Below are 56,167 nucleotides of genomic sequence, written 5' to 3'. Positions count from 1 at the left end.
CGCCGTGACCGCCCTGGCCTGCGCCCCCGGCAACGCCGGGACCTCGGCCGTCTCCGAGACCTACGGCGTCGACCTCGCCGACCCCGGCTCCGTCGCCGCCCTGGCCAAGGAGTGGAACGCCGACCTCGTCGTCATCGGGCCCGAGGTGCCGCTGGTCGCCGGGGCCGCCGACCCCGTGCGCGACGCCGGCATCCCCTGCTTCGGGCCGTCCAAGGAGGCCGCCCGGATCGAGGGCTCCAAGGCCTTCGCCAAGGACGTCATGCAGGTCGCCGGCGTGCCCACCGCCCGCAGCGAGATCGTCGACACCCCCGCCCGGCTCGACTCCGCCCTGCACCGCTTCGGGCCCACCTGGGTCGTCAAGGACGACGGACTGGCCGCAGGCAAGGGCGTCGTCGTCACCAAGGACTACGACGTCGCCCGGGCCCACGCCATGCACCTGCTCGACGGCGGGCACCCCGTGCTGCTCGAGTCCTTCCTCGACGGTCCCGAGGCCTCCCTGTTCTGCATCGTCGACGGCACCACCGTCGTGCCGCTGCTGCCCGCCCAGGACTTCAAGCGGGTCGGCGACAACGACGCCGGCCCCAACACCGGCGGCATGGGCGCGTACAGCCCCCTGCCCTGGGCCCCCGCCGACCTCGTCCCCGACGTCGTCGCCCGCTGCGTGCAGCCCGTCGTCGACGAGCTCGCCGCCCGCGGCGCCACCTTCTCCGGCCTGCTCTACTGCGGCCTGGCGCTGACCTCCGAGGGCCCCCAGGTCATCGAGTTCAACTGCCGCTTCGGCGACCCCGAGACCCAGGTCGTGCTCGCCCTGCTCCGCACCCCCCTCGCCGGCCTCTTCCTCGCCGCCGCCGAGGGCCGCCTCGCCGCCCACCCTCCCCTCGAGTGGGAGGACGGCGCCGCCGTCACCGTCGTCATCGCCGCCGAGGGCTACCCCGGCCGCCCCCGCACCGGCGACGTCATCACCGGCGCCGAGCTCGACGGCGTCCTCCACGCCGGCACCCGCCGCCGCGACGACGGCGCCGTCGTCTCCGCCGGCGGCCGCGTCCTCTCCGTCGTCGGCACCGGCCCCACCCTCTCCGCCGCCCGCGACGAGGCCTACCGCCTCGCCTCCCTCGTCGAGCTCACCGGCTCCCACCACCGCACCGACATCGCCCTTCGTGCCGTCCACGGCGACGTCCACATCCCGTAGGAACCATCCCGCCCCCGCCTTCGTCGAACTCAGGCACGGCACACGCCAACGTTGGTAGCCTGCAAACCGAGTCCGAGTAGTCACCAAGCGTGCGGGGGCGGTCTTGATGGAGAAGATGGAGCAGGTAGGCGCCGACCTCGGCACCATCAACTCGGTCCTCATGGGTCCGTTCGCGGGGGCAGCCAGCGCGTTCGCCGGCGTCAGCGGCGGCCAGATCACCGTCGACCACGACACCGTGCTGCAAGCCGGCAAGATCATCCACGATCAGTGGCAGCAGCTCAACGACATCACTCTGCAAAAGGTCCAGAACATCCAGGTCGGTGTCCTTGGCGAAGACCTGGTCAGTGAGGCCGCCACGGCCGAGTGGGTCAAGATCCTTGCCGGCAACGACGACTCGTACGTCAAGCGGATCATGCAATACATCGAAGGCCTCGGAAAGCTGGCCGATCAGCTCAAGACGGCGGCCCAGCAGTACGGCTTCACCGAGGAGCAGATCAAAGACGCGTTTGGAGACAAGTAGTGCGTACTGGCACTCGAATCGGTGTCGCTGTAATCCTGACCGCCGTCGCGGCGGCCGGGTGCACAACGCAGGACCCGGGCACGGCCAGTCCCACCACGTCAACCGGATCCGCGACAACCCCCTCGGTGTCGATCCCACCGCGCCCAAAGACGCTGAATGCGGCGAGCGTGGATCCCTGCACGCTACTCTCAGACACCCAGATTGCGCAGCTGAAGGCCAGTGCCGGCCACCCTGGCCCGGGCGAGGCGCAGTCGGGCACCACCGCGAGCTGCACCTATCAGGTCAATGATCCTGTGCACTACACCATCAGTGCGCGTATCGAGCCCAAGCGCGGTATCGACTACTGGCTGACCTATACGGGAACCTGGCAAGTCAGGCAGACCGCAGTGTCCTCATTCCCAGCTGTGCAGATCATCTACAAGGGCGAGGACTGGAACGGCGCCTCCGGCACCCAGTGTCGGACGTTGGTCAGTATCGCTGACGGGCAGGAACTGTCCTCCGGTGTGATTCAAACCGGCAAAGATCTCACCATGAATCAGATGTGTGACGTATCGAAGCAGGCGGCGGGCCTGGCGCTGACCACATTGCTGGCGAAGAGCTAGAGCGGAGACGACCATGGCGACGCAACTTGGCGATATCCGGTTCGACGGCTTTTCCAACGGGCAGCTTGCCGATCAGGTGAACAAACTCAAGCAGGGACAGGGCGCCGCCGCGCTGCAGCCGGTCATCGACACACTGCACGATGTCGCGCGGGATCTGACAGCGACCAATCAGGTCTTGCACACCCAGCTCGCCAAGATCGGTATCGACTGGCAGAGCGCGGCCGGGCAGGGTGCTACGGATGTCATGGGCTCGGCAGTGAACTACGGCGACGACTCGCAGTACAACATCACCGGCACGAACAACGCGCTGACCACGCAGGTCGATTCGCATGCGGTGGCCAAGAGCGCACCGGCGCCGTCGACGGACACGCAGAAGTCGACGGTGGACAACGTGGCCGGATTCTTCGGGTATCAGACGGACCATGCCAAAGAGGTCGAGCAGGCGCAGGCGGATCGGGATCAGGCCATTGCGCAGTTGAACGCCTATCAGTCGAACTCGCAGGACGCGATTGCCAGCACGACGCCGATGAGTGCGCCGCCGACGATCGGCCTGACGGCGCAGCCGGTGCAGGGGACGTCGATGTCGGGCGTGGGCGGGTACGGGCAGACGGCGGGCGGTTACGGCGGCCCGGGCGGTAGCGGCGGGGGCTACCCCGGCTACACGCCGGTGGGAGGCGGAGGCGGCGGGTACGTGCCGCCGGGGAGTGTGCCGGGCGGCGGGGTGCAGGGGCCGGGTGGGATGACGGGTGTGGGGCCGGGCGGCGGAAGGCTGCCGGGGGCGCTGCCGCCGGCTGCGGCTGCGGCGGGCGGATTGCTGGCGGAAGAAGTGGGCCTGGGCGCGGCGCTGGCCGGGGGTGGCGCGGCGGTGGCGGCCGGGGCGAGGAGCGGGAACCCGAACGCGATGGTGCGGGGCGGGGGAACGAGCGCGCAGCCGGGGGAGAAGGCGAACACGCCGAGCAAGGCGAGTGCGACGGCGGGGGCTATCGACGAGGAGAAGGCGGCGCAGGCCAGGGCGGCGGAGCGGATCGCGCCGGGCAAGGCGGGGCCGACGGGCGCGGGCGGCCAGCCGGGGGCGGCGGGGCGCGGCGGCAAGAAGGAAGAGGACAGCGAGCACGACCGGAAGTACACGGTGGAGGAGGACCTGTTCGGCGACCACCGCATGGTGGCGCCGACGGTGCTCGGCGAGGACCCGCAGGCGTAGCGGGAGATGGAGCCGACGGTCCTGTCCCGCCTGGACTTCGACGTCCTGTGGGAGAACGAGCGATTCCCGCGCCGGCACGTGGCACTGGACGTGCCGAGCCCGGGGATGACGCACACGGAGCGGTCCCGCATCGTCCAGGAGACCTGGCGGTCGCTGGAGCACAGGGGCCTGGCGGAGCGGGGCCGGGCGACGCCGAACATATCGGACGACCTGGCGCTGCTGGCCTACCCGAGGCGAGCGGTGTACGGCTTCATCTGGGCGCCGGACCGCAAGATCACGCTGCTGGCGGCGTCGAACGGCGGCAGCGCGCTGATGGGCGTGGTGGACGGCGACGAGGTGTGGCTGATCAGGTCGGACGACGGGGCGATCGCCGACGCGGCGGTGTCGGTGGCCGGCGACATGCCGCCGGGCCCGGGCCAGTCGATCAGCCTGCCGACGCAGCTGCTGACGGGGGCGGACGCCCGCGCGAAGGGTGACCCGCAGCGGCTGGTGATGGCGCTGGCGGACGAGAACGTGCCGCTGGGCCAGGCGCAGGCGCTGGTGGGCATGGTCGCGGGCATGACGACCCGGGGCCAGTTCGGCGCGGAGACGGCCAGGGGGGCGGAGCGGCCGAGGCGGGCGGAGCGGGTGATCGCCTTCCACGACACGCCCAACGGCCGCTACCTGCACGTGGTGAAGCCGAGCGCCGATCGCACGCAGTGGAGCACGATCACACCGGCGGACAACCGGGTGCTGGTGGCGAGCGTGCGGGAGCTGCTGGACGAGGCCTGATCACCCGTCGGGCTGAAATCGGAACCGGCGGCGGCCGCGGCCCGTCAGAGTTACCGCGAGAAGGGGGGCACCGTGACGGCCACGAAGTACAACTTCGACGCGATCAACACCTGTCGGAGCGCGATGAGCGCGCAGGCCGGGCAGTACGGCGGCGTCGGTGACGGCTTCCAGGGCGCGGCGACCAGCGCGGACGCGTTCGGCAAGCTGGCGGCCTCGGCCGGTTTCGCGAGCGCGATCGCCGGCTTCCAGAGCGCCCTGCACGGCGAGCTGCAGGCGGCGGAGAGCCTGCTGCGCAAGGTGGAGTCCTCGCTGGACTCGATCGAGACGACGTTGCAGGACACGGAGAAGGCCAACGCGAGGGGACTGACGGCGACATGAGCGCGGTCGACGACGTCGCGGGCTTGCCCGGTGGCGGCGAGGTCGCCGACATCGCCCGCAAGGTGGAGAAGGCCCAGCCCTCGGTGGTCCGGGACATCGCGACGCACTGGCGGGACAGCGCGTCCAAATGCGACAACCAGGGCAAGGCGGTCACCTCGGCGGTGAACGCGCTGGACGGCGCCTGGTCGGGCGGCTCGGCCGATGGCTTCACGGCCTACATGGGCAACTTCACCAAGGCCGGCGGCTCGATGTCGGAGGCGCTGAACAACGGCGCGGCGGCGCTGGAGTCGGCCGCGTCGGCGCTGGAGCAGGCCAAGTCCGCTGTGGACAGTCGCTGCGAGGGGCTGCTGGGCGAGGTCCGCAGTTGGGACGCGGCACACCCGCAGCCCAAGGACGGCGAGCGCGAGGCGGCGATCGAGCCCCTGTGCGCCGCGGCCAAGGGCGATGTGCAGAAGACCGTCGCCACGGCCGACAACGAGCTGAGCAATGCTCTCAACCAGCTCAAGGGCGCGACCTTCATCGGCTCCAAGTTCTCCGCGCTGCCCGCCCCGGGCGAGCAGACCTTCGTGCCCGGCCCCGGCCGCACCCTCGACTGGAAGGCCAAGCCCGAGCCCAATCCGACCACCACCGCCACCGAGACCCAGCACTCCGGCGGCGGAGGCGGGGGTGGCGGCGGCCATGACGGAGGCGGAGCCGGCGGAGGCGGCGGCGGGGGTGATGGTGGCGGCGGTGGCGGCGGCCTCGGCCCCAGCGGCGGCCCGCCCGGTGGTGGCGGCCCGGCCCCGCAGGGCCAGGTCAAGGAGTGGATCGACGAGGCGATGAAGATCCTCCAGGAGAACGGCGTCGACACCTCGAAGATGAGCGAGAACGACATCTGGGCGATCATCCAGCACGAGTCCGGCGGCAACCCGCAGGCGATCAACCTGTGGGACTCCAATGCCAAGGCGGGCCACCCGTCCAAGGGCCTGATGCAGTGCATCGACTCCACGTTCCAGTCGAACAAGCTGCCCGGCCACGACGACATCTACAACCCGGTGGACAACATCATCGCCGGCGTCCGCTACTCGATCGCCCGCTACGGCTCGGTGTCCAACGTGCCGGGTATCCGGGCCATGTCGCACGGAGGGGCGTACCAGGGCTACTAACCTGGCGGCATGGTCGTCGCCAGGCGCGCGGATGTGCCGCCGTTTCACGTGATGGACGTGGTGTCCGCTGCCGCCGAGCGCCAGCGGACCCACGGTGATGTGTTGTCGCTGGCGGCGGGGCAGCCGTCCACGCCCGCCCCGGCGCCGGTGCTGGCCGCGGCGCACCGGGCCCTGGAGACCCAGCCGTTCGGCTACACCCAGCAGCTGGGCATCCCCGAGCTGCGGGAAGCCATCGCCGGGCACTACAGGAGCCGCTACGACCTGGACGTGGCGCCGGAGTCGGTGATCGTGACGACGGGCTCGTCCGGGGCCTTCCTGTCGGCGTTCCTGGCGGCCTTCGACGCCGGCGACCGGGTGGCGCTGCCGCGGCCGGGCTATCCCGCCTACCGCAACATCCTGGCCGCCCTGGGCTGCGAGGTCGTGGACCTGCCGTGTGGCCCCGAGGTCGACTTCAAGCCGACGGTGGAGATGCTGACAACGCTGGGCCCCATCCAGGGCCTGGTGCTGGCCAGCCCGGCCAACCCGACCGGCACGGTGCTGGACGCGGCCCGGCTGGCGGAGATCGCCACGTGGTGTGAAAACACCGGCGTCCGCCTGATCAGCGACGAGATCTACCACGGCATCAGCTACGGCGAGCCGCTGGAGAGCGCCTGGCAGACCTCCCGCGAGGCGATCGTGGTGAACAGCTTCTCCAAGTACTTCTCCATGACCGGCTGGCGGCTGGGCTGGATGCTGGCCCCGGCGGAGCTGGTCCGGCCGGTCGACCGCCTTACCGGCAACTTCACGCTGTGTCCGCCCGCGCCGAGCCAGTACGCGGCGGTCGAGGCGTTCTCGCCGCAGTCGTACGCCGAGGTGGACGCGCATGTGCAGCGCTACCGGGCCAACCGGGACCTGCTGGTGAAGGGCCTGGCCGACCTGGGCATCGACAGGCTGGCCCCGGCCGACGGCGCGTTCTACGTGTACGCCGACGTCTCGCACCTGACCGATGACTCGATGGCCTGGTGCAAGCGTTTGCTGACCGAGACGGGCCTGGCCATCGTGCCCGGCGTCGACTTCGACCCGGTGCACGGCGACCGGTTCGTCCGGCTCTCCTTCGCCGGCTCCATGCTGGACATGGAGCGGGCCCTCGACCGCCTCGGGAGCTGGCTGCCGGGGTATCACTCAGGGCGACCCTGATCTGTCCCTGATCTAGCTCCGAAAACCCGCCAAGTGCCGGACCCGGATGGCAGGCTTGGGTTCAAGGCAAGCTGATGAAGGAGTCCGTCATGGTGTTCGTTGGCATCATCGCCGTCCTGCTGATCGCGTGGCTCGCGATCACCGTGCTCGGCGCACTGCTCAAGGGTCTGTTCTGGCTGGCGATCATCGGGGGCATCCTGTTCGTCGCCACCGCGGTCTACGGCGCGATCAAGAACAAGTCCCGAACCTGACCAGGGTGTCGGCCAGCTCGTCGGCCGACGTCCAGAGGTGGGCGGTCAGCCCGGCGGCGACCGCACCGTCCACATTGGTCTGACGGTCGTCGACGAACAGGCAGTCCGCCGCCCTGGCCCCCAGTTTGCCGACCAGGGCGGCGTAGATCTCGACATCCGGCTTGGCCATGAACAGGTCGGCGGAGAAGACCAGGTGCGTGAAGCGCTCGGCCCACGGCTGGCGCTCGGCGACCCGGCCGAAGGAGCTGGGGGCGTTGGACAGCAGCGCCAGCCGGGCGCCCGCGCCGGCCAGCCGGTCGAGCAGCTTCACCGTCTTGTCGTCGGTGGGCAACCAGCCCTCGATGTCCATCCGGGTCAGGTCCTCGGACAGCTTCTCGTCCACGTCCACGCCGACGTGCGCGCAGACGGCCCGCCAGTAGTCGAGGTCCGGCCGGCCACGGTCGTAGGCCTCGCGCTCGGACCAGTAGCCCGGCTCGAAGGCCTCGGCCGAGGCGCCGACGTGCGCCGCCATCGCCGGAATGGCCTGCGTGTGCTGGCTGATCACGCCGCCGTAGTCGAAGACGAGCCAGGTCAACTCGCGCTCCCGATCCGGTGCAGGGTCTCCTTGACGTCGGCGGTGCTGACGTCCCGGTGCGTGACGAAGCGGACCTGGCCGGCCATCGGCCCGGTCTGGATGCCCAGCCGTCCCAGCATCTTGACGGCGTTGCGCACATCGGGCACCGCGGCCAGCACGATGTTGGTCTCGGGCTCCCGCACGCTCCAGCCCAGCTCGTTGAGGCCCTCGGCCAGCAGCTTGGCGTTGACGTGGTCGTCGGCCAGCGCGTCGACGCGGTCCAGCGCGATCAGCCCGGCCGCGGCCAGGATGCCGCCCTGCCGCACGCCGCCGCCCAGCATCTTGCGCACCCGCCGCGCCTCGGTGACGAAATCCTCGGTGCCGGCGACGACCGAGCCGACCGGCGCGCCGAGGCCCTTGCTCAGGCAGACCTGAACGGTGTCCACGCCGACCGTCAGCTCGGACGGCGCGACGCCCAGCGCCACGGAGGCGTTCCACAGCCGGGCCCCGTCGAGGTGCACGCGCAGCCGGCATTCCCGCGCGGCCGCGATGAGCTGCATGTGCTCCTCCAGCGGCATGACGGTGCCACCGGCGGCATTGTGGGTGTTCTCCAGCGACAGCAGCGTGGTGTTCAGGCCGTGGTAGCTCGGCTCGCTGCCGGCGATGTCGTGGATGGCCGCGGCCGACATCCGGCCGGGGCCGGCATCCCAGTCCATCGGATGCGGCATGCCGCCGGCGATCCACGCGGCGGTGCCGAGCTCGTTGTCCAGCACGTGAGACCCGTGCGCGGCCAGGAAACGGTCGCCGCGGCGCAGGTGCAGGAACAGCGCGATCAGGTTGCCCATGCTCCCGCTGGGCACCCACAGCGCGGCTTCGGTGTTGAGCAGCCCGGCCACCCGTTCTTCGAGCGCATGCATCGTGGGGTCGCGTTCGAGCACGTCATCGGCCACCTCGGCGGAGGCCATCGCGGCGCGCATCGCCTCGTCCGGCTTGGTCACGGTGTCCGAGCGGAAGTCGAGCAGCGGCTGCTGGGTCACGGTCGGATCACACCACATGCCGGCTTGACCCCCTGCACCCACCCGTATGGCGGACGTCACGGCGGGCGTGCAACCGTAGAGGCCGACCTTTCCGTCCGGTAGGTGTCGACACGTTGAGCAGAGAGAGCCCGCGTGGACCAGCGCGACGAGCAGGAGTTCGCGGAGTACTTCGTGGCCCGGCGCGATGCCGTGCGCCGAACCGCGTACCTGATGTGCGGCGACTGGCACCGTGCGGACGATCTCGCCCAGACCGCGTTCGTCGCGCTGCACCGGAAGTGGAACAAGATCAGGGACCGGGAGGCCCTGGACGCCTACGTCCGCCGGACGGTGGTGCGCGCGGTGATCGACGAGTCGCGCCGCCCGTGGCGCCGGGAGCGGTTCACCGACCAGCTGCCCGACACCCCGACGGCCGCGACCGAGATCGGCGACGCGGTCGCCACCAGGCACGTGCTGCTCGACGGGTTGCGCAAGGTGCCCCCGCGCCAGCGGGCGGTGCTGGTGTTGCGGTTCCTGGAGGGGCTGGACGTCGCCGCGGCGGCGAAGGTCCTCCGGTGCACCGAGGGCACCGTGAAGTCCCAGACCGCGCGCGGGCTAGAGACGCTGCGGGCGGAGCTGGGGGACGTGCTCGACGATCTGCGGCCGGCGACGTGACCGGGACGGGGAGGTGGATGAACTGATGGATGACAAGCAGCTAGCCGAGAAGTTCCGTGACGCGGTCGGCGACGTGCCACCGCCGTCCTTCGACACCCAGGACGTCCTGGTCGCCTCCAAGCGGGCGACGGCGCAGGCCCGCAAGCGCTTGCAGACCGGCGCCGGCGTGGCCATCGGCGTGGTGCTCATCGGCGGCGTGCTGCTGCTGGTCCGGCCGTTCGGCGGCGAGTCGGCCATGACCAGTGCCGGCGGCGACGTGGCCTCGCCCAACGCGACCTCCCCGATGTCATTGAACCCGGGCTTCGACACCAACCACGCCGGCCCCGGCGGCGGCAAGGCCGAGCCGAACAGCACGGAGACCGGCGGCGGCGCCAACTGCGGGCCGGCCGACCAGGCCCTGGCCGCCGCGTTGGTGACCGAGCTGCCGATCATCACCGGCACGGCGGCGCAGGCGGCCGACGTGAGCTGCCCAACCGGTTCCAACGGCGTGGCCTTCGAGCTCACGGACGGCTCCAACTCCGGCAAGCTAGAGCTGGTCCTGGTGCCCTCGACGGTGGCCGACGACCCCAGCACCGGGGCCAAGCCGGCCGTGAAGGTCAGCAAGGGCAACTCGGTCACCGTGAAGACCCATAACGGCGGCGCGCTGACGCTGGCCACGCTGCCGATGAACGGCTCGGCGGCTGGTCCGTACGTGAACCAGCTCGGCGACATCGCGGCCCGGCTCGCGGCCCGGTACTGAGCACTGGCACCATCGCTCGGCATGACCGCCGCCAGCACTCCCAAGGGGGAGCGCCGCCGCCACGAACTGGTCGCCGCGGCCGCGGCACTGCTCACCGAGGGCGGCTTCGACGCCATCCGGCACCGGGCCGTCGCCGAGCGGGCCGGCATGCCGCTGGCCTCCACCACGTACTACTTCGACTCGCTCGACGAGCTGATCGAGGCCGCCGTCGAGCACGCGGGCCGGGCCGAGTTGGTCGCGGGCCGCGAGCGGCTGGCCCGGATGCAGGCCGGCGAGCCGGACGATGTCATCGAGTTCGCGCTGGACCTGCTGGTCAAGGACAGCGACATGCAGGCCGTCATGCTGCGCTACGAGCGGCTGGTCGGCACCGGTCGGCGGCCCTATCTGCGGCCGCTGATGCGGCAGATGGGCGGCGAGCTGCACCAGTTGCTGCTGGAGATTCTCACCGCCGGCGGCGTCCGGATGGACGACGAACGGGTCGACCAGCTGATCTCCGTGGTCGACGGGGCCGTGGTCAACGCCCTGATCGAGGTGCATCCCGATCCGCGGGCGGCGGCCCGGCGGATGCTCCTGTCGGTCATGCCCGACCTGGCGGCGCATTAAGCTCTGGATACGTGACGACCAAGCCGCTCATCCCCAACGTGCTCGCCGGCCGCTACGCCTCGGCCCAGCTGGTCGGCCTCTGGTCGCCGGAACACAAGGTCGTGCTGGAGCGCCGCCTGTGGCTGGCCGTGCTCACCGCGCAGGCCGAACTGGGCATCGACGTGCCGGAGACGGCCGTCGCCGACTACGAGCGGGTGCTGGAGCAGGTCGACCTGGCCTCCATCGCCGAGCGCGAGCGGGTCACCCGGCACGACGTGAAGGCCCGCATCGAGGAGTTCAACGCCCTGGCCGGCCACGAGCAGGTGCACAAGGGCATGACCTCCCGCGACCTCACCGAGAACGTCGAGCAGCTGCAGATCCGGCAGTCCCTGGAGTTCATCCGGGGCAAGGCGGCCGCGCTGCTGGCCCGGCTGGCCCGGCTCGCGGTCGAGCACTCCGACCTGGTGATGGCCGGCCGTTCGCACAACGTGGCGGCGCAGGCCACCACCCTGGGCAAGCGGTTCGCGACCGCCGCCGACGAGCTGCACGTGGCGTTCGGGCGGCTGGACGACCTGCTGGAGCGCTACCCGCTGCGTGGCGTGAAGGGCCCGGTCGGCACGGCTCAGGACATGCTGGACCTGCTGGGCGGGGACGCGGCCAAGCTGGCCGAGCTGGAGCACAAGGTGGCCGAGTTCCTGGGCTTCCGCCGGGTGCTGACCAGCGTCGGCCAGGTCTATCCGCGGTCGCTGGACTTCGACGTGCTGTCCGCGCTGGTGCAGCTGGCCGCCGCGCCGTCGAGCCTGGCCAAGACCATCCGGCTGATGGCCGGGCACGAGCTGGTCACCGAGGGCTTCAAGCCGGGCCAGGTCGGGTCCAGCGCGATGCCGCACAAGATGAACACGCGGTCCTGCGAGCGGGTCAACGGCCTGACCGTGATCCTGCGCGGCTACCTGGCGATGACCGGGGAGCTGGCCGGCGACCAGTGGAACGAGGGCGACGTGTCCTGCTCGGTGGTGCGCCGGGTCGCGCTGCCGGACGCGTTCTTCGCGCTGGACGGCCTGCTGGAGACCATGCTGACCGTGCTGGACGAGTTCGGCGCCTACCCGGCCGTCGTCGCCCGTGAACTGGACCGGTACCTGCCGTTCCTGGCCACGACCAAGGTACTGATGGCTTCGGTGCGGGCTGGTGTCGGCCGCGAGACCGCGCACGAGGCGATCAAGGAGAACGCCGTCGCGGTGGCGCTGGCCATGCGCGAGCAGGGCCTTGAGCGCAACGACCTGCTGGACCGGCTGGCCGCCGACGAGCGCATCCCGCTGGACCGGGCCGGGCTGGACGAGCTGCTGGCCGACCGGCTGTCCTTCACCGGCGTGGCCGGGGCCCAGGTCGACGCGGTGGCCGCGGAGATCGCCAAGTCGCTGGAGCGGTTCCCGGACGCCACCGGGTACGTGCCGGAGCCGATCCTGTGAGCGAGCTTGCGAGCGAACCATCGAGCACAGCGAGCGTCGAGGTCTCGGCCGTGGTCAGCTACCCGATCAAGGGCTGCGCCGGCACGACGACGCGCAGCGCCGTCGTCACCCCGACCGGGCTGCGGCACGACCGGGCGTGGATGGTCGTCGACGCCGAGGGCGTGTTCCGCAGCCAGCGCAATGAGCCGCGACTGGCCGTGGTGCATCCCGCCGTGGTCGACGGCCAGCTGCGCGTGTCGGCCCCGGACGTCGAGGACCTGGTGCTCGATGTCGTGCCGGAGGGCCAGCGTCGTCCGGTACGCGTGCACAAGTGGGACGGCGTCGGCGTCGACCAGGGCCAGGCGGCTGCGGACTGGTTCAGCGAGGTGCTGGGCGAGGAGTCCCGGCTGGTCGGCCTGCCGCCGGAGCACGTCCGGCCGTCCGGCGGCGAGGTCGAGGGGCTGGTCGGATTCGCCGACGCCCACGCGCTGTTGGTGACCTCGCTGGCCTCGCTGGACGGCCTCAACGAGCGGATCCTGGCTCGCGGCGCCGAGCCGGTGCCGATGAACCGGTTCCGGCCGAACATCGTGGTCAGCGGCTGGCCCGAGCCGCACACCGAGGACCGGGTGCGCCGGATGAGCATCGGGGACGCCGAGTTCGGCTACGCCAAGGTCTGCGTGCGCTGCGCGGTGCCCATGGTCGACCAGGACACCGGCCGCCGCGCCGGGCCCGAGCCGATCCGGTCGCTGGCCCAGTACCGGCGCGACCCCGAGGGCGGGGTCACGTTCGGCATGAAGGCCGTCGTGCTGCGCCCCGGCGTCATCTCCGTCGGCGACGCCGTCGAGGTCGCCCGGTGGTCGGACCTGGCTAGCTGCGCAGCAGAACCCGCCTGACCCGGTAGTTCGGGGCCAGCGTCAGCTCCCGGCCGCCGCGCAGCGTGATCCGCACCAGGTCGTCCGGCTCCGGCCTGGTGCGCGCCACCTGCGCGGCCGGCCCGATGCCGCCGTACGGCCGGAACCAGTCGTCCGGCCGAAGCTCCGACGCCGGCGTCGACTCCAAGTTGACCACGCGTGAACTTGGCTGCACGTAACGGATCCACACCTCCCACAGCAGGAAACCGGCTGCCGCGCACGGCAACGGCAGCCACGGCACGTCGATCGGCAGCGCCAGCAGGCCCGACCCCAGCGCCGGCCACACCCCGGAGCTGACCGGCACCGGCCCGAACTGCAGCCACCCCGTCGTCCGCACCATCCCGTTGGGACGCAACCCGCGCGGCGTTCGGCCGTCGGGCAGTCGCGCGGTCATGCGGGGTGAATACGCCACCCGCTGGCCGTTGTTTCGTGACCGCCGCTGGCTTCACTCGAACGGCCGGGTGACCGCGCACCTAGTCGCGCAGCTCCACCGGCCGCACCGGGTAACCCGGCGCCATCGTCAGCTCCCGCCCGCCGTGCAGCCACACCCGCAGCCAGCCATCCGGATCCAGTTGCAGCGCGTCGACCGCGCCGACCGGCCCGGCCGTGCCGTAGAGCCGAAACCACTCGCCGGGCAGCAGCTCCGCCGCCGGCTTGGGCTCCAGGTTCCGCGCCCGGGACGACGGCCGCACCCACAGGGTCCACGCCTTCCACCCGGCGAAGGCCAGCGCGGCGAAGAGAAAGGGCAGCCACGGCACCCCGAACGGCACGGTGAGGAAGAGACCGGCCAGCACGGCCCAGAGCCCGGAGCTGATCGGCGTCCCCTCGACCTGGAGCCAGCCGGTGGTGCGCACGATTCCGTTGGGGCACAAGCCGCGTGGCGTGCCACCGGCGGGGAGTCGCATGGTCATGCCGCCCTCCAGCGAAGCCTCGAGTCGGTCGCCGTTCGCGTGCACACCATGGGTTTGCCGGTCTTGGTGACCCCGGTCGCCCCCTCGGTCGAGCAGAACGCCCCGGGGGTCACGTAGACGGGTTCGCTCGGCGGCGGCGCGGGGGCATGGGTCGGTGGCGGCGGCGCCGGCTGATGGGTGGTCGGTGCCGGCTGGTGCGTGACCGGAGGCGGCGGCGCGGGCGCCTCCGTCGTGATGGTCGGCGGTTCCGTGGTCGTGGTCGTCGACTCGGTGGTCGTGGTGGTCGGCGTGGTGCTGCTGACCGTGGTCGTGCTGGTGGTCGTCGCGCTGGCGGTGATGGTGGCGACGACGGGCTGCGGGCTAGCGGGTGGCGCCGCGGGCGCGGTCGACCCGAACACGCCGGTGAGGACCGCGAGCGCGGCCAGTCCGCCGCCCAGCGAGGTGACCAGACGCGACCACATCGGCGTCTGCCACCACCAGCGAGCCAGCGCCGAAGGGGCGGGGTCAGCGGGAACACTCATGCGGGATCAATATGTGGCTGCTCCGGACGTGTTAGGGCGACTGCCCCGGGTTCACTCGAACGGGCGATGAAGTGAGCACGTAGGCTGCCGGTCGTGCCCGTTCTCACTGACTACGCGCAGATCGCCGCCGGCAAGGTTCGCGAGCTCTACCGGGTGGACGACGAACTGCTGCTGCTGGTGGCGTCCGACCGGATCTCGGCCTACGACTGGGTGCTGCCCACGGAGATCCCGGACAAGGGCGCGGTGCTGACCGCGATGAGCGTGTTCTGGTTCGAGGCGCTGGGCGACATCGTGCCCAACCACCTGGTCTCGGACGACGACAAGCGGATCCCGGACGAGGTGCGGGGCCGGGCGCTGCTGGTGCGGAGCCTGGACATGGTGCAGTTCGAGTGCGTGGCCCGCGGCTACCTGACGGGCTCCGGCCTGGTGGACTACAAGAGCACCGGGGCGGTGTGCGGCGTCGAGCTGCCGGCGGGGCTGGTCGAGGCGTCGAAGCTGGCGGAGCCGATCTTCACGCCGGCGACCAAGGCGCCGCTGGGCGAGCACGACGAGAACATCACCTTCGAGCAGATGGCCGAGCAGGGCGCGGAGACGGCGGCCGAGCTGCGGGACCTGACGCTGGCGGTGTACCGGCGCGGGGCGGAGATCGCGGAGAAGGCGGGCGTCATCCTCGCGGACACCAAGCTGGAGTTCGGCCGTGACGCGGCGGGGCACATCGTGCTGGGCGACGAGGTGCTCACCCCGGACTCGTCCCGGTACTGGCCGGCGGAGGGGTACGAGGCCGGCCGCGTGCAGCCCTCGTACGACAAGCAGTACGTCCGCGACTGGCTGACCTCGTCGGAGTCGGGCTGGGACCGCAAGTCGAACACCCCGCCCCCGCCGCTGCCCGACGACGTCGTGGCGGCGACCAGGGCGAAGTACGTGGAGGCCTACGAAAGGGTCACCGGCCAACGGTTCTGACAGGGTTCGCCGACGCGACACCTCACCGTCAGGCCAGGGCCATGCCGGTGCTGCGCACTTAACGGGTGAGCTCCCGGCTGGTTGTCTCGCTGTCCGGCATCAACGCCCGAACGCTCGCTCAGGCCACCGGAGTGGCCGCCGAGCTGGATTCGCGCGGGGTGCCCCTGTCGCTGCTGGTCGCCCCGCGGGTGGACCGGCAGTCGGCGGACTCGCCCGCACTGCGGTGGGTCCGCAGCCGAGCCGCCGGCGGCGACGCCGTCGTGCTGCACGGCCTCGACCACGACCTCGACCCGTGCCGGCGGACGCTGGTGATCCGCCGCCAGGCCGAGTTCGCCGCGCTGCCCGCGCACGAGGCGAACCTGCGCCTGGTCGCGGCCCGAGCCCTGCTCGAACGGCTGGACCTGCGTACCGACTACTTCGCCCCGCCGCGCTGGCTGGCCTCCAACGGCACGCTGATCGCGTTGCGCCGCCACGGTTTCCGGCTCTGCGCGGACGTGACGGCGGTGCGGGACCTGCACAACGGCGTCGTCATCCCGGGCCGTGTGCACGGTCTGGCCCGCACCGAGCGCGGCGAGCAGTGGCTGTGCTGGGCGCTGGTGCTCGGCGTGGCGCGGGCGGCCCGCCGCGGCGGACTGGTCCGCATCGCGGTGGACGCCGGCGACCTGGTCCGGCCCGGGCCGCGGCAGGCGGTGCTCGACGCGATCGACATCGCCCTGCACCACGGCGCCGAACCGATGACCTACGCGGGACTACACCTTCGTCGCCTCGCCGTGAGCTAGCTTCACGACCTCGGTGCCCTCCGGCTTGGTCATCTTGAGCCAGTTCAGCACCAACATGTTGCCGAGGTCGGAGTTCACGCCCTCGTGGATGGGCATGGCCACGCGCGGCTTGACCTCGCGCACGTAGTCCAGCGCCTCGCCCATCTTCAGCCACGGCGCGGACACCGGCACACCCAGCACGTCCAGGTCCCGGCCCGGGCGCACCAGCGAGTCGCCCGGGTGCAGGAAAGCGCCGTCGTCGACCAGGTAACCGGCGTTGGTGATGCCCGGCTTGCCCTCGTAGATCTCGGCGTGCTCGCCGCCGATCACGTCCACGGTCGTGCCGCCGAAGGTCAGCTTGTCGCCGACTCCTGCCACGATGTGGTCGAGGCCCAGCTTCTGGACGATGCCGACGGTGTCCGGGTCCACCACGAGCTTGGCGCCCGGGTTGGCCGCGAGCAGGGCCGGCAGCTTGGCCTCGTCGATGTGGTCGGCGTGCTGGTGCGTGATCAGCACCGCGTCCAGGCCCTCGGTCTGCTCGAAGCCGGTGGACAGCGTGCCCGGGTCGATCATGATCCGGGCCGACCCCGTGTCGAGCAGCACGCACGCGTGTCCGAAGTGGACGATATGCATCGATGGCTCCTTCGCTACGTGTCCAACCAGCCTATGCCTGGAGTCGGTCCAGGATCTCCTTCTCCTGCGCGGGTGTGAGCCCAGCCTTGCGCTCCCGGTCGACGCCCCGCTGCTCCTCCTCGGCCAGCGCCCCGCGCACCTGGTCCTCGAACGACCGGAACGTCAGTCCCGCCGCCTCGGACGCCGCCGTGCCGCGGGCCGTCATGCCGGCGTAGTTCGGCGGCAGCCACAGCGGCAACGACCTCGGGCCGGCCCAGTACTGGACTTCGTTGGCCAGCAACGCTTCCGAGGAAACCGGCGCGACCTCGGTGCCGGCCGGGGCCACGAGTTCCCTGATCCCGTCGAGAACCTCGTCCAGCGGCCGCGACGGCCCGATGGCGTCATACGTGCCGACGAGGCGGTTCTCACTGGCCGTCACGATCCACTCGGCCAGGTCCCGGACGTCGATGTGCTGGCTCATCGCCCCCTCACCGGCCGGCTGCAACACCCGGCCGCCGCGGGCGAACCGCCCCGGCCAGTATCCGAACCGGTCGCTGCCGTCGCCCGGGCCCGTGATCAGACCCGGCCGCACGATGAAGGCCCGGTCCTCCAGGTGCTCGCGGACCTCCCCCTCGTTGGCCACCTTGATCCCGCCGTACCGCGCCAAGTCGTCCCGGCCGTCCTCGTACAGCGGCTCCAGCAGGTCCTCGGACACCTTCTCCATGTCCGCGTACACGCTGATCGTCGAGACGAACGTCCAGTGCCCCGCGTTCGGCCCGAGCACCCGCACCGCGTCCCGGACCCACGGATGCGAGATCTTCGCCACGTCCACCACCGCGTCGAAGCGCTCCCCGGCCACCGCCGCCAGCCCGTCCGGCGCGTCCCGCTCCACCGGCACCAGCTCCGCGCCGTCCGGCACCGCCCCGCTCGTGCCCCGGGCCGCGCACACCACCTCGTGCCCCCTGCGCAGCGCCTCCGCCGCCACCGCATGGCCGACGAACACCGTTCCACCCAGAACCAGAAGTCGCATGGCCCCACCCTCGACCCGGCCCCGCCCCCACGCCACCCCTCTCGCGCTGGGCGAACGCCGAAGATCTAACCGGTCGATCGATTCAGCTCAAGTCACCAGAAGTCGATCACTGATCGGTGAGTGTGCACGCCTTCGTCGACGAGTCCCGCCGCGGTGGCAACTACCTGGTTGCCGTCGCACTGCTGGACCCCGCCGAGCTCTCCGTGGTGAGGGCAAGCCTCAGGAAGCTGTGTCTGCCGGGTCAGCGCCGGATCCACTTCAAGGACGAGCGGGATTCCCGCAGGAGGGAGGTGCTGGCCCGGATCGTGGAGTCGAGCGCGCGTGGCCTGGTGTACAGCTGCCGCGGGCCGGAGGCGCGGGCGCGAGAGGCATGTCTGCGGCGGATGATGGCCGACTTCACAGAGCGGGACGTGCAGCGTCTGGTGCTGGAGAGTCGGCAGGGCAGGGACAAGGACGACGAGCGGGCATTGCGCGACGTGCTGGGTAAGCGGCCCAGTGACGCCGGTCTCACCTACGAGCACCTGCGCCCCCACGAGGACCCGCTGTTGTGGCTGCCGGACGCCATCGCATGGTGCGTCGGGGCGGGCGAGGACTGGCTTCGTCGGATCCAGCCGCTGCTCGACTGCGTCCGGCGAATCGACCTCTGAACAGCGCAAAGCCCGACCGCCAGTCGTCCGGCTGGGGATCGGGCTCACTTCCTCGGCCTACGGGGCCTCGGCAAGTGTCACTTTAGCCGACCGGCAGCCCCGTGACCACTTCGTTCCCCCGATAGCGCGACGCCCAGCCGTCGACCGTCCGGACGTTGGCTGGGCTCACTTCCTCGGCCTACGGGGCCTCGACGGATGTGACGTTAACCGGGCGTTCGGCGGGTGTCCATCGACTTCACCCAGGTCAGGTAGGCTCTGCGGGTACCGCGACCCCTCCGCACCGGGAGCATCCTCAGTGGCCCGAGTCGTCGTCGACGTCATGCCCAAGCCCGAAATCCTCGACCCGCAGGGTCAGGCGGTGGCCAATGCGCTGCCCCGCCTCGGATTCGCCGGCATCGGCAGCGTTCGCCAAGGCAAGCACTTCGAGCTGGAGGTCGACGACTCGGTCGACGACGCCACGCTCGCCAAGATCGCCGAGACCTTCCTCGCCAACCCGGTCGTCGAGGACTGGGTCGTGCGGCGGGTGGAGTCGTGACCGCGCGCATCGGGGTCATCACCTTCCCCGGCACGCTCGACGACCAGGACGCGGCCCGGGCGGTGGACCGGTCGGGCGCGCAGTCGGTGGCGCTCTGGCACGCGGACGCCGACCTCAAGGGCGTGGACGCGGTCGTGGTGCCGGGAGGCTTCTCCTACGGCGACTACCTGCGGGCCGGGGCGATCGCCCGGTTCGCGCCGGTGATGTCCGAGGTGATCGCGGCGGCCAAGCAGGGTCTGCCCGTGCTGGGCATCTGCAACGGCTTCCAGATCCTGTGCGAGGCCGGCCTGCTGCCGGGCGTGCTGATCCGCAACAAGGGCCTGCACTTCGTGTGCCGCGACCAGTGGCTGCGGGTGGACAACAGCACCTCGGCCTGGACGAGCCGGTTCGACCAGGGCGCGGAGATCCTGATCCCGCTGAAGTCGGGCGAGGGCTGCTACGTGGCCGACCAGCACGTGCTGGACGAGCTGGAGGGCGAGGGCCGGGTGGCGTTCCGCTACGTCGGCGGCAACCCGAACGGCGCGCTCAACGACATCGCCGGCATCACCAGCGCCAACGGGCGCGTGGTCGGCCTGATGCCGCACCCCGAGCACGCGATCGACGCGCTGACCGGCCCGTCGGACGACGGCCTTGGCCTGTTCCTGTCCGCTCTCGACACCCTGGTGGCGGCGTGACGACGACCGACAACCTCATCGACACGGTCGAGCACGCGGCCTCGACGCCGGAGCACGCTCAGCCGTACCGCGAGCTGGGTCTGAAGGACGACGAGTACCAGCGCATCCGCGACATCCTCGGCCGCCGGCCGACGGACGCCGAGCTGGCCATGTACTCGGTGATGTGGAGCGAGCACTGCTCGTACAAGTCGTCCAAGATCCACCTCGCCTACTTCGGCAAGACCACCACCGAGGAGATGCGGGCCAAGATGCTGGCCGGCATCGGCGAGAACGCCGGCGTGGTCGACATCGGCGACGGCTGGGCGGTCACCTTCAAGGTGGAGAGCCACAACCACCCGTCCTACGTGGAGCCCTACCAGGGCGCGGCCACCGGCGTCGGCGGCATCGTCCGCGACATCATGGCCATGGGCGCCCGCCCGATCGCCGTGGTCGACCCGCTGCGCTTCGGCCCGGCCGACGCCCCCGACACCCGGCGTGTGCTGCACGGCGTGGTGGCCGGCGTCGGCGGCTACGGCAACTGCCTCGGCCTGCCCAACATCGGCGGCGAGCTGGTCTTCGACGCCAGCTACGCGGGCAACCCGCTGCTCAACGCGGGCTGCATCGGCGCGCTGCGGGTCGAGGACCTGCACCTCGCCCACGCCTCCGGCACCGGCAACAAGGTCATCCTGTTCGGCGCGCGCACCGGCCTCGACGGCATCGGCGGCGTCTCGGTGCTGGCCAGCGACTCGTTCTCGGGCGATGAGGGCGGCGCCGGTCGCAAGAAGCTGCCGAGCGTGCAGGTGGGCGACCCGTTCACCGAGAAGGTGCTCATCGAGTGCTGCCTGGAGCTGTACCGCGAGGGCATCGTGGTCGGCATCCAGGACCTCGGCGGCGCGGGCCTGTCCTGCGCCACCAGCGAGCTGGCCAGCGCCGGCGACGGCGGCATGCACGTCTGGCTGGACCGGGTTCCGTTGCGCGCCACGGGAATGACGCCGGCCGAGGTGCTGTCGTCGGAGTCCCAGGAACGCATGATGGCCGTGGTGAAGCCGTCCGATGTGGACGCCTTCATGGCGGTGTGCCGCAAGTGGGACGTCATCGCCACCGAGGTCGGCGAGGTGACCGACGGGGACCGCCTGGTCATCACCTGGCACGACCAGGTCGTGGTGGACGTGCCGCCGCGCACCGTGGCCCACGAGGGTCCGGTCTACCACCGTCCGATCGAGCGCCCGGCCGACCAGGACGCCTTGCAGGTCAACGGTCCCGAGTCGCTGACCCGGCCTTCGTCAGCCGAGGACCTGCGGGCCCTGCTGCTGCGCATGATCTCCTCGCCCAACCTGGCGTCCAAGCGCTGGGTGACCGAGCAGTACGACCGGTACGTGCGGGGCAACACCGTGCTGGCCCAGCCGGCCGACTCGGGCATGGTCCGGGTCGACGAGCAGACCGGCCGCGGCGTGGCGCTGTCCACCGACTGCAACGGCCGGTTCTGCAAGCTGGACCCGTACCAGGGCGCGCAGCTGGCCCTGGCCGAGGCGTACCGGAACGTGGCCTCGACCGGCGCGACGCCGCTGGCGGTCACCGACTGCCTGAACTTCGGCTCGCCCGAGGACCCGGCCGTGATGTGGCAGTTCGAGCAGGCCATCAAGGGCCTGGCCGAGGGCTGCGCGCAGCTGGGCATCCCGGTCACCGGCGGCAACGTCAGCTTCTACAACCAGACCGGCAGCACGGCGATCCTGCCCACGCCGGTGGTCGGCGTGCTCGGCGTGATCGACGACGTCGCCCGGCGCATCCCGACCGGCTTCGGCACGGAGCCGGGCGAGACGCTGCTGCTGCTCGGCGACACCCGGGACGAGTTCGGCGGCTCCGAGTGGGCGCACGTCGAGCACGGCCACCTCGGCGGCCGCCCGCCGCAGGTCGACCTGGAGCGGGAGCGGCTGCTGGCCGAGGTGCTGGTCGCGGGTTCCCGCGACGGCATGCTGTCAGCCGCGCACGACCTGTCCGACGGCGGCCTGGCCCAGGCCATCGTCGAGTCCTGCCTGCTCGGCGAGACCGGCGCGCGGATCATCCTGCCCGAGGGTGTCGACCCGTTCGTGCAGCTGTTCTCCGAGTCGGCCGGCCGTGTCGTGGTCGCCGTGCCGCGCAGCGAGGAGCTCCGCTTCACCGAGATGTGCACGGCGCGGGAGCTGCCGTGGGTGCGCATCGGCGTGGTGGACAAGGAGTCGACCGAGCTGGAGATCCAGGGCCTCGCGACGTACCCCCTGGACGAGCTGCGCACGGCCTGGGAAGGCACCTTGCCCGCGCTGTTCGACTGACTTAGCTTCGCCCCATGCGCTATGGGGCGATGTACGGGCCGGATGTGACGTTCCTCGGCGTTGATCCCTGTGATCTCGCCGAGCCGGCTTCCTTCGCGGAGGCCGATGTTGTTGTCGTGGGTGCGCCCTACGACGGCGGCACGTCACACCGGCCCGGCACTCGTTTTGGGCCGCAGGCCATTCGCACCACGGATTACCTGGGGCACAACGGTTCCCGGCCCAGCCTGGCCCTGCGTGTGGATGCGCTGAAGGACCTGCGGGTGCTCGATGCCGGCGACGTGGAGATGTACGCCGGCGACGAGATGGGCAGCCACGCGGCCATCGAGGCGGCGGTGCACACCATCACGGCGTCAGGCGCGATTCCCGTGGTGCTCGGCGGCGACCACAGCATCGCGCTGCCCGATGCCCGTGGCGTGGCAAGGCATTTCGGCTTCGGGCGCATCTCGATGATCCACTTCGACGCCCACGCCGACACGGGCAACATCGAATTCGGCCACCTTTACGGCCACGGCCAACCCATGCGTCGGCTGCTGGAGTGCGGTGCCATCCGCGGCGACCGGTTCCTGCAACTCGGGCTGCGGGGTTACTGGCCGGAGCCGGAGACGCTGGACTGGATGGCCCAGCAGCACATGCGGTCGTACGAGATGACGGAGATCGTCACTCGAGGCCTCGACGAGTGCCTCACCGAGGCATCCGCCATCGCGGTCGACGACTGCGACGGCGTCTACCTCTCCGTGGACGTCGACGTCTGCGATCCCGGGCATGCGCCGGGGACCGGCACCCCCGAGCCCGGCGGCCTCTCCGCCCGCCAGCTGCTCGATGCCGTCCGCCGGCTCTGCTACCAGCTTCCCGTTGTGGGCGTGGAAGTCGTGGAGGTCTCGCCCCCGTACGACCACGCCGAGATCACCGCCGCCCTGGGCAATCGTGTTGTGCTGGAAGCACTTTCCGGTATCGCCCGCCGCCGCAAGGACGCGGCCACCGGCGACACCTGGGACCCGGCCCGCCCGCTGCTGGACGGGCGTTGAGAATCTAGAGCTTGGCGCGGTGATCGAACGACTCGGGCGGATGGCCGGCGGCGTTGTCGTCGAAGCGCCGCCGCCACTCGACCCGGTTCCCGACTGGCTGGCGAACCGGCTGATCCACACCGTCGGAGTCGCGCCGGAAAAGGTTGCCGCGCTCGGCCTTGAGCAGGCAGTCGACCTGTGGACCGCATTCATCAGCGGGCCCGGGAACTGAGATTCCCCGGTGGCGCCAGGGGATCCTGCCGCCACCGGGGTCGGGTACGGCCGTTAGCCGTTGGCCAGTGCCTGGAGGCGGTCGTAGGCGCCGTTGAAGACGTCCTGGTCGCCGGGGAAGGTGCCGGAGTCGGCGTACTGCCAGATGGTGTAGAAATCCCAGGCGTAGGGCAGGACGCCGGCGCTGGAGGCGTAGCGGGCGACCCACAGGGGGTTGGTGGAGGTGAAGTCGCCGCCGTTGCCGGTGCAGTCCTGCCACCACTGCTGGGCGGTGTAGATCATGGGCCACGTCCCGGTGCGGGCGTGGTAGGTGTTGCTGAAGTCGAGGATCCACTGCACCATGGCGCCGGCGGACTTGCCGTAGCACTCGGCGCCGCTGGGGTTCCACTCGATGTCCAGCGCGCCGGGCAGGGTGCGGCCGTCGCCGGACCAGCCGCCGCCGTGGTCGACGAAGTAGTTGGCCTGGGTGGCGCCGTCGGTGGTGTTGGGCGTGGCGAAGTGGTAGGCCCCGCGGATCATGCCGACGTCGTAGGAACCGTTGTACTGCTGGGCGAAGTAGGCGTTCTGGTAGTACGTGCCCTCGGTGGCCTTGATGTAGGCGAACCGCCCGCCGTTGTTCCAGGCGGTCTGCCAGTCGACGTTGCCCTGATAGGAGCTCACGTCCATGCCGTAGACGACGGCGGCGGGCCCGAACGAGGTGGGCCGCGGGGCGCAGCGGTGGCCGAGGTGGCGCGCGACCTGGGAGCCCATGGTGTGGTTGTGAGTGGCGTCCTGCACGGAATCGGGGGGATTTCCACCGCACGCGGTGGTGGTGGCGGCGCCGGCAGGGGTGGCGGCGCCGAAGGCCACGGACAGGATCACGGCGGCGATGAGCGCCGCCGTGCGGCGGCCGCGGCCCGCCGGGAGTAACCGAGTGTTCATGGTGGAACCTCTCGATCTGCTCGCAGGGAAGCGGATCACGTGGAATCTCCACGTTGCGTGAAGTGTGAACGAAGATTCACGCCTGGGCTAGATTGACGGTGATTTTCTCACGTATACGGAGTAGCGGTATTACGTCGTCGGGGTGAACACCTTGGCCTGACAGGGTTGTCGCTCGGGGCCGTCAGACGTAGTCTGCGCCACCTGTCAACCCCGGTGTCGCGCATCTGGTTAGTCAGTAACAAGGGGTTCACCCCAGTGTGAACGAGCGCAGCCTGTCGCCGTTGCCGTTGAACCGGTTCTGGTCGCCGGGGAAGGTGCCCTTGTCGGCGAACTGCCAGATGGCCTGGGTGGTCCAGCCGCCGGGCAACGTGCCGACATCGGTGCCGTATCGCGGTATCCACAGCGGATTCCGGCTCACCACGGTGGAGTTGCCCGTGCACTTCGTCCACCACGTGTAGCTGGTGTAGATCGTCGGCGGCACGCCGGTGCGGTACCAGATCTGGTCGCTGAAGGCCTTGACCCAGGCCGTCATCTGCTCGGGCGTGAGCTTGTAACAGGTGTCCCCGTAGGGGTTGTACTCGATGTCCAGCGCGGGCGGCAGGGTGCGGCCGTCACGTGACCAGGCGCCGCCGTGGTCGACGAAGAAGTTGGCCTGGGTGGCGCCGTCGGAGACGTCGGGCAGCGCGAAGTGGTAGGCCCCGTGGGCCAGGCCGGCGGCGTAGGAGCCGTTGTACTGCTGGCCGAAGGACGGGTTGGTGTAGGTGATGCCCTCGGTTGCCTTGCTGTAGGCGAACTTGCCGCCGTTGCGGACCACCGCGGCCCAGTCCACAGTGCCCTGGTAGCTGGCGACGTCCAGGCCGAGCACGTCGTCGTTGGCCCTGACGTCCAGCAGCGGCCCGCCCCCGGTGCCCTCGTGCTTGGCGATCTGGGATCCGGCATAGTCGTCCTGCGGATGGGCCAGCGGCTGTGCGGACGCGGGCGTGGGGGCGGCGACCATCGCCGTGACGAGGACGCCGGCCAGCAACGCCCGCAGGCTTGTCCGTGGTGTCGACTCCATGGGCGAATTCCTTCCCCGCTGGGGACCGAACGGACTATCACACTAAACCGAACGGCCTATTTTCTCGCGCTGAGCGACCCCGCGTGTCCGGGACTAGCGTTGGCAGCCATGGGTCTCAGGCATCCGTCCGACGACAGCGGCCGGCGCACCGACGTCAATCCCGTGTTCACCCGCGAACCGATGAGCATCGCGCGCGATGTGCTGCCGGCCGAGGGAATCGATCCCGAGCTGGCCTACCAGGTGGTGCACGACGAGCTGATGCTCGACGGCAACGCCCGGCTCAACCTGGCCACCTTCGTGTCGACGTGGATGGAGCCGCAGGCGGCGCGGCTGATGTCCGAGACGTTCGACAAGAACATGATCGACAAGGACGAGTACCCGCGCACCGCCGAGCTGGAGTCCCGCTGCGTGCGGATGCTGGCCGCGCTCTGGCACGCCGAGGACCCGGTCCAGGCCGTCGGCTGCTCGACCACGGGCTCCAGCGAGGCCTGCATGCTGGCCGGCCTGGCCTTCAAGCGCCGCTGGCAGCACAAGCGCCGGGCTGCCAAGAAGTCCACGGATCGCCCCAACATCGTCATGGGCATCAACGTGCAGATCTGCTGGGAGAAGTTCGCCAACTACTGGGACGTCGAGGCCCGGCTGGTGCCGATGGAGGGCGACCGGTTCACGCTGTCGGCGGCCGAGGCGGTGGCCCGCTGCGACGAGAACACGATCGGCGTGGTGGCCATCCTGGGCTCCACCTTCGACGGCTCGTACGAGCCGGTGGCCGAGATCTGCGCCGCCCTCGACAAGTTCCAGCAGGAGACCGGCCACGACATCCCGGTGCACGTGGACGGGGCCTCGGGCGCGATGGTCGCGCCGTTCTGCGATCCCGGGCTGGAATGGGACTTCCGGCTGCCCCGGGTGGCCTCGATCAACACCTCCGGCCACAAGTACGGCCTGGTCTACCCGGGCGTCGGCTGGGCGATCTGGCGCGACCGGGACGCGCTGCCCGAGGACCTGGTGTTCCGGGTCAACTACCTGGGCGGCGACATGCCGACCTTCGCGCTGAACTTCTCCCGCCCGGGCTCGCAGGTGATCGCCCAGTACTACAACTTCCTGCGGCTGGGCTTCGACGGCTACCGCCGGGTCCAGCTGTCCTGTCGGGAGGTGGCGACCTGGCTGGCCGGCGAGATCGGCAAGCTGGGGCCGTTCCAGCTGCTGACCGCGGGCGATGAGCTGCCGGTGTTCGCCTTCACGCTGTCCGAGGAGGTCACCCGCTACTCGGTGTTCGACGTGTCGGCGGCGCTGCGGCAGGCGGGTTGGCTGGTGCCGGCCTACACCTTTCCCGACAACCGGACGGACCTGGCGGCGCTGCGGGTGGTGGTTCGCAACGGCTTCGGCCGCGACCTCGCGGAGCTGTTCCTGGACGACCTGAGGAGGGCTCTGCCGGTGCTGGAGCGCCTGGAGCGGCCGCTGCACGGTCCGGAGTCGGCGGGCTTCGAGCACGGCCAGCACCATTGACACGTACCTGAATGGCTCCCACTATTAGGAAAGTTTCCTAACTAAGTGGAGCGTGCCGTGGCGGCGGTGGGCAAGCGGTTGCACCTGTTCCTGATCCTCGCGCTGGTCGCCGGGGGCCTGGCGATCGTCCCCAACCTGGTCGGCGGCTGCCTGTGGCGCTGTCCGGGCGACTCGGAGGTCGTGCCCACGGCAGCCACGCCGGCGGTCACCGTCCGTGCCGTGGACGAGGACGGCCGGCCGCTCGGCGAACCGCAGCGGGTGCAGCTGGCCAACGGCCCGGTCATGACGGTTGCTCAGGCTCCCGGCCACATCGCCGAGCCGGTGATCCTCGGCCTGGAGGACGCCGGCAGGACCATCGACGTGCGGCTGCTGTCCGACAACGGCGGCAAGCGGTTCGCGGTGAACTCCGCGGGCGATGTGATGTTCGGCCGCCGCTACCAGACCGGCAGGCTCATCCCGGCCAACGACGCCGCCGCTGGTGCACGCTCCGTGGTGGACAGCGTGGCGCCGGCCTTCCGGATGGCCGACCTGAGCACCGTGAACCTGGAGACCGTGGTCAGCGACAAGGCGCCGAGCAGCGCCTATCCGAAGAAGCGGTTCATCCTGAAGTCGCCGCCGTCCAGCATCGACGGCCTGAAGGCGCTGGGCGTCACCGTGCCGCTGCTGGCCAACAACCACACCCGAGACTTCCTCGACGAGGGCGTGGCCGACACGCAGAAGGCGCTCACGGGGGCCGGGTTTCCGGTCGTCGGCACCACCGTCGGCGACGAGCCGCAGAAGCCGTTCCAGACCCAGGTTCACGGCACCGGCGTGGCCGTGCTGGCCTACACCAGCGTGGACGGCTCGTACGTCAACGACTCCTACCCCAAGGCCGGCACGCCGACCAGCGACGACGACGCCTGGCAGTACCAGCCGCGTTCCTGGGGCTTCGGCAAGGTCCCGACGCAGGACCGGACCATCGGCCAGGCCTGGGCGGCCTACGAGAAGCTGTCCAAGGCGGACCAGGCGGCGGCCTGGGAGTCGCTGACCCACGTCTACCCGGAGATCCAGGACTGGGTGGCCCGCCGCGGCCACGGCGGCGCGGCCCGCTGGGACAACACCGCGTCGCCGACGCAGATCAAGGCCGTCGCCCAGCAGTCCCCGCTGACGATCGTCGAGATGCACTCCGGCTTCCAGTTCCAGTCCGCGAGCGCCAAGGACACCCGGGCGATGGCCCGGGCGGCCATTGACGCCGGCGCGGACATCGTGATCTGTCACCATCCCCACGTGTTGCAGGGTTTCGAGTGGTACAAGGGCCACCTGATCGCCTACAGCATGGGCAATTTCGTGTTCGACCAGGACTTCCTGTCCACGTTCTCGTCGGCCTTCCTGCGCACGGTCTGGGACGGCGACCAGCTGGTGGAGGCCCGCCTGGTGCCGATCGAGATCGACGGCTACCGCCCGGAGTTGGCCACCGGCGAGGCGGCGAAGCGGACGGTGCAGGGAGTGTGGGCGGACAGCCGGCGGCCGGTGCAGACGCAGCGGGGCCCCAACGGCGGGGTGCTGACCGTGCCGACGCCGTTCGACGCCGACACGAAGCCCGCTCAGTTCCACGCCGACCACGGCACGGCCGTGATCACCGCCGATCCGCCGAAGCCGACCCCGGTCAAGGTGGCCGTCGGCCCGCACGCGGTCGCCAAGATCGGCTTCAACGGCCTGCTCGACCCCGTGGAGGCCAAGGACATCGACCTCGGGCGGGACCTGTTCGGCTGGGGCGGTTTCGAGGACAACACCGTCGACGGCAAGCCCGACGGCGACACGCACTGGTCCGAGGACGTGGTCGGCAACGGGGCCCCGGGCCAGGCCGGCTACCTCCGGGTGGAAGGCGCGGGCGGGGCGGAGAAGCTGGACCGGCCGGTGGCCCGGATCCCGCTGCCGCGCCATCGCGAGGAGAACGCCGACGGCACGCCCCGCGACCCCGAGCCGACCTACACGCTCCGGGCCAAGGTCCGGGCGGCCAACGGCGCGACCCCGCTGATCCGGGTCACGCCGTACCACTTCGACGACTCCGATCCCACCGAGGACCCGGACTCCACCGCGCTGAAGGACATCAACCGGCAGCTGACGGTGCCGTCCGACGGCCAGTGGCACGACGTCTCCGTCGACCTCAGGCCCCAGGACCTCGGCCCGGACGGCAACATGGTGCTGCTGAAGCTCGGCCTGGCGGCCACCCGCGCGGGATCGGTGGCCGGCCAGGCCGTCGACTTCGACGACGTGTCCTTTGTGGAGTGGCGGCCGGCCGGCACGGTCACGGAAGGCCCTTACGACTTCGTCCGCAACAACTCGCCGGCCCCGGCCGCCCCCACCTTCAGCGGCTACGCCTACTAGGCGGCGTCGAGCCGGCTCATCTCCTCGGGCGTCAGCTGGACGTCGACCGCGGTCGCCGAGTCCTGGATGCTCGACGGGCGGCTGGCGCCGGGGATGGGCACGACCACCGGGGACTTGGCCAGCATCCAGGCCAGGGTCAGCACGTGCGCGCTGACGCCCTTCTCGGCGGCGATCTCCGAGAACACCGCGAACCGGTCGCCCAGCTCGGCGGCCCGCCGGATGCCGCCGAAGGGGCTCCACGGCAGGAAGGCGATGCCCAGCTCGTCGCACAGCTCCAGCTCGGGCTCGCTGGACCGGAAGGCCGGCGAGAACTGGTTCTGCACGGAGACCAGCCGGCCGCCGAGGATCTCGTCGGCCAGCTTGATCTGCGCCGGGTTCGCGTTGGAGACGCCGGCGTAGCGGATCTTGCCGGCGTCCAGCAGGTCCCGGATGGCCCCGACGGAGTCGGCGTAGTCGACCTGGGGATCGGGCCGGTGGAACTGGTAGAGGCCGATCACCTCGACGCCGAGGCGCTTGAGCGAGGCCTCGGCCGCCTGCTTGAGGTACTCGGGGCGGCCGTCGAGCGTCCAACTGCCGTCGCCGGGGCGCAGGTGGCCGCCCTTGGTGGCGATCAGCACGTCGGAGGTGTCGCCGCCCCAGCTGGCGACGGCCTCGGCGATCAGCGTCTCGTTGTGCCCGACCTCGGGGCCGCCCAGCGAGTAGGCGTCGGCGGTGTCGAAGAAGGTGATGCCGGCGTCGAGTGCGGCGTGCACGGTGGCGATGCTGCGCGCCTCGTCCGGCCGCCCCTCGATGGACATCGGCATGCCGCCGAGGCCGATCGCGCTGACCTGGGCGTCGCCGATACGGCGAGTCTGCATCGTGGTCCTCTTTCGTAGGTTGTTGACCTGACTCCACCCTGCTGGCACGGTATTAAGCTGTCCAACAGAAGAAAGTGATCCGCCCGATCGCTGCACGTGCTGAATCCGGGGATGCCTGATCGTGGAACTTCGTCAGCTCGAGTACTTCGTCGCGGTGGCCGAGGAATGCCACTTCACCCGGGCCGCCCAGCGTATGCGCGTGGCCCAGTCCGGCCTCTCGGCGTCCATCCGCTCGCTCGAACGCGAGCTGGGCGCGGCCCTGTTCCTGCGCAGCACGCGGCAGGTGGAGCTGACGGAGGCCGGTCGGGCGCTGCTGGTGGAGGCCCGCCGCGCGCTGACCACTGTGGCCGCCGGTCGCGACGCCGTTGCCGCGGTGCAGGGTCTGCTGCGCGGCCGCCTGGCCGTCGGCACGCTCCAGTGTCTGTGCACAGTGGACCTGCCCGGGATTCTTTCTCGATTCAGCAAGGCTCACCCGGGCGTGGACATCCAGCTCCGCCACGACAGCTCCGGCGCCCTGGTCGAACAGGTCCGCGCCGGACGGCTGGACGTCGCCTTCGTGACCAGGCCGGCCCGCGTCCCCGACGAGGTCATGCTCACCCCGCTGGACATCATGCCGATGATGCTGGCCTGCGGTCCCGAGCACCCCTTCGCCACCCGTGACCACGTCGACCTGCGGGAACTCGACGGCCTGCCGTTCGTGGACTACCACCCGGACTGGGGCACGCGGGAGACCGTGGACCGGCTGCTGGCCGCCAACTGCCTCGACCGGCACGTGGCGCTGGAGGTCAACGACGTGCACTCGCTGCTCGACCTGGTCGGCAACGGCCTCGGCGTGGCCATCCTGCCCGGCAACTTCGTGCACAAGGGCTCGCGGGCCCGTTTCGTGCCGCTGACCGGCCCGGCGCCGACGTGGGAGACCGCGATCGTCACGCCGGCGTCGCACAGTGCAGCAGCCAGCGTGCTCTTGGACATGGTTGCTCCGCAGGCCCGCCTACAGCCTGTGTGATTGGCCTCATGCTGTCACCATGTCCGCCGAACGAGTGGTGCACTGGATCGCTGCCGTGGCGGCGTCGGGGGGAGGAACCCATGGCACCTGGTTTTCACAGTGAAGGCGGACGGCCCGCCTGTCACCGGGTGTCGGCCGGCCGCAGGGAGAAAACGTGACGTTAGACGCCCGGCGCGCCCGGTCGTATGCTCGCCACCGGTCCTACTCGGGTGGGGAGACACCGAGGACGAGAGGTGGCCGCGTGGAGCGCCCGGAAATCGACCTGCGCAGCGCGAGCGTGGCCAGGATCTTCGACTACTACCTGGGTGGCGCGCACAACTTCGCCGTCGACCGCGTGCTGGCGGACGCCGCCGCGAAGCTGATGCCCGAGCTGCCGCGGATGATGCGGCTGCACCGGCGCTTCCTCGCGCGCGCGATGCGCTACCTGGTCGAGCAGGGTGTCACGCAGTTCCTCGACCTCGGCTCCGGCCTGCCCACCGCCGGCGGCTCGGCCGAGCTGGCCCGGCGCCTGGACCCGTCCAGCCGCGTGGTGCTGGTGGACAACGACCCCGCGGTGATCGCGCACGGCACGCACATGCTCGACTCGGCCAACACCGCCGTGGTGCTGGGCGACATCTGCGAGCCGGACCTGGTGCTCGGCCACCCCGAAACGCGTCGGCTGCTCGACTTCGACCAGCCGGTGGGCCTGCTTCTGGTGGGGGTGCTCGACTTCGTCGGCGACGTCGCCCTGCCCCAGGTGATCGCGCGCTACCGGGACGCCGCCGCGCCCGGCAGCCACATCGTGCTCACCAACTTCTCCGTCGAGGGCGGTCTCGAGGACTACCAGCGGACCGAGCAGCTCTACCGGGACAACACGACCATCGATTTCCACCCCAGGAGCGCGGCGGAGGTGACCGAGTTGTTAGCCGGCTTCGACCTGGCGGAACCTGGAGTCGTGGACATCTCGTTGTGGCGTCCGGAGGCGGTGGAGGACCTGGATGAGCATCCCGAGCGCAGCGCGGCCTACGTGGCGGTGGGGCGTAAGCCATGATGGGGTGGACCAGGCAGGACATTCCCCGGGCCCGGTCGGCCGTGACTGAGCCGGTCGCCGCGGGCATGGAGGCCTTCGCGCAGTCGTGGGCCTCGGCCATCATCGGCACCAGCTACGTGCCGATGACCAAGGCCGAGGTCGTCGAGCACCTGCGCGGGCTGACCGAGCTACTGGTGGAGGCGCTGCTCGCGGACACCTTCCGCACGTCGGCGGCCCACGAGGTCGGCATCCGGCTGGTGGAGGCCCATTTCACCGGCACCGAGACGCTGGACCGCACCGTGCAGCTGATGGGCGACGAGCTGCTGTCCGAGCTGGGCCGCGACGGCGAGCCGCACCTGCGTTCCCGCATCGCGGCGCTGCAGGGCTCGCTGTCGGCCGGCTACGCGCAGAGCCTGCGGGAGCGGACGTTGGACGAGCAGGAGGCGATCCGGGAGGCCGTGCTGGACGCCCGCGACCACGCCGAGGCGGCGCTGCGGGCCAGCGAGGCCCGGTTCCGCGCGGTGTTCGCGGAGGCGGCCATCGGCATGGGCATCTCGGACACGGACGGCAACATTCTCGAGGTCAACCAGTCGTTGCAGGACATGCTCGGCTATCCGGCCTCGGAGCTGCGGCAGCGCAACCTGCGCTCGCTGATGCACCCGGCCGACGCGGAAAGCGTGTGGGGCTACTACGAGCAGCTGTTGCACGGGGAGCGCGACCACTTCCGGGTGGAGAAGCGCTTCAACCGCCGCGACGGCCAGGCCGTGTGGACGCACCTGACGATCTCGCTGGTCCGCGACGACGACGGGCAGCCGGCCTACCAGGTGGCCATGGTCGAGGACGTGACCGACCGCCACCTGCTGCAGAACCGGCTGCGCTACCAGGCGCTGCACGACCCGCTGACCACGCTGCCCAACCGCGCGCTGTTCCTGGAGCGGCTGAGCAAGGCCTTCGACGGGGCCGCCGGCACCCGCATCGGCCTGTGCTACCTCGACCTCGACGGCTTCAAGGTGATCAACGACAGCCTTGGCCACGACATCGGCGACCAGCTGCTGGTCGCGGTGGCCAACCGGCTGGACGAGTCGGTGGCCGGCGACGGCCGGCTGGTGGCCCGGATGGGCGGCGACGAGTTCGTCATCCTGATCGAGGGCTCCACCGGCACTCAGTCCATTGTGGACATCGCTGACCGGGTGCTGGACTCGCTGACCGCGCCGGTCCGCATCGACGGGCACGAGCTGTCGGTGTCGGCCTCGATCGGCCTGGTGGAGCGGGAGATCAACGGCACCACCTCGGCCGACCTGATGCGCGATTCGGACATCACGCTGTACTGGGCCAAGGCCGACGGCAAGAGCCGGTGGGCGCTCTACGACCCGGAGCGCAACGCCCGCGAGGTCGCGCGGTTCACGCTGTCCGCGACGATGCCGGCGGCGCTGGAGCGCGACGAGTTCTACGTCGACTACCAGCCGCTGGTTCGCTTGGAGGACAGCAAGGTCCTCGGCGTCGAGGCGCTGGTTCGCTGGCAGCACCCGGAGTTCGGGCGGCTGGCGCCGGACCGGTTCATCGAGCTGGCCGAGGAGACCGGGTTGATCGTGCCGCTGGGCCGGTGGGTGCTGCGCAGCGCCTGCCAGCAGGCCCGGCGCTGGATGGACGAGTTCGGCGACGCCACGCCGTTCGTCAGCGTGAACCTGGCCGTGCGGCAGTCGCGGGACCCGGCGCTGGTCAACGACGTGAAGTCCATCCTGGAGGAGTTCGCGCTCCCGCCGCACCTGTTGCAGCTGGAGCTGACCGAGAGCGCCATCATGGGCACCGCCGACGAGCCGCTGGAGGCGCTGCGGCAGCTGTCCGGCATGGGCGTGCGCATCGCCATCGACGACTTCGGCACCGGTTACTCGAATCTGGCCTACCTCAAGCACCTTCCCGTGCACGAGCTGAAGATCGCCGGCTCGTTCATGGAGGGCATGCGGGCCGCCGACGGGGCCGACCCGGTGGACTCGAAGATCGTCAGCACCCTGGTCTCGCTGGCCCACGCGCTCGGGCTGACGGTGACCGCCGAGGGCGTGGAGACGCCGTCCCAGGCCGAGCGGCTGCGCAAGATCGGCTGCGACGCCGGCCAGGGCTGGCTGTTCGCCCGGCCCGGCCCGCCCCACCAGATCGAGGTGCTGTTCTAACTCCGCCCTTTTCGGCTCTACGTGAGTGGCTCATTTCGCGTCTGATGCGAAATGAGCCACTCACGTAGAGCTTTTTTCGGCTAGCGATCGAGCTCCACAACCACCTTGATGTCGTCGTGGAGCTCCAGCGCCCGGGGCCAGTCGGACAGCGGCACACGCCGGGTGATCAGCCGCCGCAGCCAGCCCTGGTCAGCCTTGGCCAGGGCCTGCGCGGCGGTGCGGAAGTGCGCCGGGGCCGAGTTCACGCTGCCGACCACGGCGGCGTTGCCGAACACCAGGGTGTCGTTCAACCTGGACGGGGCCAACGGGATCGCAGCGTCCGAAGTGGACAGACCGAGCAGCACGGCCACCGCGTTGCGGCCCAGCTTCAGCACCGAGTCGAACATCAGCGGACCGGCTCCGGTGCACTCGATGACCACATCAACGGTGGGAACCGTGCCGAGGCTCAGGTGGTAGGTCGCCCCCAGCGCCCGCACCAGCTCCGGCTTCACGCCGTGGTCGATGCGGTCCAACACGTGCACCTCAAGCCCGCGCTGCACGCCCAGCATCGCCGCCAGCAAGCCGATCGGACCGGCCCCGGTGATGAGAACCCGTTGCGGCGCATGGAAGGTGCGGCCGCCGATGATGTCGACCTGATCCCATGCCTTGGCCACGATCGACGTGGGCTCGGCCAGCACACCGCAGTCACCGACCTCCGGCGCCAGCTTCACCGCGTACTCGACGGGGATGGCCCAGCGCTCCGAGCCGAAGCCGTCCAGCGCGCTGACCCCACGCTCGGTGTAGTTGCCGTTCAGGCAAAAGTCCGACCGTCCGGCGGCACAAGGCGCGCACGGCAAGGGATCCGGCCGCCGCACCACGCCCGCGACCAGGTCACCCGGGGCGAATCCGCTGCCGGCCGGGGCTTCGAGCACCCGGCCCAGCGACTCGTGGAACAGCACCATCCGGTCCTGGCCCGGCGGCAGGGCGTCGATCCGGCCGTTGATGATCTCCAGGTCGGTGTGGCACAGCCCGACCAGCAGGCCCTCGACCAACAACTCTCCCGAGGCGGCAACGGGTTCCGGCCACTCGGAGACGCGCAGGTCGTCCGGCCGGCCCGGGGTGACGGTCGCGGCCCTCATCGCCGGTTCGCCTCGTGCCGGCAGGCGGTGTCGCCGAACAGGACGGCCGCGCTGTTGACCAGCGCCAGATGGCTGAACGCCTGCGGGAAGTTCCCGGTGAACCGCCCGGCCCCGCCGTCGTACTCCTCGGCCAGCAGGCCGATGTCGTTGGCCAACGCGGCCAGCCGCTCGAACATGGCCTCAGCCTCCTGGCGGCGGCCCGACAGCGCAAGGGCGTCGGCGAACCAGAACGAGCAGGCCAGGAACGAGCCCTCGTGGCCGCTCAGACCGTCCACACTGGACTCACCGGCCGAGGTGGTGTACCGGTCGACCAGATCGCCGTGCTTCAACGTCCGCTCGACGGCGGCGATCGTCGACACCACACGGGGATCGTCGCCGGGCAGGAAACCCACGGCCGGGATGAGCAGCGTGGCCGCATCCAGGTCGGTGCCGCCGTAGTACTGGGTGAACGCCCCGAGATCGGCGTTCCAGCCCTTGGCCAGCACCTCCGCGTGCACGGCGTCCCGCAGCTCACGCCAGCGCTCCACCGGCCCCGGCAGGCCGTCCTGCTCCACCGCCCGCACGGCCCGGTCGAACGCCACCCAGATCATCACCCGGGAGTGCGTGAAGAACCGGTCGGGGCCGCGGACCTCCCACAGGCCCTTGTCCGGCTGCTCCCAGATCTCCTCCAGGTGCCGCAGCAGACCCCGTTGCAGCGCCCAGGATTCCGCGCTCTCCTCGACGCCACGCTCGCGGGCCAGGTGCAGGGCGTCCATCACCTCGCCGTACACGTCCAGCTGCAACTGCCGGAACGCCGCGTTGCCCACCCGCACCGGGGTGGCGCCGTGATAGCCGGGCAGCCAGTCGACCTCCCACTCCAGCAGGTGCCGCTCGCCGTCGATGGCGTACATGATCTGGAGGTCGGCCGGATCGCCCGCGACCGCACGCAGCAGCCACGACCGCCAGGCCAGGGCCTCCCTGGTGCAGCCGAAGCTGTCGAAGGCCAGCAGGGTCAGGGTGGCGTCACGCAGCCAGCAGTAGCGGTAGTCCCAGTTCCGTTCCCCGCCAAGGGCTTCCGGCAGCGAAGTGGTCGGCGCGGCGATGATGCCGCCGGTCGGCGCGTAGGTCAGGGCCTTGAGTGTGGCCAGTGAACGCCGCACCGCTTCCTGGTGTGGGCCCTGGTAGGTGATGCGGGCCTGCCAGTCGTGCCAGAACCGCTCGGTGCGGGCGATCTCCTGGTGCGGATCCACCGCGGCCGCCGGTGAATCCGGGGTGGTGGTGAACTCCATCGTCCAGGCCAGCCGCTGGCCCTCGGCGACGGTGAACACCGCCTCGTGCGCCCGCTGGCCGTGCACCCGGTACGGCAGCCGGTCTCCGCGCAGCACCACGGCATGCGGGCCGGCGACGGCCAGGATGTGCTCGTCGTTGTCGCCCTTGACCCGCCGCACCCAGGGCGTGGAGTCGCCGTAGGCGAACCGCAGCACCCAACGCAGCCGCATCTCCACGTTGCCGGACACGCCCTCCACGACCCGCACCAGTCGCGGCTCGTCGGCGCTGCCGTCGGCATGCGGCGGCATCGCGTCCACGACCCGCACCACACCGTCGACGGTCTCGAACTCCGCCTCCAGCACCAGCGTGGTGTCCCGGTAACGCCGTTTCACCGACGTCACGGCCGCGGTCGGCGCCAGCAGCCAGCGGCCGGCGTTGTCGTCGCCGAGCAGCCGCGCGAAGCACGACGGGGAGTCGAAACGAGGCAGGCACAGCCAGTCCACCGAGCCGTCCAGGCCGACCAGCGCCGCCGTGCGCAGATCCGACAGCAGGGCGTAGTCCTCGATGCGGCCGGGGCCGGCGTCGTGATGATCAGGCACCCGGCCGACATTAGCCCTGGGAAACGCCTGCCGCCGCCAGCAACGCCTCGGCCGGAATCAGCGCGCCCGGCTTGTGGCCGGGGTTGAGCAGCAGCGGGCAGCCGGCCAGCTTGGCCACCAGGTCGCGGCCGGCGACGGCCCGCGCGTGCGGCCACACGTCCGGCACGAACCGCTTGGAGGTGCAGGCGGCGACCAGGATCTGGCCGGTGTTCTGGTCCTGGAAGCCGGCCAGCTCGCGGTCCTCGGGGCCGCGGGCGTACACCAGCAGCGTCGAGTTGAGCACGCCGTCGAGCACGGACTCCTCCGGCTCGTAGCCGGTGCGCGCCTGCTGCATGGCCCGCTCCAGCTGGGTCTCGGGCGCCGGCATGCCGGCCGAGACCGGCGAGGGCCGCCAGTTCGGGTTGGGTTCGAAGCGCTCGTCGATCCGGCCGTCCTCGTCGACCCGGAACGAGCCGATGAAGCCCCACGGCGGCACCTCGTCGTCCGGGCGGAACGCCGGATCCAGGATGTGCAGCCAGGTGTTCGGGTTGGCCTTCGCGTTGTCGCGCATGTCCTGCGTGATGGTCAGCAGGTGGGTGTTCGGTGCAGCCACGGGTTCGCCCCTCGAAAGTGTCCTGCGGGCACTTCACCCTCTCATAACACCGAGGGGGTCACGAACCACTCTTTGTAACTAACATGGGTGACCTTTCCCCGTGTCACTCAACGCGGGGAAAGGCCGCCCGCGGGTGCTACCTGGGAGCGGCGGCGACCGTCTTGGCCGCCACGTTGACCCCCGCCACCTGCACGTTCGCCTGGGCGCCGCCCAGCTCGGCGGTGCGGTAGTCGGCCTGGAGGGTCACGGACTCCCCGGGCCAGATCGTGACATAGTCGTCACTCCACGTGATGGGAGCGACCTCGCCGCCGGACGCCCCCTTGCGGATGGTCGCCCGCAGGAAGAACGCCACCTTGCTGCCGCTGTTGGTCAGCTTCACCGACGTCGTCGAGCGGTCGCCGCTGGTCGTCGTGGAGGCGGCGACGTCGACCTTGCCCGTGCCCAGGTTCTGCAGGCCGGACAGGTCCGCGTAGGCGGTCTGCGGCGTGTCGTACCAGGTGGAGCTGTCGTACTTCAGCGTGTCCGGCTTGGTGGACAGCCAGTACACGTTGCGGTCGACCACGGCGCCGCTGGAGTCCTTCAGCAGCAACCGCACGAAGTACGTGGCCGACAGCCCGCTGGGGTTGGCCACCTTGTCCAGCGTGGTGGACGCGTTGCCCTTGGCGGTGACGCCGGACTGCGTGGTGTCGGACTTGACCGTGCCATCCGTGTTGAAGACCGTGGTCTGCACGGACAGGCCGGCCTTGGCGTCGAGCCCGGTGTTCACCAGCGCCACCGAGCGGTCGTCGTAGGAGTACTGGACGTGCAGCGGCCGCAGGCCGGCCTTGGCCCCGAAGTACGAGCCCGACGGCTGCATCGAGTAGTCGTACAGGTGCCAGTACAGCGTCGGCCACGGATTGTTGAGCATCCAGTAGATGACACCGGTGGCAGGCTTGCTGGCCTTGGACTGGTTGCGCCCGAACGCCTCGAACTGGGCCCGGTTGACCTCGTAGTTGGTCATCTGGGCCTTGGACACGAAGTCGTCCAGGCTCTTCGGCGTGCCGTAGCGCTTGCCGAGCGCGGTCAGGAACGACCCCAGCTTGGAGAACTCGCCGCTGGGCGAGAGGTGGTACTGCGCCTTGGAACCGTTCTGCCACAGGTCGGACAGCTCGGCCGGGGACAGGTACTGCTTGAGCGCGTCGGCGTCCGGGATGGTCGGGCCGGGGCCGACCTCGGAGGCGAAGCCGAACGCGCCGCCGAGCTGGTTGCCGTACCAGTAGTTCGGCGGGATGAACCAGTACGGGCCGTCCATCTTGTTGCCGGACGGTCCGGTCTGCGGGCTGGTGGCCTTGGCCGCCGAGGAGATGACCGGGGCCTGCCAGTCGGAGACCTTCAGCCCGTCCAGGTAGTCCTTCTCCACCGCGGCCGGCGGCGCGGTGTCGCTGCCGATGTAGAAGCCCAGGATGCTGGGGTGGTTGCGCAGCCGCAGCCCCTCGGTGACCGCGGACGCCTTGGCCACGGTGTGGTCGGCGGCCTGCCAGCTGCCGTAGCTCTGCCAGTACGAGCAGCACTCCCAGCCGGGCATGACCATGATGCCCAGCTTGTCGGCGATCTCGTACAGCTCGTCGTTCTCTTCCTTGCCCTCCAGGCGAATCGTGTTCAGCCCGAGGTCGCGGACGTAGTCCATCTGGTCGCCCAGCTTCTGTGCGTCGTAGCGCAGGAACAGGTCGGAGGCCCAGCCGCCGCCGCGCACCAGGAACGGCTTGCCGTTCACGGTGAACGACATGGCGCCGTCCTTCATCGCCGACTTCACGTCACGCACGCCGAAGTCGGTGGCGGCGCTGTCGGAGACCTTGCCGTCCACGGAAGCGTTGAGCGCCAGGTGGTACAGCGGCTGGTCGCCCATCTCGTACGGCCACCAGACTTTGGGATTGGTCAGGTGCTGGGCGATGCTCACCGTCTTGGTCTGGTTGGCGGTCAGCGAGACCTGCTGCGTGAACGCCGTCTTGTCGACCGTGCCGGCGACCGTGGTGGTGACGGCGGCGCCGGTGTTGTTGGTGACCTCGGCCTTGATCGTCAGATCAGCGCTCTTGAGATCACCCGCCACCGACGTGACGACGCGCGTGTTGCGGACCGTCACCGAGCCGGACTCGGCCAGCTGCACATCCCGCCAGATGCCCATGTTGTTGTCCGGCGGCAGCTGCGTCCAGTCCACCCAGGAGATCGACAGCTGCTTCTTCGGGTCGGCCGGCGATACCTTGACGGCCAGCGCGTTGGTGCCGGTCTTGAGCGCGCCGGTGACGTCGAACTCGTGCGCCGGGTAGGCCCCGTTGTCGGTGGTGCCGATCTTGGTGCCGTTGAGCCAGATCTCCGAGCCGCCGATGATCCCGTTGGTCAGCCGCAGGAACGTGTGCGAGCCGGCGGCCGGGGTGGCGCTGAAGGTCTCCCGGTACCACCACGGCACCGAGAAGTCGGACTTGCCGACGTTCTTGAGGTTCGTCGAGTAGTTGAGGTCGCCGTACTTTCCGGCGGCGACCAGACCGCCCATCACGGTGGAGCGGGCCGGGACCGATGTCCATGAGCCGTCGTCATATGTCGGCGAGGACAGGGTCGCGCCGCCCTGCGTGGCGGTCTTGCTGGTCTGGAGCTTCCACCCCGGCACCGTGACGACCTGCCCCGGGGCGGACGGGGCCGCGACTCTGGGCTGCACGCTGGCGTCGGACACGCCGGCCGGCACGACCAGGGCCAGGCCGAGCGCGGTGACCAGCCAGGGAACCTGGCTTCTGCGGAGCATGGACCGCCTCCTCACAGGAGTTCTGGCGGCGGCGGAATAGTAAAGAAGGTTTCCTTATGGAACGTTTACTCGCAATGCTCCAAACGGTCGTAACGCTACGGTGCTGCTGTGCCGTCGCTCGTGGACCCGCGTGACCTGATGGCCGCCGTGCAGGCGGTGCTGCCCTGGCTCGACGGCGTCGAAGACGCCCCTGAGCGGCCGAAACTGGCCGCCGCCGTGAAACTGAGCCTTCGCACGCTGGCCCAGGACGCGCCCGGCAGGAGTGTCGAGGTGCGGGTTCCGCCCTACGCCGCGGTGCAGTGCATCTCGGGCGTTCGTCACACTCGCGGCACTCCGCCCAATGTGATCGAGACGGACGCCCGCACCTGGCTCGAACTGGCCACCGGCCGCCTGACCTGGGCCGATGCCGTCGCCGACGATCGGGTCACCGCGTCCGGCAGCCGCGCCGACCTGTCCGCCCAGCTGCCGCTGGTGCGTCCGGTGTCGTGACCGCCCCTTTACCATCGGCTGGGCGGCAAGTAACATTCTCGCGTGTCCGTTTTCGCACGTACGAACGATCTCGGACGAATTGTCCGGGTCGAGGACCGGTGACGAGGATGCGCAGACTCGCGCTCATCGGCACCGGCGTGCTGGCGTGCCTCGGACTCGTGGCCGTCGCCACCGCCTTCGTCTGGGGTGTCACCCCGCGCGAGTGGGACGGCAACCTCGACTTCACCGTGGCCCAGTTCTGCCAGTCCGACGGCGGCGAGCCCACCTGCGCGCTGCTGGAGCAGGAGCCGGCCGGGCCCGGCCAGTCGCCGCTGGCCACCGTGGACAAGATCAGTATCGACGCCTGGAACCTGCCGGTCGGCACCCATGTGGGTGATCTCGTGCTGTGCCACGTGCACCAGCAGGACGCGGTCATCGACAGCACCGACACCGTCACCCGCGTCGACAGCTGCCACACCTGAAAGTGGGATGAATACCCCGTCGGTGGCATGGTGCGAGGTCGCGCCGGTGCCTGGACCGCAGGCTCGTGTCGATCGAGTCTTCCCATCGATCGACACGAGACAAGGGAAGGCACCGGCTTAGAGCGACCTCGCCCGCCGAGGCACTCGGCGCATAGACACTGTGCTGTGTGACACGGTCGTCGGTCACGGACACCCTGTGTTGACCTGTTCGACACTTACACTGAGGTCGGCCCGACGCCGTCACTAGGGAGTTCTCGGTGCCCACCGACCGGTCTGTGCCCGACTCAGTGTCCGCCTCCATCTCCGACGAACCCGAGCGCGAACCGCGTGAGGAATGCGGCGTCTTCGGGGTCTGGGCCCCAGGCGAGGACGTGGCCAAGCTCACCTACTACGGGCTCTACGCCCTCCAGCACCGCGGGCAGGAGGCGGCCGGCATCTCGGTCGCCGACGGCAAGCAGATCGTGGTGTTCAAGGATCTCGGCCTGGTCAGCCAGGTGTTCGACGAGCAGACCCTGTCCTCGCTGCACGGCTACCTCGCCGTCGGCCACTGCCGCTACTCGACCACCGGCTCCACCACGTGGGAGAACGCGCAGCCGGTGTTCCGCACCACCGCCACCGGCAGCGGCATGTCGCTCGGCCACAACGGCAACCTGGTCAACACCGCCGAACTCCTGGCCCGCGCCAAGGACATGGGTGTGGACATGCGCGGCGGCGCCACCACCGACTCCGACCTGATGTCCGGCCTGCTGGCCGCGACCGCGGCCGACAAGGGCCTCGAACAGGCGGCGATGGAGTTACTGCCCACCCTGCGTGGCGCGTTCTGCCTCGTCTGGTCGGACGAGAACACCCTGTACGCCGCCCGCGACCCGCAGGGTGTGCGTCCGCTGGTGCTCGGACGGCTGGAGCGCGGCTGGGTCGTGGCCAGCGAGACCGCGGCCCTGGACATCGTCGGCGCGTCCTTCGTGCGCGAGGTCGAGCCCGGCGAGCTGCTGGCCATCGACGCCGACGGCCTGCGGTCGTCCCGGTTCGCCAACCCCGAGCCCAAGGGCTGCATCTTCGAGTACGTCTACCTGGCCCGACCCGACACCACGATCAGCGGCCGCTCCGTGCACGCCACCCGTGTGGACATCGGCCGCCGACTGGCCCAGGAGCATCCCGTCGAGGCCGACCTGGTCATCCCGGTGCCGGAGTCCGGCACCCCCGCCGCCATCGGCTACGCCCAGGCCTCCGGCATCCCGTATGGGTCCGGTCTGGTCAAGAACGCCTACGTCGGCCGGACCTTCATCCAGCCGTCGCAGACCATTCGCCAGCTGGGCATCCGGCTCAAGCTCAACCCGCTGCGGGACGTCATCCGCGGCAAGCGCCTGGTCGTCGTCGACGACTCCATCGTGCGCGGCAACACGCAGCGGGCCCTGGTCCGCATGCTGCGCGAGGCCGGCGCGATAGAGGTGCACGTGCGGATCGCCTCGCCGCCCGTGCGCTGGCCCTGCTTCTACGGCATCGACTTCGCCTCGCGGGCCGAGCTGGTGGCCAACGGGCTGGACTTCGACGGCATCCGCCGCTCGATCGGCGCCGACTCCCTGGGCTACGTGTCGCTGGAGGCGCTCGTCGCCGCCAGCGAGCAGCCGAAGACCCGGCTGTGCAGCGCCTGCTTCGACGGGGACTACCCGATCCCGCTGCCCGAGGACGCCATGATCGGCAAGCATCTGCTCGAAGGCATCGAGGAGAAGGCCGTCTCGGGCTCCGCCGCACCCACTCTCGTCAACGGGTACGGTGCCGAGGACGCGCTGCGTCGCCCCTGAGTTCTTCCTACGAGTAACGGAGCTTCTCGACCGTGAGCACGGACACCAACAGCCCGAAGGCCACCTACGCGGCGGCCGGCGTCAGCATCGCCGCGGGCGAGGAGGCGGTCGAGCAGTTCAAGCCGTGGGCCCGCAAGGCCAGCCGGCCCGAGGTGCTGGGCGGCATCGGCGGCTTCGCCGGCCTGTTCAAGCTCAGGCTGGACCGGTGGAAGGAGCCGGTGCTCGCGGCCTCCACCGACGGCGTCGGCACCAAGATCGCGATCGCGCAGGCCATGGACGTCCACGACACCATCGGCGTCGACCTCGTCGCCATGGTCGTGGACGACCTGGTCGTGTGCGGGGCCGAGCCCGTGCTGCTGCAGGACTACATCGCCATCGGCAAGGTGGTGCCGGAGAAGGTCGCCGCCATCGTCAAGGGCATCGCCGAGGGCTGCGTGCAGGCCGGCTGCGCGCTGCTCGGCGGCGAGACGGCCGAGCACCCCGGGCTGATGTCCGACGGCGCGTACGACGTGTCGGCCACCGGCATCGGCGTGGTCGAGGCCGACAAGATCCTCAGCCCCGAGAAGGTCCGGGACGGCGACGTCGTCATCGGCATGGGATCCACCGGCCTGCACTCCAACGGCTACTCGCTGGCCCGGCACGTGCTGCTGGACATCGCCCGCATGCCGCTGGAGGGGCACGTCGAGGAGTTCGGCCGCACCCTCGGCGAAGAGCTGCTGGAGCCGACCAAGATCTACGCCAAGGACTGCCTGGCCCTGGCCGCCGAGGCCGACGCCCGCACGTTCGCGCACGTCACCGGCGGCGGTCTGGTGTCCAACCTGGCCCGGGTCATCCCCGACGGCCTCACCGCGACCCTGGACCGCGGCACGTGGACGCCGGCCCCGGTGTTCGCGCTGATCGCCCAGCGCGGGCGGGTCGAGCGGGACGAGATGGAGAAGGCCTTCAACATGGGCGTCGGCATGGTCGCCGTCGTGTCGGCCGAGGACGCCGACCGCGCCCTGGCCGTGCTGACCGCCCGCCACGTGCCGGCCTGGGTGCTCGGCGAGATCGGCCCGGCCGGCGAGCAGCGGGTCGTGCTGCGGGGCGACCACCCCCGCTTCTGACGCCGATTTTCGGTGGACGGCCCCCGGTAATCTTGGGGCCATGGCCGACGAACTCCTGGTGACGCCGTCGCTGGTGATCGCCGGCACGGAACTGCGTGAACGGTTCTCCCGGTCCTCCGGACCGGGAGGACAGGGCGTCAACACCACCGACAGCCGGGTCGAGCTCTCCTTCGACGTCGCGGCGTCACCCTCGATCCCCGATCACCTGCGCCCGCGCATCCTCGCGCGGCTGTCCACCCGCCTGGTCGACGGCGTGCTGACCATCGCCGCCAGCGAGTACCGCTCGCAGCTGGCCAACCGCAACGCCGCCCGCGAGCGCCTGGTGGCGGTCCTGCGCACCGCCTCCGCCCCGCCCCCGGCCCGGCGTCGCCCCACCAAGCCCTCCCGCGGCGCCAAGGAGCGCCGCCTGGAGGCCAAGCACCAGCGCAGCGAGGTAAAACGCAACCGCCGCAAAACCTCCGACGACTAACCGCGAGTCCCGCTCTCGGGCAACTGAATGTCGAGTTACGGAACTCGACACATGGCTGCTGGAGAGCGGGACTCGCGGTTGTCAGCTGCGGGGTTTGACGGAGACGACCTCGATGTGGGCTTCGAGGGTGTCCAGGGCGCCGACGACGTAGCCGAACCGCAGGCCCTCGATGGCGATCTCGGCGACGATGACGTCCGACTCGGGGCCGATCAGGCCGCCGGCGGCGGTGACGAAGTCCCAGGCCGGGTCGGGCTCCAGCTCGAAGGCCCGCTGGATGACCACGCTGAGCTCGTCCAGCGAGGTGGTCGACGCGACCTCGATCTGCTGCTCCCCGTCCGGAAAGACGACCTTGAGCACGTGGGCGGTCTGCTCGACGTCCTCAGGCACCGGCAGCAGGTCGTCGAAGTCGGCCTCCAGGGCCTCCTCGATGTCCCGCAGCGCCACCAGCTCGTCGCTGTCGGCGCGGAACTCCACCAGCTCCGGGTCGTGGTAGGCCTCGGCGAAGCGGGCCAGGATCTCGGGCAGCCGCTCCTCCCACACCACCAGCTGCTCCGGCGTGCAGGTGAAGTGCACCCAGGCGGTGATCGCCTCCGGCAGCAGCGCCAGGTCCTCGTCGGAGATCTCGATGTTGGCCGGCACGCTGACGCTGAGCAGGTAGTCCAGGGAGGCGGGCCCGATCTGGCGGACGCGGCGGCCGTTGGACGAGGCCGAGCTGGCGGCCAACACGGCCCAGGAGCGGGCCAGCTCGACGTCGGGGAACGGCCGCGAGGCCAGGAACTCCTCGACCACCGGCTCGAAGTCCTCGATCTCCGGCAGGTCGTCGGACAGCCCGGCGATCCGGGCCTGGAGCAGGGCGAACTCCATGGCCGGGTTGGTGTCGTCGCCCATCTCCAGCATCTCGCCGTGCACCTCGGGCCCGTCCACCAGGAACAGTCCGAGCGGCCCGTCGATGCGCTCCAGGGCCTCCGCCGCCGTCAGCCGCACCGGCTTGGGCGAGGGATCGATGTTCACGCCCAGTTCCCGGGCCAGCGCCTGCCCGTCGGTCTCGGCCCGCTCGACCACGGCGATCTGCGCGATGTGCAGCACCTGCGCGTGGTCGACCAGCACGCCCATCACGATGTCCGGGTAGGCCAGGGTGATCAGCTCGACGTCGCCGAACTGGTCGGCCACCGACCAGGCTTCGACCAGGTCGGGCTGCTTCTGCCGGTACCAGTCCGGCGCGGGCACGCCGGTCGAGGTCAGCTCGGTCGCCGCGTCGAGGAAGAAGCCCTGCTCCTCGTCGAAGCCGACCGACCCCAGCGCCAGCAGCGCCGCCAGCGTGGCCGGGCTGCCCTTCTCCACCAACCCGTCGACCAGCTGCTCCATCGAGCGGTCCATGGTCTCGTCCGGGTCGCCGTCCCGCTGCCACGCCGCCCGCCAGAATCCGCCGATCAGCCCGGCCGCCCACAGCTGCGCCTCGTACAGCGACTTCATGCCGAGCAGGTCATTGGCGGCGACCACCGCCGCGTCGACGGGCGACTGCGGGCGCGGGCGCTGCCCCTTGCGCTTGGGCTTGCGGTTACGGCTGACCGGGCTCATGCGGCGAATCGTCGCATGAAGCCCGGTCAGCCTCGAAATCAACCGATCAGCGCGCCACCTCGGCGGCCAGCCGCTCCACCTGCGCCGGCGGGCACATCAGCACCACGTTGAACGGCACACCCTCGCGTCCCACCGGCCGCGCCCAGTCACGAGCCGACACACGCAACACCCGGAACAGCACCTCGCGTTCCGCCGGCTCGTCGGCCAGCAGCCGGTCCGCGTTCCTGATGACGATCAGGTAGCCGTCGGCCGGCAGCCAGGCCAGATCGCGCAGGCAGTCCGCGAGCGCGCTCCAGTTCCAGCCGAAGTAATCCGGGAACCGCAGCCCTCGGTCGAACTGCTCGAACGTCAAGTCCGTGTTGGTCATCTGGTCCGCGTCCAGCGCGGCCACCACGGACGTCCCCGTGGCCGGCAGGGCCAGCCGGGCCTGGACGTCCGCGGTGTCCGGAAGCACGTGCAACCACGGCTCGGTGACCGTCCACAGTGACGCGTCCATCAGCCGTGGGTGGGGAAGCCGAGGTCGATGCCGGACTGGCGGGGCCAGCGGGCGGTGACGGCCTTGGCCCGGGTGTAGAAGCGGACGCCCTCGGCGCCGTGGACGTGGGTGTCGCCGAACAGGGAGTCCTTCCAGCCGCCGAAGGAGTAGTAGGCCATCGGCACGGGGATGGGCACGTTGATGCCGACCATGCCCACGTGCACCCGCCGCTGGTACTCCCGCGCGGCCTGGCCGTCGCCGGTGTAGACGGCGGTGCCGTTGCCGTAGGGGTTGTCGTTGACCAGGCGGACGGCGTCCTCGAAGGTCTCGACCCGCACGACCGACAGCACGGGGCCGAAGATCTCGTCACGGTAGATCGACATCTGCGGGGTGACGTGGTCGAACAGGGTGGGCGCGACCCAGAAGCCGTTCTCGAAGCCGGCGGGGGCGTAACCGCGGCCGTCGACCACGAGCGTGGCGCCCTCGGCGACGCCGGCGTCCACATAGGACGAAACCTTGTCCCGGTGGACGCCGGTGACCAACGGGCCCATCTGCGACGCTGAGTTGTCGCCGGGGCCGGTCACCAGCTGCCGGGTGCGGGAGGCGATGGCCTCGACCAGACGGTCGGCGACATCGCCGACGGCAACGATCACCGAGATGGCCATGCACCGCTCGCCCGCGCTGCCGTAGCCGGCGGAGACAGCGGCGTCGGCGGCGACGTCGATGTCGGCGTCGGGAAGCACGACCATGTGGTTCTTGGCCCCGCCCAAAGCCTGCACCCGCTTGCCGTTGGCGGTGCCGCGGGCGTAGACGTGCTTGGCGATCGGGGTGGAGCCGACGAAGGAAACCCCGGCCACATCGGGGTGATCGAGCAGCGCGTTGACGGCGGTGGCGTCACCCTGGACGACGTTCAGCACGCCGTCGGGCAGACCGGCCTCGCCGAACAGCTCGGCCAGCCGCACGGAGGCGGAGGGGTCGCGCTCGGAAGGCTTGAGCACAAAGGCGTTCCCGGCGGCGATGGCGACGGGGAACATCCACATCGGGACCATCACGGGAAAGTTGAACGGGGTGATGCCGGCGACCACGCCCAGCGGCTCACGCACGGAGTACGCGTCCACGCCGCGGGAGACCTGCTCGGAGTGCTCGCCCTTGAGCAGATGCGGGATGCCGCAGGCGAATTCCACCACCTCCAGGCCGCGCTGCACCTCGCCGGCGGCGTCGGAGACCACCTTGCCGTGCTCGGCGCTGATGATCTCGGCCAGCTCGCCGGCGTGCTCGTGCACCAGCTGCCGGTACGCGAACAGCACCCGACTGCGGGTGGACAGCGACGAGTCCGCCCACGACTGCGCGGCCTTGACCGCCGAGGACACGGCCAGGTCCACATCGGACTGGTCGGCCAGCGCGACCTGCCGCGCCACCTCGCCGGTGCTGGGCCGGAACACATCACCGGTGCGGGTCGACGAACCGGTCGTGCGGGCCCCGTCGATCCAGTGCGGTGTCACACTCACGTCGAAATCCTCCTGCTCATCGCGGTGGCGGCGCGGTGGTCGCGCGGACCACCAGTGACGGGTGCAGCAGTTGGTGGACGGCGTCGGTCCGCCCGCGCACCCGGTCGATCAGGGCCTGTGCGGCCAGCCGGCCCATCTCGTGCCGTGGCTGGTCCACAGTGGTCAGTGACACGTGCCGCAGCGCGGCCAGCGACGTGTTGTCGTAGCCGATCACGGAGATGTCCTGCGGCACACGAAGTCCGGCGTCCTCCAGCGCGGAGATCGCCCCGACGGCGTTGTAGTCGTTGGCGGCCACGATCGCCGTGGGCAGCGTGCCGCCGGCCTCGACCAGGCCGCGCACGGCCCGGGCGCCGGCGGTGTCGGTGTATTCGCTGGCGACGACCAGCGGCTCTAGCCCGTGCCGCTGCATCGCGGCGACGTAACCCTTGCGGCGCAACGAAGCCTGCGATCCTCCGCCGCCGTCGAGGTGGGCGATGTGCTGGTGGCCGAGTTCGACGAGGTGATCGACGGCCAGCCCGGAGCCAACCTCGCCATCGTCGTTTACAGTGTCCACAGTGGACAGGCGTGAGCCGCGGGACACCAGCACCAAAGGGGACTGCTCGGCGGCCTTGGCGATGGTCGAGGCCGGCACGACCGGGCCGAGCAGCGCGACGCCGGCCGGCCGGAAGGACAGAAGGTTGTCCACCGCGCGGCGCTCACGGGTCGGGCTGCGGCCACCGGTGTTGATGATGAGGTCGAAGCCCTGCTCCGTGACGGCGGCGTCGAAACCGTCCACCACCTCGGCGAAGAAGGCGTTGTTGAGGTCCGACACCATCGCGGCCAGCACCGTCGACGTGGCGCTGGCCAGCGAGCGGGCCATCAGGTGCGGGGAGTAGCCGAGCTCCTCGGCGGCGGCCAGCACGGCGCTGCGCCGCTGCTCGCTGACCTTGGGCGAGCCCCGCATGACCAGCGACACCAGCGCGCGCGACACCCCGGCTCGCGCCGCCACGTCCTCCATGGTCGGACGGCCCATCCACAACCTCCAGGCTTGACCGATCCAATGGTCACAAGGGTGAAACCGGCCCTTGACATCCGTGTGACGCACCATACAGGGTTGGAGCGCTCCAACCAATAGAGCGCTCTAACGGACGGATGGAGATCCCGCACATGCGCATCGGAGTTGCCGGCGTCGGGCGGATCGGCGCCATGCACGCCGCCAACCTCGCCTCCCTGGACCAGGTGGACGAGGTTGTCCTGTTCGATCCGGTCCCCGGCCGCGCCGCGCAGGCCGCCGCCGAACTGGGGGCCGGCACCAGCCACGTCGACGACCTCGACGCGCTGCTGGTCACGGACGGCGTCCTGCTGGCCACCCCGACGAACACCCACCCCGAGATGCTGCGCCGCAGCATCGGCGCGGGCATCCCGGTGCTCTGCGAGAAGCCCATCGCCAGCGACCTGGCCACCATGCAGGCCCTGGTCGACGAGGTGGAGGCGGCCGGCGCGAACGTGCTGGTCGGCTTCCAGCGCCGGTTCGACCCGTCCATCGTCGAGTTGCACCGCCGGCTGCGGGCCGGTGAGGTGGGCAAGGTGTACCTGGTGCGCGCCCTGGGCAACGATGCCCAGCCGCCGGACTTCGGCTACCTGCCGGCATCCGGGGGCATCTTCCGCGATCTTTTCGTGCACGATCTCGACGCCGTGCCGTGGCTGGTCGGGGAGCCGGTGGTCGAGGTCTACGCCTCCGGCTCGGTCCTGGTCGACCAGGCCTTCGCCGACGCCGACGACGTGGACAACGCGGTCATCACCCTCAAGTTCGCCGGTGGGGCGCACGCGCTGATCGCCGGCGGGCGGCACGACCCGCTCGGCTACGACCACCGGATCGAGGTCATGGGCAGCAGGGACTCGCTCACGGTTGGTCTAGACCCCCGCACCCCGCTGACCTCGCTCGAACCGGACGGGCCCAAGGTGTCCATTGACGCCTACCCCGGATTCCCGGAACGATTCCGCAACGCGTACCTCAACGAGATGGCGGTGTTCGTCGACGTGGTGGCCGGTCGTGCCGACAATCCCTCCCCGGTTCGGGACAGCCTGGTCAGCCTGCGTCTGGCGGAGGCCTGCGAGCAGTCGCGCCGCTCGGGCAACCCGGTCCGGCTGCTGTCGGAGGTGGGCGCGTGAGCGAGAGCATGATCAAGGTCGCCGGAGCGCCGATCTCCTGGGGCGTGTGCGAGGTCCCTGGCTGGGGCCGGATGCTGCCGCCGGAACTCGTGTTGTCGCAGATGAGCGAGCTGGGACTGACCGCGACCGAGCTCGGCCCGCCGGCCTATCTGCCCGAGGACCCGGCCGTTCTGCGTGAGACGCTCGGCGGACACCGGCTGACCCTGGTCGGCGGATTCCTGGCCGTCGTCCTGCACGACGCGTCGCGCACTGAGGAAACTCTGAGGGAAGCCGAGCACTCCGCGAAGGTGCTCGCGGCCGGCGGGGCCGAAGTGCTCGTGCTCGCCGCCGCAACGGGTCTCGACGGGTACGACGAACGTCCACAGTTGACAGATGGCGAATGGTCCACCCTGATCTCCACCTGTGCCGCGATCCGGGAAGTCGCGGCCGGGCACGGCCTGTCGACGGTGCTGCACCCGCACGTGGGCACGCACGTCGAACGCGGCGCCGAGGTCGAGCGGTTCCTCGCCGACTCGGATCTGCCGCTGTGCCTGGACACCGGGCACCTGCTGATCGGTGGCACGGACCCGGTCGAGCTGGCCAAGCGCCATGCCGCCAGGATCAGCCACGTGCACCTCAAGGATGTCCGGGCCGAGATCGCCGACGAGGTTCGGTCGGGTCGGCTCGGCTACGCCGAAGCGGTCGCCCAGGGCATGTACGTGCCGCTGGGCGACGGCGACGTGGAGGTGGGGGCGATCGTGCGCTTCCTCCACGAGGCGGGTTACGGCGGGTGGTACGTCCTGGAGCAGGACACCGCCCTGGCCGAGGATGGCACCGAGGGCGCTGCGCCTGATTCATCGGCAAAACCCCTGCGTGACACCGCTCGGAGCATCGCTTACCTCGACACGGTCGTCCGGGACCTGTAAACCGGCGGCCGCACTTCCCCAGGAGCGACAATGTTGTCCAAGAAGTCCAAGAGGATCCTGCTTGGCATGGCGGCCGCGGCCGGCGCGATCGCGCTGGCCGCGTGCAGTGGGCCCGCCTCGTCTTCGAGCGGCGGCTCGGCCCCGGCGAACGGCTCCGCCACCAGCGGCGGCCCGATGAACGTCGCGGTGGTCACGCACGGCTCGGCCGGTGACTCGTTCTGGAACGTCGTGAAGAACGGCGCCACCGACGCGGGCAAGCAGCTCGGCGTGAACGTCACCTACAACTCCGACGGCGATCCTGGGGCGCAGTCGAAGTTGATCGACAACGCGGTCGCTCAGCACGTCGACGGCCTCGTGGTGTCCATGGCCAACCCGGACGCGCTCAAGACCTCCATCCAGGCCGCGGTCAAGGCCGGCATCCCGGTCATCACCATCAACTCCGGCCAGTCGCAGAGCGCCGCCTTCGGGGCCCTGGCCCACGTCGGCCAGGACGAGGGCATCGCCGGCCAGCAGGCCGGGGCCAAGCTCAAGGCGACCGGCAAGACCAACCTGCTGTGCGTGATCCACGAGGCCGGCAACATCGGCCTGTCGCAGCGTTGCGACGGCGCCAAGCAGGGCTTCGGCAAGACCACCAACCTCCAGGTCGACATCAACAACCCGACCGACGTCGAGGCCAAGATCAAGGGCGCGCTGCAGACCGACTCCTCGATCGACGCGGTGCTCACCCTCAACCCGCAGATCGCGCTGTCCGCGGTGAACGCGGCCAAGGAGGCCAACTCCAAGGCCACCGTCGCCACCTTCGACCTCAACTCGGACGTGGTCAGCGCCATCAAGGCCGGCCAGATCGCCTTCGCGGTCGACCAGCAGCAGTACGAGCAGGGCTACCTGCCGATCGTGATGCTCAAGCTGTACCGCGACAACGCCAACACCGTCGGCGGCGGCCAGCCCGTGCTCACCGGCCCCGGCTTCGTGGACAAGTCCAATGTGGACAAGGTCGCGCAGTACGCGTCACGGGGCACCCGATGAGTGATTTCTCGGGCACGCTGACGACCGACGAGCGCATCGCCAGTCCCGGCCTGCTCACCCGACTGGCCGTCCGGCCGGAGATCGGCGCGCTGATCGGCGCGCTGGTGGTGTTCGTCTTCTTCACGGTGATCACCAGCCAGTTCGTCACGCTGGCCGGCATCTCCACGTGGATGGACACCTCGGCCACCATCGGCATCGTCTCGGTCGCCGTGGCGCTGCTGATGATCGGCGGCGAGTTCGACCTGTCGGCCGGCGTCATGACCGCCTCCACCTCGTTGGTGACGGCCATGCTCTCGGTCAAGCTGGGCGTGAACGTGTGGCTGGCCATCGTGGTGTCGCTGGTGTTCGCGCTGGCCGTCGGCGCGTTCAACGGCTGGCTGGTGATGCGCACGAAGCTGCCCAGCTTCATCGTCACGCTGGGCACCTTCTTCGCGTTGCAGGGCATCAATCTCGGCGTGACCACGCTGGTGACCGGCACCGTCCAGGTGTCGGGCATCGCCACCGCGCCGGGCTACGCCTCGGCCGGCTACCTGTTCGCCTCCACCTTCACGCTGGGCGGCTCGCCGTTCCCGATCTCCATCGTGTGGTGGGTCGTGGTGACGGCGCTGGCCGCCTGGCTGCTGGTGCGGACCCGCTTCGGCAACTGGATCTTCGCCGTCGGCGGCTCCGCGGCCAGCTCCCGCGCGGTCGGCGTGCCGGTGGGCCGCAGCAAGATCCTGCTGTTCATGACCACCGCGGGCGCGGCCTGGCTGGTCGGCACGATCAACATCCTGCGGTTCACCACCGTGCAGGCCAACCAGGGCATCGGCCTGGAGTTCGAGTACATCATCGCGGCGGTCATCGGCGGCTGCCTGCTGACCGGCGGCTTCGGCTCGGCGATCGGCGCCGCCATCGGCGCGCTGATCTTCGGCATGGCCAACCAGGGCATCGTCTACGCGCACTGGAACAGCGACTGGTTCAAGCTGTTCCTCGGCATCATGCTGCTGGCCGCGGTGCTGGTGAACAACGGCTTCCGGGCCAGGGCGGAAAGGGCGCGGCGATGAGTGCACTGCTCGAGGTCCGCGACGTCGGCAAGACGTACGGCAGCGTGATCGCGCTGCGCGATGTGTCCACCGTGGTCAACGCGGGCGAGGTCACCTGCGTGCTCGGCGACAACGGCGCCGGCAAGTCCACGCTGATCAAGATCCTGGCCGGGCTGCACCAGCACGACGCCGGCCAGTTCCTGGTCGACGGCGAGCCGGTGCGGCTGTCCTCGCCGCGCGAGGCCCTGGACCGCGGTATCGCCACCGTGTACCAGGATCTGGCCGTGGTGCCGCTGATGTCGGTGTGGCGCAACTTCTTCCTCGGCTCCGAGCCGACGAAGGGGTTCGGCCCGTTCCGGGTGCTCGACCGGCGCAAGGCCAAGGACGAGACCCGGTGGGCGCTGGCCGACATGGGCATCGACCTGCGGGACGCGGAGCAGCCGGTGGGCACGCTGTCCGGCGGCGAGCGGCAGTGCGTGGCCATCGCCCGCGCGGTGCACTTCGGCGCCAAGGTGCTCATCCTGGACGAGCCGACCGCGGCGCTGGGCGTGAAGCAGGCCGGCGTGGTGCTCAAGTACGTCGCCCAGGCCCGCGACCGCGGCCTCGGCGTCGTGCTGATCACGCACAACCCGCACCACGCCTACCCGGTGGGCAACCGGTTCCTGCTGCTCAAGCGGGGCCGCAGCCTGGGGTCCGTCGACAAGAAGGACATCAGCCTGGAGGAGTTGACCAGGCAGATGGCCGGTGGCGCGGAGCTGGAGGCGCTTCAGCACGAACTCCGTGGTGCGGCCCAATGAATCGGCAACTGGAGGCGCTCACGATCGGCCGGGTCGGGGTCGACCTGTACCCGGAGCAGAGCGGCGTGCCGCTCGCCGACGTGAGCACCTTCGCCAAGTCCCTGGGCGGCACGGCCACCAATGTCGCGGTGGCCGCCGCCCGGCTCGGCCGGCGCACGGCCGTGCTGACCAAGGTCGGCCCGGACGGTTTCGGCGAGTACGTCCGCAAGGCGCTGACGGGCTTCGGCGTGTCGCCGGAGTTCGTCGGCACCGCGCCGGACCTGCTGACGCCGGTGGTGTTCTGCGAGCTGAACCCGCCGGCCGATCCGCCGCTGCTGTTCTACCGGCTGCCGGTCGCGCCGGACCTCACGCTGACCGAGGACGATGTGCCGTGGGACGTCGTCGAGGACGTGCCGCTGCTGTGGGTCACGGGCACCGGCGTGTGCCGTGAGCCGGCCCGCTCCACCCAGCGCAAGATCCTTGAGCGTCGGGCCAAGAGCGGGCACACCGTGCTGGATCTGGATTACCGCCCGATGTTCTGGTCCGATGTGGACACCGCACGAGCCGAGATCGGCTGGATGCTCGACCACGTCACGGTGGCCGTCGGCAACCGGGCCGAGGTCGAGGTGGCGGTGGGCACGTCCGACCCGGACGAGGCCGCGGACCGGCTGCTGGCCAGGGGGATTTCCCTTGCCCTGGTGAAGAAGGGCGCGGACGGCGTGCTCGTCGCCACGCCTTCGGGGCGCGAAACCGTGACGCCGCAACGGGTCGAGGTGGTGTGCGGGCTGGGGGCCGGCGACGCGTTCGGCGGCTCGGTGATCAACGGTCTGCTGGCCGGCTGGGACCCGGTGACGATCGCCCGGCACGCCAACGCCGCCGGTGCGATCGTGGCCTCGCGGCTGGCCTGCGCCGACGCCATGCCCGACCCGGGCGAGATCGAGGAGTTGCTTTCCCTTGTTGACTGACCAGCAGTGGGCCGGCCTGCTGCACACCAGGGCGACCGACCCGCATGCGGTGGCGGTCGCCTACGCGACGCGGCGGCGCCGTCCCGCACTGCTGTCCGGCACGGGAACGCTGTTCCTGGTCGCCGCCGATCACCCGGCACGAGGGGCGCTGGGTGTCGGTGGCGATCCGCTGGCCATGTCCGACCGCCGTGAGCTGCTGGACCGGCTGCTCACGGCGCTGGCCAATCCCGCGGTGGACGGCCTGCTGGCCACCCCGGACATCGTCGAGGAGCTGCTGCTGCTCGACGCGCTGCACGACAAGATCGTCATCGGCTCGATGAACCGCGGCGGCCTCGCCGGCGCCGACTGGGAGATCGAGGACCGCTTCACCGGCTACGACGGTCAGTCCATTTCGGACTGTCGGCTGGACGGCGGCAAGATGCTGCTGCGCATCGTGGACTCCGACGCCGGCACCATTCCCACCTTGCAGGGCTGCGCCGACGCGGTGACGGACCTGGCCGGGCAGGGGCTGATGGCCATGGTCGAGCCGCTGCCGTACACCCGGGACGCCGACGGGAAACTGGTGCTGCAGAAGGATGCCGCGTCGCTGGCCCGTGCCGTCACGGTGGCGTCGGCGCTGGGCGTCACCTCGGCGTACACCTGGCTGAAGCTGCCGGCGCCGTCGGACCTGAAGGTGTTGGACACCACCACGTTGCCGGTGGTCGTGCTCGGCGGCGTGCCGTCCGGCAACCCGGCCGACGACCTCGCGGCCTGGGGCAATGCCCTGACGCATCCCGTGGTTCGAGGTTTGGTGATCGGTCGCGCCCTGTTGTATCCGCCCGACGGCGATGTCGCTGCCGCCGTGCAAGCCGCCGCAAAGGTTTTGGAGGCCGCGTCGTGAGTCTGCACCGTCCACTG

58 protein-coding genes (2 of these 58 only partly in view) are annotated in these 56,167 nt (G+C 70.5%); 40 read left to right on the top strand and 18 right to left on the bottom strand.

The features are described from left to right. The 9 genes from purD to AB0M73_RS22045 all read left to right on the top strand — a co-directional run. Positions 1-1,189: the 3' portion of a phosphoribosylamine--glycine ligase gene (gene purD, locus AB0M73_RS22085; protein ID WP_043720847.1), read on the top strand. It extends 68 nt beyond the left edge of the window; the window shows 1,189 of its 1,257 coding nt (coding positions 69-1,257); its start codon lies beyond the left edge, outside the window; its stop codon occupies positions 1,187-1,189. Between the two features lie 106 nt (positions 1,190-1,295). Then, positions 1,296-1,709: a hypothetical protein gene (locus tag AB0M73_RS22080; protein WP_363893130.1), complete on the top strand. Its 414-nt coding sequence runs from the start codon at positions 1,296-1,298 to the stop codon at positions 1,707-1,709. Then, positions 1,709-2,311 (top strand): DUF3558 domain-containing protein, encoded by a 603-nt coding sequence (locus tag AB0M73_RS22075; RefSeq protein ID WP_363893128.1) that lies wholly within the window; start codon positions 1,709-1,711, stop codon positions 2,309-2,311. The genes AB0M73_RS22080 and AB0M73_RS22075 overlap by 1 nt, the downstream gene beginning before the upstream one ends. A gap of 13 nt (positions 2,312-2,324) precedes the next feature. After that, positions 2,325-3,512 carry a hypothetical protein gene (locus AB0M73_RS22070; RefSeq protein ID WP_363893126.1) on the top strand — a complete coding sequence of 396 codons (1,188 nt, stop codon included), beginning with the start codon at positions 2,325-2,327 and terminating at the stop codon, positions 3,510-3,512. Positions 3,513-3,518: 6 nt separating this feature from the next. After that, positions 3,519-4,283 carry an ESX secretion-associated protein EspG gene (locus tag AB0M73_RS22065; protein WP_363893124.1) on the top strand — a complete coding sequence of 255 codons (765 nt, stop codon included), beginning with the start codon at positions 3,519-3,521 and terminating at the stop codon, positions 4,281-4,283. Between the two features lie 72 nt (positions 4,284-4,355). Continuing rightward, positions 4,356-4,661: a hypothetical protein gene (locus tag AB0M73_RS22060; RefSeq protein ID WP_363893122.1), complete on the top strand. Its 306-nt coding sequence runs from the start codon at positions 4,356-4,358 to the stop codon at positions 4,659-4,661. Further along, a complete protein-coding gene (locus AB0M73_RS22055) occupies positions 4,658-5,806 on the top strand; it encodes a transglycosylase SLT domain-containing protein (RefSeq protein WP_363893116.1) in 1,149 nt (382 codons plus the stop codon). Before AB0M73_RS22060 ends, AB0M73_RS22055 begins: the two co-directional genes overlap by 4 nt. A gap of 9 nt (positions 5,807-5,815) precedes the next feature. Next, positions 5,816-6,982 carry a pyridoxal phosphate-dependent aminotransferase gene (locus tag AB0M73_RS22050; RefSeq protein WP_363893115.1) on the top strand — a complete coding sequence of 389 codons (1,167 nt, stop codon included), beginning with the start codon at positions 5,816-5,818 and terminating at the stop codon, positions 6,980-6,982. Positions 6,983-7,071: 89 nt separating this feature from the next. After that, complete coding sequence (locus AB0M73_RS22045; RefSeq protein ID WP_043730847.1) at positions 7,072-7,233, top strand: hypothetical protein; 162 nt, start codon at positions 7,072-7,074, stop codon at positions 7,231-7,233. Here the strand turns inward: AB0M73_RS22045 and AB0M73_RS22040 are convergent. After that, on the bottom strand, positions 7,211-7,807 hold the full coding sequence (locus AB0M73_RS22040; RefSeq protein WP_363893112.1) for an HAD family phosphatase: 597 nt from the start codon (positions 7,805-7,807) through the stop codon (positions 7,211-7,213). The two genes, AB0M73_RS22045 and AB0M73_RS22040, sit on opposite strands and share 23 nt — an antisense overlap. Beyond that, entirely contained in the window at positions 7,804-8,841 is a 1,038-nt protein-coding gene (locus tag AB0M73_RS22035) for a GntG family PLP-dependent aldolase (RefSeq protein WP_363893110.1), read from the bottom strand. The genes AB0M73_RS22040 and AB0M73_RS22035 overlap by 4 nt, the downstream gene beginning before the upstream one ends. A gap of 114 nt (positions 8,842-8,955) precedes the next feature. Between AB0M73_RS22035 and AB0M73_RS22030 the strand changes: the two genes are divergently transcribed. From AB0M73_RS22030 to AB0M73_RS22010, 5 genes are read left to right on the top strand one after another with little or no spacing between them, the layout of a single operon-like run. Next, positions 8,956-9,474: a SigE family RNA polymerase sigma factor gene (locus tag AB0M73_RS22030; RefSeq protein ID WP_043720877.1), complete on the top strand. Its 519-nt coding sequence runs from the start codon at positions 8,956-8,958 to the stop codon at positions 9,472-9,474. Between the two features lie 25 nt (positions 9,475-9,499). Next, the gene (locus AB0M73_RS22025) at positions 9,500-10,213 is read left to right on the top strand and encodes a hypothetical protein (protein ID WP_363893107.1); all 714 of its coding nucleotides are present in this window, start codon (positions 9,500-9,502) and stop codon (positions 10,211-10,213) included. A gap of 21 nt (positions 10,214-10,234) precedes the next feature. After that, positions 10,235-10,816 carry a TetR family transcriptional regulator gene (locus AB0M73_RS22020; protein WP_363893105.1) on the top strand — a complete coding sequence of 194 codons (582 nt, stop codon included), beginning with the start codon at positions 10,235-10,237 and terminating at the stop codon, positions 10,814-10,816. Between the two features lie 11 nt (positions 10,817-10,827). Then, a complete protein-coding gene (purB, locus tag AB0M73_RS22015) occupies positions 10,828-12,261 on the top strand; it encodes an adenylosuccinate lyase (protein WP_363893103.1) in 1,434 nt (477 codons plus the stop codon). After that, positions 12,258-13,133, top strand: a complete 876-nt coding sequence (locus AB0M73_RS22010) for an MOSC N-terminal beta barrel domain-containing protein (protein WP_363893101.1) — start codon at positions 12,258-12,260, stop codon at positions 13,131-13,133. Before purB ends, AB0M73_RS22010 begins: the two co-directional genes overlap by 4 nt. On the opposite strand, the gene AB0M73_RS22005 is transcribed toward AB0M73_RS22010, so the two are convergent. The 3 genes from AB0M73_RS22005 to AB0M73_RS21995 form a co-directional block, all read right to left on the bottom strand. Further along, positions 13,108-13,545, bottom strand: a complete 438-nt coding sequence (locus AB0M73_RS22005) for a hypothetical protein (RefSeq protein ID WP_363893099.1) — start codon at positions 13,543-13,545, stop codon at positions 13,108-13,110. The two genes, AB0M73_RS22010 and AB0M73_RS22005, sit on opposite strands and share 26 nt — an antisense overlap. Positions 13,546-13,624: 79 nt before the next feature. Beyond that, positions 13,625-14,062 (bottom strand): hypothetical protein, encoded by a 438-nt coding sequence (locus AB0M73_RS22000; protein WP_363893097.1) that lies wholly within the window; start codon positions 14,060-14,062, stop codon positions 13,625-13,627. Further along, the gene (locus AB0M73_RS21995) at positions 14,059-14,583 is read right to left on the bottom strand and encodes a hypothetical protein (protein ID WP_363893096.1); all 525 of its coding nucleotides are present in this window, start codon (positions 14,581-14,583) and stop codon (positions 14,059-14,061) included. Before AB0M73_RS21995 ends, AB0M73_RS22000 begins: the two co-directional genes overlap by 4 nt. Before the next feature lie 93 nt (positions 14,584-14,676). On the opposite strand from AB0M73_RS21995, the gene AB0M73_RS21990 reads away from it, so the two are divergent. Beyond that, positions 14,677-15,543, top strand: coding sequence for a phosphoribosylaminoimidazolesuccinocarboxamide synthase (locus tag AB0M73_RS21990; RefSeq protein WP_363893094.1), 867 nt, complete (start codon positions 14,677-14,679; stop codon positions 15,541-15,543). A 65-nt stretch (positions 15,544-15,608) separates the two neighbouring features. Beyond that, positions 15,609-16,322, top strand: a complete 714-nt coding sequence (locus AB0M73_RS21985; protein WP_363893092.1) for a DUF2334 domain-containing protein — start codon at positions 15,609-15,611, stop codon at positions 16,320-16,322. On the opposite strand, the gene AB0M73_RS21980 is transcribed toward AB0M73_RS21985, so the two are convergent. Both AB0M73_RS21980 and AB0M73_RS21975 read right to left on the bottom strand, forming a co-directional pair. Next, positions 16,293-16,934: an MBL fold metallo-hydrolase gene (locus AB0M73_RS21980; protein ID WP_363893090.1), complete on the bottom strand. Its 642-nt coding sequence runs from the start codon at positions 16,932-16,934 to the stop codon at positions 16,293-16,295. The two genes, AB0M73_RS21985 and AB0M73_RS21980, sit on opposite strands and share 30 nt — an antisense overlap. A gap of 31 nt (positions 16,935-16,965) precedes the next feature. Continuing rightward, positions 16,966-17,943, bottom strand: coding sequence for an NAD-dependent epimerase/dehydratase family protein (locus tag AB0M73_RS21975; RefSeq protein WP_363893088.1), 978 nt, complete (start codon positions 17,941-17,943; stop codon positions 16,966-16,968). Positions 17,944-18,059: 116 nt separating this feature from the next. On the opposite strand from AB0M73_RS21975, the gene AB0M73_RS21970 reads away from it, so the two are divergent. The 6 genes from AB0M73_RS21970 (at position 18,060) to AB0M73_RS21945 (ending at position 23,323) form a co-directional block, all read left to right on the top strand. Further along, on the top strand, positions 18,060-18,590 hold the full coding sequence (locus tag AB0M73_RS21970) for a hypothetical protein (RefSeq protein WP_363893086.1): 531 nt from the start codon (positions 18,060-18,062) through the stop codon (positions 18,588-18,590). A gap of 295 nt (positions 18,591-18,885) precedes the next feature. After that, positions 18,886-19,125, top strand: coding sequence for a phosphoribosylformylglycinamidine synthase subunit PurS (purS, locus tag AB0M73_RS21965; protein ID WP_043720898.1), 240 nt, complete (start codon positions 18,886-18,888; stop codon positions 19,123-19,125). Next, positions 19,122-19,799 (top strand): phosphoribosylformylglycinamidine synthase subunit PurQ, encoded by a 678-nt coding sequence (purQ, locus tag AB0M73_RS21960; RefSeq protein WP_363893083.1) that lies wholly within the window; start codon positions 19,122-19,124, stop codon positions 19,797-19,799. Before purS ends, purQ begins: the two co-directional genes overlap by 4 nt. Then, positions 19,796-22,087: a phosphoribosylformylglycinamidine synthase subunit PurL gene (gene purL / locus AB0M73_RS21955; protein WP_363893081.1), complete on the top strand. Its 2,292-nt coding sequence runs from the start codon at positions 19,796-19,798 to the stop codon at positions 22,085-22,087. Before purQ ends, purL begins: the two co-directional genes overlap by 4 nt. A 14-nt stretch (positions 22,088-22,101) precedes the next feature. Further along, positions 22,102-23,112, top strand: a complete 1,011-nt coding sequence (speB, locus tag AB0M73_RS21950) for an agmatinase (RefSeq protein WP_363893079.1) — start codon at positions 22,102-22,104, stop codon at positions 23,110-23,112. 19 nt (positions 23,113-23,131) lie between these two features. After that, a complete protein-coding gene (locus tag AB0M73_RS21945; protein WP_363893077.1) occupies positions 23,132-23,323 on the top strand; it encodes a hypothetical protein in 192 nt (63 codons plus the stop codon). A 53-nt stretch (positions 23,324-23,376) separates the two neighbouring features. Here the strand turns inward: AB0M73_RS21945 and AB0M73_RS21940 are convergent, their stop codons facing one another. Next, complete coding sequence (locus tag AB0M73_RS21940; RefSeq protein WP_363893075.1) at positions 23,377-24,243, bottom strand: lysozyme; 867 nt, start codon at positions 24,241-24,243, stop codon at positions 23,377-23,379. A 247-nt stretch (positions 24,244-24,490) separates the two neighbouring features. After that, positions 24,491-25,300: a lysozyme gene (locus tag AB0M73_RS21935; protein WP_363893073.1), complete on the bottom strand. Its 810-nt coding sequence runs from the start codon at positions 25,298-25,300 to the stop codon at positions 24,491-24,493. Between the two features lie 108 nt (positions 25,301-25,408). Here AB0M73_RS21935 and AB0M73_RS21930 point away from each other — a divergent pair, with 108 nt between their 5' ends. Beyond that, complete coding sequence (locus tag AB0M73_RS21930; protein WP_363893071.1) at positions 25,409-26,803, top strand: glutamate decarboxylase; 1,395 nt, start codon at positions 25,409-25,411, stop codon at positions 26,801-26,803. A gap of 45 nt (positions 26,804-26,848) precedes the next feature. Continuing rightward, positions 26,849-29,170 carry a CapA family protein gene (locus tag AB0M73_RS21925; protein WP_363893069.1) on the top strand — a complete coding sequence of 774 codons (2,322 nt, stop codon included), beginning with the start codon at positions 26,849-26,851 and terminating at the stop codon, positions 29,168-29,170. On the opposite strand, the gene AB0M73_RS21920 is transcribed toward AB0M73_RS21925, so the two are convergent. Next, on the bottom strand, positions 29,167-30,027 hold the full coding sequence (locus AB0M73_RS21920) for an aldo/keto reductase (RefSeq protein ID WP_363893067.1): 861 nt from the start codon (positions 30,025-30,027) through the stop codon (positions 29,167-29,169). The two genes, AB0M73_RS21925 and AB0M73_RS21920, sit on opposite strands and share 4 nt — an antisense overlap. 121 nt (positions 30,028-30,148) lie before the next feature. Here AB0M73_RS21920 and AB0M73_RS21915 point away from each other — a divergent pair, with 121 nt between their 5' ends. The 3 genes from AB0M73_RS21915 to AB0M73_RS21905 all read left to right on the top strand — a co-directional run bounded on the left by AB0M73_RS21915 (position 30,149) and on the right by AB0M73_RS21905 (position 34,210). After that, on the top strand, positions 30,149-31,033 hold the full coding sequence (locus AB0M73_RS21915; RefSeq protein WP_363893064.1) for a LysR family transcriptional regulator: 885 nt from the start codon (positions 30,149-30,151) through the stop codon (positions 31,031-31,033). A 241-nt stretch (positions 31,034-31,274) separates the two neighbouring features. Continuing rightward, complete coding sequence (locus AB0M73_RS21910; protein WP_363893062.1) at positions 31,275-32,063, top strand: SAM-dependent methyltransferase; 789 nt, start codon at positions 31,275-31,277, stop codon at positions 32,061-32,063. A 41-nt stretch (positions 32,064-32,104) separates the two neighbouring features. Then, positions 32,105-34,210, top strand: coding sequence for an EAL domain-containing protein (locus AB0M73_RS21905; RefSeq protein WP_363893060.1), 2,106 nt, complete (start codon positions 32,105-32,107; stop codon positions 34,208-34,210). A gap of 80 nt (positions 34,211-34,290) precedes the next feature. On the opposite strand, the gene AB0M73_RS21900 is transcribed toward AB0M73_RS21905, so the two are convergent. The 4 genes from AB0M73_RS21900 to AB0M73_RS21885 all read right to left on the bottom strand — a co-directional run bounded on the left by AB0M73_RS21900 (position 34,291) and on the right by AB0M73_RS21885 (position 40,540). Next, complete coding sequence (locus AB0M73_RS21900) at positions 34,291-35,328, bottom strand: glucose 1-dehydrogenase (protein WP_363893058.1); 1,038 nt, start codon at positions 35,326-35,328, stop codon at positions 34,291-34,293. Then, positions 35,325-37,175 carry a glycoside hydrolase family 15 protein gene (locus AB0M73_RS21895; RefSeq protein ID WP_363893056.1) on the bottom strand — a complete coding sequence of 617 codons (1,851 nt, stop codon included), beginning with the start codon at positions 37,173-37,175 and terminating at the stop codon, positions 35,325-35,327. The genes AB0M73_RS21900 and AB0M73_RS21895 overlap by 4 nt, the downstream gene beginning before the upstream one ends. A 10-nt stretch (positions 37,176-37,185) precedes the next feature. Continuing rightward, the gene (locus tag AB0M73_RS21890; protein WP_363893053.1) at positions 37,186-37,767 is read right to left on the bottom strand and encodes a type VII secretion system-associated protein; all 582 of its coding nucleotides are present in this window, start codon (positions 37,765-37,767) and stop codon (positions 37,186-37,188) included. A 136-nt stretch (positions 37,768-37,903) separates the two neighbouring features. After that, entirely contained in the window at positions 37,904-40,540 is a 2,637-nt protein-coding gene (locus AB0M73_RS21885; protein ID WP_363893051.1) for a sugar-binding domain-containing protein, read from the bottom strand. Positions 40,541-40,648: 108 nt separating this feature from the next. Between AB0M73_RS21885 and AB0M73_RS21880 the strand changes: the two genes are divergently transcribed. The 5 genes from AB0M73_RS21880 to arfB all read left to right on the top strand — a co-directional run bounded on the left by AB0M73_RS21880 (position 40,649) and on the right by arfB (position 44,864). Continuing rightward, complete coding sequence (locus AB0M73_RS21880) at positions 40,649-41,029, top strand: sterol carrier family protein (RefSeq protein WP_043720918.1); 381 nt, start codon at positions 40,649-40,651, stop codon at positions 41,027-41,029. A gap of 107 nt (positions 41,030-41,136) precedes the next feature. Next, positions 41,137-41,490, top strand: coding sequence for a hypothetical protein (locus AB0M73_RS21875; RefSeq protein WP_043720920.1), 354 nt, complete (start codon positions 41,137-41,139; stop codon positions 41,488-41,490). A gap of 275 nt (positions 41,491-41,765) precedes the next feature. Further along, positions 41,766-43,292: an amidophosphoribosyltransferase gene (gene purF, locus AB0M73_RS21870; RefSeq protein WP_363893048.1), complete on the top strand. Its 1,527-nt coding sequence runs from the start codon at positions 41,766-41,768 to the stop codon at positions 43,290-43,292. A 32-nt stretch (positions 43,293-43,324) separates the two neighbouring features. Then, complete coding sequence (gene purM / locus AB0M73_RS21865; RefSeq protein ID WP_043720922.1) at positions 43,325-44,395, top strand: phosphoribosylformylglycinamidine cyclo-ligase; 1,071 nt, start codon at positions 43,325-43,327, stop codon at positions 44,393-44,395. Between the two features lie 40 nt (positions 44,396-44,435). After that, positions 44,436-44,864 (top strand): alternative ribosome rescue aminoacyl-tRNA hydrolase ArfB, encoded by a 429-nt coding sequence (gene arfB, locus AB0M73_RS21860; protein WP_052395497.1) that lies wholly within the window; start codon positions 44,436-44,438, stop codon positions 44,862-44,864. 81 nt (positions 44,865-44,945) lie between these two features. Here the strand turns inward: arfB and AB0M73_RS21855 are convergent, their stop codons facing one another. From AB0M73_RS21855 to AB0M73_RS21840, 4 genes are read right to left on the bottom strand one after another with little or no spacing between them, the layout of a single operon-like run. Beyond that, positions 44,946-46,442: a hypothetical protein gene (locus tag AB0M73_RS21855; RefSeq protein WP_363893045.1), complete on the bottom strand. Its 1,497-nt coding sequence runs from the start codon at positions 46,440-46,442 to the stop codon at positions 44,946-44,948. Between the two features lie 46 nt (positions 46,443-46,488). Continuing rightward, positions 46,489-46,938: a barstar family protein gene (locus AB0M73_RS21850; RefSeq protein ID WP_363893042.1), complete on the bottom strand. Its 450-nt coding sequence runs from the start codon at positions 46,936-46,938 to the stop codon at positions 46,489-46,491. Beyond that, a complete protein-coding gene (locus tag AB0M73_RS21845; protein ID WP_363893188.1) occupies positions 46,938-48,419 on the bottom strand; it encodes a CoA-acylating methylmalonate-semialdehyde dehydrogenase in 1,482 nt (493 codons plus the stop codon). The genes AB0M73_RS21850 and AB0M73_RS21845 overlap by 1 nt, the downstream gene beginning before the upstream one ends. 22 nt (positions 48,420-48,441) lie before the next feature. Further along, positions 48,442-49,437 (bottom strand): LacI family DNA-binding transcriptional regulator, encoded by a 996-nt coding sequence (locus AB0M73_RS21840; RefSeq protein ID WP_363893040.1) that lies wholly within the window; start codon positions 49,435-49,437, stop codon positions 48,442-48,444. Positions 49,438-49,571: 134 nt separating this feature from the next. On the opposite strand from AB0M73_RS21840, the gene AB0M73_RS21835 reads away from it, so the two are divergent. The 8 genes in view from AB0M73_RS21835 to iolB are tightly spaced (at most 30 nt apart) and all read left to right on the top strand, a layout consistent with a single transcriptional unit that may run on beyond the window. Beyond that, the gene (locus AB0M73_RS21835; RefSeq protein WP_363893038.1) at positions 49,572-50,576 is read left to right on the top strand and encodes a Gfo/Idh/MocA family oxidoreductase; all 1,005 of its coding nucleotides are present in this window, start codon (positions 49,572-49,574) and stop codon (positions 50,574-50,576) included. Between the two features lie 8 nt (positions 50,577-50,584). Then, complete coding sequence (locus AB0M73_RS21830) at positions 50,585-51,481, top strand: TIM barrel protein (RefSeq protein WP_363893185.1); 897 nt, start codon at positions 50,585-50,587, stop codon at positions 51,479-51,481. Between the two features lie 30 nt (positions 51,482-51,511). After that, positions 51,512-52,507 (top strand): sugar ABC transporter substrate-binding protein, encoded by a 996-nt coding sequence (locus tag AB0M73_RS21825; RefSeq protein WP_043720930.1) that lies wholly within the window; start codon positions 51,512-51,514, stop codon positions 52,505-52,507. Further along, positions 52,504-53,550 (top strand): ABC transporter permease, encoded by a 1,047-nt coding sequence (locus AB0M73_RS21820; protein ID WP_043720932.1) that lies wholly within the window; start codon positions 52,504-52,506, stop codon positions 53,548-53,550. The genes AB0M73_RS21825 and AB0M73_RS21820 overlap by 4 nt, the downstream gene beginning before the upstream one ends. Then, entirely contained in the window at positions 53,547-54,326 is a 780-nt protein-coding gene (locus AB0M73_RS21815; RefSeq protein WP_363893035.1) for an ATP-binding cassette domain-containing protein, read from the top strand. The genes AB0M73_RS21820 and AB0M73_RS21815 overlap by 4 nt, the downstream gene beginning before the upstream one ends. Next, positions 54,323-55,270, top strand: a complete 948-nt coding sequence (gene iolC / locus AB0M73_RS21810; RefSeq protein ID WP_363893033.1) for a 5-dehydro-2-deoxygluconokinase — start codon at positions 54,323-54,325, stop codon at positions 55,268-55,270. The genes AB0M73_RS21815 and iolC overlap by 4 nt, the downstream gene beginning before the upstream one ends. Beyond that, a complete protein-coding gene (locus AB0M73_RS21805; protein ID WP_363893031.1) occupies positions 55,260-56,150 on the top strand; it encodes an aldolase in 891 nt (296 codons plus the stop codon). The genes iolC and AB0M73_RS21805 overlap by 11 nt, the downstream gene beginning before the upstream one ends. After that, on the top strand, positions 56,147-56,167 hold the start of the coding sequence (iolB, locus tag AB0M73_RS21800; RefSeq protein ID WP_363893029.1) for a 5-deoxy-glucuronate isomerase. The gene runs 882 nt beyond the window's last position; the window shows 21 of its 903 coding nt (coding positions 1-21); it begins with the start codon at positions 56,147-56,149; the stop codon falls past the right edge of the window. Before AB0M73_RS21805 ends, iolB begins: the two co-directional genes overlap by 4 nt.

This window comes from Kutzneria sp. NPDC051319, from assembly GCF_040682195.1.
Taxonomy (GTDB): domain Bacteria; phylum Actinomycetota; class Actinomycetes; order Mycobacteriales; family Pseudonocardiaceae; genus Kutzneria.
Note: the sequence above shows the minus strand (reverse complement) of the source record. Positions and strands in the feature narration are given on the sequence as shown.

Coding starts and splice junctions, on each gene's coding strand:
- AB0M73_RS22080 (WP_363893130.1), top strand. CDS start 1,296: ATGGAGAAGATGGAGCAGGTAGGCGCCGACCTCGGCACCATCAACTCG.
- AB0M73_RS22070 (WP_363893126.1), top strand. CDS start 2,325: ATGGCGACGCAACTTGGCGATATCCGGTTCGACGGCTTTTCCAACGGG.
- AB0M73_RS22065 (WP_363893124.1), top strand. CDS start 3,519: ATGGAGCCGACGGTCCTGTCCCGCCTGGACTTCGACGTCCTGTGGGAG.
- AB0M73_RS22055 (WP_363893116.1), top strand. CDS start 4,658: ATGAGCGCGGTCGACGACGTCGCGGGCTTGCCCGGTGGCGGCGAGGTC.
- AB0M73_RS22050 (WP_363893115.1), top strand. CDS start 5,816: ATGGTCGTCGCCAGGCGCGCGGATGTGCCGCCGTTTCACGTGATGGAC.
- AB0M73_RS22045 (WP_043730847.1), top strand. CDS start 7,072: ATGGTGTTCGTTGGCATCATCGCCGTCCTGCTGATCGCGTGGCTCGCG.
- AB0M73_RS22035 (WP_363893110.1), bottom strand. CDS start 8,841: ATGTGGTGTGATCCGACCGTGACCCAGCAGCCGCTGCTCGACTTCCGC.
- AB0M73_RS22025 (WP_363893107.1), top strand. CDS start 9,500: ATGGATGACAAGCAGCTAGCCGAGAAGTTCCGTGACGCGGTCGGCGAC.
- AB0M73_RS22020 (WP_363893105.1), top strand. CDS start 10,235: ATGACCGCCGCCAGCACTCCCAAGGGGGAGCGCCGCCGCCACGAACTG.
- AB0M73_RS22005 (WP_363893099.1), bottom strand. CDS start 13,545: ATGACCGCGCGACTGCCCGACGGCCGAACGCCGCGCGGGTTGCGTCCC.
- AB0M73_RS22000 (WP_363893097.1), bottom strand. CDS start 14,062: ATGACCATGCGACTCCCCGCCGGTGGCACGCCACGCGGCTTGTGCCCC.
- AB0M73_RS21995 (WP_363893096.1), bottom strand. CDS start 14,583: ATGAGTGTTCCCGCTGACCCCGCCCCTTCGGCGCTGGCTCGCTGGTGG.
- AB0M73_RS21980 (WP_363893090.1), bottom strand. CDS start 16,934: ATGCATATCGTCCACTTCGGACACGCGTGCGTGCTGCTCGACACGGGG.
- AB0M73_RS21975 (WP_363893088.1), bottom strand. CDS start 17,943: ATGCGACTTCTGGTTCTGGGTGGAACGGTGTTCGTCGGCCATGCGGTG.
- speB (WP_363893079.1), top strand. CDS start 22,102: ATGCGCTATGGGGCGATGTACGGGCCGGATGTGACGTTCCTCGGCGTT.
- AB0M73_RS21940 (WP_363893075.1), bottom strand. CDS start 24,243: ATGAACACTCGGTTACTCCCGGCGGGCCGCGGCCGCCGCACGGCGGCG.
- AB0M73_RS21935 (WP_363893073.1), bottom strand. CDS start 25,300: ATGGAGTCGACACCACGGACAAGCCTGCGGGCGTTGCTGGCCGGCGTC.
- AB0M73_RS21930 (WP_363893071.1), top strand. CDS start 25,409: ATGGGTCTCAGGCATCCGTCCGACGACAGCGGCCGGCGCACCGACGTC.
- AB0M73_RS21920 (WP_363893067.1), bottom strand. CDS start 30,027: ATGCAGACTCGCCGTATCGGCGACGCCCAGGTCAGCGCGATCGGCCTC.
- AB0M73_RS21900 (WP_363893058.1), bottom strand. CDS start 35,328: ATGAGGGCCGCGACCGTCACCCCGGGCCGGCCGGACGACCTGCGCGTC.
- AB0M73_RS21885 (WP_363893051.1), bottom strand. CDS start 40,540: ATGCTCCGCAGAAGCCAGGTTCCCTGGCTGGTCACCGCGCTCGGCCTG.
- AB0M73_RS21875 (WP_043720920.1), top strand. CDS start 41,137: ATGCGCAGACTCGCGCTCATCGGCACCGGCGTGCTGGCGTGCCTCGGA.
- arfB (WP_052395497.1), top strand. CDS start 44,436: ATGGCCGACGAACTCCTGGTGACGCCGTCGCTGGTGATCGCCGGCACG.
- AB0M73_RS21855 (WP_363893045.1), bottom strand. CDS start 46,442: ATGAGCCCGGTCAGCCGTAACCGCAAGCCCAAGCGCAAGGGGCAGCGC.
- AB0M73_RS21850 (WP_363893042.1), bottom strand. CDS start 46,938: ATGGACGCGTCACTGTGGACGGTCACCGAGCCGTGGTTGCACGTGCTT.
- AB0M73_RS21840 (WP_363893040.1), bottom strand. CDS start 49,437: ATGGGCCGTCCGACCATGGAGGACGTGGCGGCGCGAGCCGGGGTGTCG.
- AB0M73_RS21835 (WP_363893038.1), top strand. CDS start 49,572: ATGCGCATCGGAGTTGCCGGCGTCGGGCGGATCGGCGCCATGCACGCC.
- AB0M73_RS21830 (WP_363893185.1), top strand. CDS start 50,585: ATGATCAAGGTCGCCGGAGCGCCGATCTCCTGGGGCGTGTGCGAGGTC.
- AB0M73_RS21825 (WP_043720930.1), top strand. CDS start 51,512: ATGTTGTCCAAGAAGTCCAAGAGGATCCTGCTTGGCATGGCGGCCGCG.
- AB0M73_RS21820 (WP_043720932.1), top strand. CDS start 52,504: ATGAGTGATTTCTCGGGCACGCTGACGACCGACGAGCGCATCGCCAGT.
- AB0M73_RS21815 (WP_363893035.1), top strand. CDS start 53,547: ATGAGTGCACTGCTCGAGGTCCGCGACGTCGGCAAGACGTACGGCAGC.
- iolC (WP_363893033.1), top strand. CDS start 54,323: ATGAATCGGCAACTGGAGGCGCTCACGATCGGCCGGGTCGGGGTCGAC.